This is a genomic window from Eoetvoesiella caeni, from assembly GCF_003315175.1.
GTDB lineage: Bacteria > Pseudomonadota > Gammaproteobacteria > Burkholderiales > Burkholderiaceae_B > Eoetvoesia > Eoetvoesia caeni.
In genome coordinates this window covers 164,624-220,863 of the sequence record NZ_QNRQ01000005.1, presented here as the reverse complement: position 1 = coordinate 220,863, position 56,240 = coordinate 164,624, and the positions used below count along the sequence as shown (strand labels likewise).

Below are 56,240 nucleotides of genomic sequence, written 5' to 3'. Positions count from 1 at the left end.
CGGTCCGCCGACCGCGTCAAAGGCACAGTTCAGCTTACCCTCGGTGTGCTCCTGTAAGCGCTGGCCTAACGGTTCTTCTTCCGTAGCGATGACGGCATATGCTCCTGCGGCTATCAATGCATCGCGCTTGGCGCTGGTTAGGGTCGTGGCAATGGGGCGCGCACCGGCCTGCCGGGCAATTTGGATCGCAGCCAGTCCGACACTACTGGAGGCAGCGGAAATAACGACCCAGTCACCCGCCATTAGACGACCGGCCTCGATTAAACCGCCATAAGCTGTTAAGTACGCCATCCACAGTCCAGCCGCCTGGACATGGGTCAAGCCTTGCGGCTGCGGCAACACGTAGGCGTGCGGGACAACAGCGTGATCGCCATACGTGCCGTATTTACTGATGTCAAAGCCCGGCAAGACGCCTACCGCGTCACCTTCGCGAACGCCGTGGGCACCGGCACCCACGGCAAGTGCGGTTCCGGACGCTTCAAATCCCATCTGGGAAGGAAATGTGGCCTTCTCCAGATAGCGTCCGGTACGAAACATCACATCGGCGCGGTTCATGCCAATAGCTTCGACTTTAATAAGCACTTCTCCAGCGCCCGGGGTTGGTATGACACGCTCTTCCAGGCGGAGCACATCAGGCCCGCCCAGTGCGTGAAAACGAACAACGCGTGACATCAGTATTCTCCGGTTATCAGACTGCGACTTTGATCACGATTTTACCGAACGCCCCTTTCGACAAGTGTTCATAGGCTTGAACGGCATCCTCGAAAGCATACACGTGGTCGATAACGGGCTTGATCTGATGCTTATCCAGAAACGGCCTGGCGCGGCTTTCCAATTAAACGGAAAGCCAGAAGAGCTAATCCTTGGAACAAAGACCTCGACTTTGGAATATAAGCCAGGGCGAAAAAAAAGCACCTGCGTGGTGCAGGTGCTTGATTTCACTGAATTCCTTGGCGGAGCGGACGGGACTCGAACCCGCGACCCCCGGCGTGACAGGCCGGTATTCTAACCAACTGAACTACCGCTCCGCAGCGGTGTAACTTATGCAGGCGGCAAAGCGACCTGGCGTCCCCTAGGGGATTCGAACCCCTGTACCCACCGTGAAAGGGTGGTGTCCTAGGCCTCTAGACGAAGGGGACTGGACTTAAACAAGTTGCGCAGTATACCATGAAACCAACGCAGCTTTTTCTTTGAAAGAAGTGGTGGAGGTAAGCGGGATCGAACCGCTGACCTCTTGCATGCCATGCAAGCGCTCTCCCAGCTGAGCTATACCCCCAACATGTCATGCATCGGTTTCAACCGGGGTTTAAACAAATGCATGTCTAGCAAAGAAGCGAAATTATGCACTAAATTTTTGATGTGTGCAAGTCCAGGGAAAATTTTAGCTGCCGCCGCTATGGCTGTTTGTCGTAGTACAGAGAGTGTGTACAAAAGCAATACCGGTTGTTGGCATGATATCCAGACGCCTTATATCTAGGGCACACGCCGCAATTTTTTCCTTTGCATCTCGCCAACAGTCCTTTAGTGCGATATGCTGAATACCGAGTAAACGCTCATCAACATCATTATTGTGGTCAGGGTTTCAACGAATGAGTTCTGCCGCCGGTCAGTTGTATTTCAATCCTATTGTCAATTCAGAGCAATTAGAAGCCATGTTTCGCGGCCTGGCCGAAAACGTTGTAGTAGGCATTTATGTATTCGAACCCCGGATCGATTCGTTTATTTATGTAAACAATACTCTGGCGAAGATGTTCGGTTATAAGCGCCAGGAAATGCTCAGCGGATTAAGTCTGTTCGACCTGGTCGCCATCAACGATGTGGATCAGGTTCGCGACAAAATAACGCGGGTGCTTAGCGGCGATTTGCCGCAGCTTCACTATGAGCGCAAGGCACGATGCAAGAATGGCGAATACATCGATATCGAGGTATTTGGCGCGCGCATGGTCCTGGAACGTTGCACCGCAGTGGTGGGCGTGGTGCTTGACATCACCCGGCGGCGCAAGGCCGAAGACGCGGTCCAGCTTACCTCGCTGGTGTACCAGCACAGCAGCGAAGCCATGGTGGTTACCGACGCCAACGGCGTCATTATCACGGTCAACCCTGCGTTTACCGATACCACCGGCTACGTGCTGGACGACGTGATCGGCCGGCGGCTGGATTCGCTCAGTTCGGAACGCTACGACCAAGAGTTCTACCGGCAGGTTTGGGCGTCGATGGCAAAATCGGGGCAGTGGCAAGGCGAAGTCAAAAGCCGGCGCAAGAATGGCGAAGAGCATACCGAGCGGCTTACGCTCAATACCTCGTATAACGACGACGGATCGGTGCGTTGCTGCGTGGTCTTGTTTTGCGAGATCTCCCAACAGAAGAAGTCCGAAGCGCAACTCTGGCGCCAGATCCATTTCGACCTCTTGACGGACCTGCCCAATCGCAAGCTGTTCCAGGAAACCCTCGAGGCCAAGATGCTGCGAGCCCTGGAAAGCGATTCAGGCCTGGCGGTGCTGTACATGGACCTGGACGATTTCAAGGCGGTCAACGACGCGCTGGGCCATGCCTACGGGGACGAAGCGCTTAAGCTGGTGGCTGCCCGCCTTAAAGGCTGCGTGCGCCAGTCCGATATTGTGGGACGCCTGGGGGGGGACGAGTTCTGCGTGATTATCGATGGCGCCACCACCGAAGAGCAGACCGACCGCATCTGCAAGAAGATAACCCGGGCGCTGGCCGAGCCGTGTGTGCTTGGCGGCGGCGCCGTTTCGGTAACGTGCAGCATAGGCGTTGCGTTCTATCCCGTTGACGCCTTGCGTGCCGACGATTTGCTGAACAATGCCAGCATGGCCATGAATGCTGCCAAGCAGCTGGGATGCAACCAATACAGCTACTTTACGCCGGGCATACGCGAAGAAGCCCATTTGCGGCATATGCTGATGCGCGACCTGAGCAACGCCCGCGGGCAGCGGCAGTTCAGGCTGTACTATCAGCCTATCGTCGATATGCAAAGCGGCCGCATGCTCAAGGCCGAGGCGCTGCTGCGCTGGCTGCATCCCGAACATGGCTTGATCAGCCCCGACGATTTCCTGCCGTTCGCGGAGGACTCCGGGCTGATCATCAGCATCGGCGACTGGGTGTTCAACGAAGCGGCGCGCCAGGTGGCGCAATGGCGTACCTTGTATGTGTCCGACTTTCGTGTCAGCGTCAATGTGTCACCCGCGCAGTTCCAGGCTCCAAGCCTCAGGCCCACCGATTGGCTGGCCAGCTTGCAGCGCCTGGGTTTGCCGGGCGAAAGCGTGGTGATCGAAATTACCGAGAAACTTATCATGAACGCTGCCGCCAGCGTTGGCGAAAAACTGCTTCAGTTCCGCGACGCGGGGGTGCGGGTAGCGGTGGACGATTTCGGGACGGGCTATTCGTCGCTGACCTATCTTAAAAAGTTCGATATCGACTATATCAAGATCGATCGCTCGTTCGTCAATAATCTGGCAACAAACCTTGATGACCGGGCGGTGTGCGAGGCGATCATCATGATGGCCCACAAGCTGGGCATGAAGGTGGTTGCCGAAGGCGTGGAAACCGCCGAACAATGCAAGCTGCTGGTCGAGATGGGTTGCGATCTGGGGCAGGGCTATCTGTTTTCCCGGCCCTTGACGTCGGAGCGCTTTACCGAGCTACTGCGCGGGCCGCTGGCCACGCCGGAACAGGTACAAACCCACTAGCAGGAACAGGACAAGCAAGGCCAGTATGGGGGCGTTTCCCCAACGCACATAGGGAGTCAGGCCGCGGGTTCCCTGCACCTCGACGTCCAGCACGCCTATCGTGTGGGCGGGCAGCACGGCGCGTACAGTGCCGTCGGGGTCGATCGCGGCGGTCATGCCGGTGTTGGTGGCCCGCAGCATGGGCCGGGCGGTTTCCATGGCGCGCATGCGCGAAATCTGCAGGTGCTGGCGCAAGGCCCACGAATCGCCGAACCAGCCCAGGTTGCTGAGGTTGACCAGAATGGTCGCGCCCGGGCCATGGGCGGGGCTGTCGGGGACGGCCTGGATGATTTCCTCGCCGAAGACGTCTTCGTAGCAAATATTCGGTGCAATGAACTGTCCGTCCAGTGCGAATGCGCGTTGGCGCGGGGCGCCGCGGTTGAAGTCGCCCAGGGGAATTTCCATGGCGTCGACAAACCAGCGAAACCCCGGCGGAACAAATTCGCCGAACGGCACAAGGTGGTGCTTGTCGTAATGCATGGGCAGCGTGCCGGCCCTGAGCTGTTCGACCGGGGTCTGCGCATTGAATGCGATGGCGCTATTGGTGTAGCGGTCCGCGTTCCCCTGTTGCGTGTGCAGCGGGATGCCCATAATGATCGTGGCGTTGCGCTCTTGGGCTATGGCCAGCCATTGCCGCCACAACTGTTCTGAATAGCTGTCCTGGAACATGGGCATGACAGTTTCGGGCAGGATGATCAGCTTGGGGTCGGAGCCTGTTTGCTTGGGCGGCAATGCGGCCAATTGCGCATAGGTATCCAGGCCTTTTTGCATAAGCTGGGGATCGAACTTTTCCGACTGCGGGATATTGCCCTGAACCAGACGCGCCAGCAGCGGCGCACCGGCCGGCTGCGACCAGGTGATTTGTCCCAGGGCCATGCCGGCAACTGCCAGGACGATGCCCACGGCGACGGCCGTGGCGGCGGGGGCTTCGGCTTCGGTTCCGCGGGCGCGGGTCAGCAGGGCGATAGCCCCCGCTATATAGGCTGCAAGCCAGGCCAGGCCATAAACGCCGACGATTGGAGCCCAGCCGGACAAAGGACCGTCGGCATGAGCGTAGCCGGCGTTCAGCCAGGGAAATCCGGTAAACAGCGTGCCGCGCAACCACTCGGCGCCGGCCCAGCACGAGGCCCAGATGGCGGCCGTCAGCAATTGCTTTCCGTAGGCGGTGCCGCGGCTGTCGCCGCACATCCAGCGGGTCAGCGCGGCGGCGGCTGTGGCAAACAGCGCCTCGGCCGCCGCCAGCAGCAGTACTGCGCCCGCCGCCATGGGCGAGGGCAGGCCGCCGTATAAATGCAAACTGATGTAGATCCAGTACAAGCCGACGGTGAACTGGCCCAGCCCGAACAGAAAGCCGGCCAAAGCCGCCTGCTTGGCCGACCTGGCGTTGAAGACATAGGCTGCAAAGCAAGCCAGCGCCGCTACCTGCACATAGGGCAGCGTAACGCCCGGCAGCGGCTCGGGGGCAAAGCAAAGCGCATGGACGGCGCCAAGCAGCACAAGTTGCAGGCTGTAGCGCCAAAACGGCAGGACAGGTTTCACGGCTTAACGGATTTGTTCGAGCAGTTCGGAGGCCGAGGCGGCTTGCTCGCCCCGCTGAATGTGCAGCCACAGCACGCGCTTGGTATCGGCGCCCACGACGGTCATGTTCAGTCCTTCGTGGTTCAAGGTATCGCCGCGGCGCGGGATATGGTCGAACTGGGCGGTAAACCAGCCTCCCAGCGTGTCATAGTCGTCGTGCGGCAGGTTGGTATCGAAAGTGCGGTTGAAGGTTTCAATCTCGGTAACGCCCATGGCTCGCCAGCTGTTTGTGCCGGTCAGGAAAATGGTTTTCTCGGCGTCTTCATCGTATTCGTCTTCAATATCGCCGACGATTTGCTCCAGGACGTCTTCCATGGTGACCAGGCCGGAGGTGCCGCCGTGCTCGTCGATGACGATGGCAAGGTGGTTGCGGCTGCTGCGGAACTCGTGCAGCAGCACGTTCAGGCGTTTGGTTTCGGGGATGAAGACGGCGGGACGCACCAGGGGGCGCAAGTCGATGGCCGGGTTGGTGATGGTAAGCAGCAGGTCTTTGGAAAGCAGGATGCCGACGATATTGTCGCGGTCGTTCTCGTAGATGGGGAAGCGCGAGTGGCCGGTGTCGATGATTTCAGGCAGCAATTCTTTAAGGGGCTTGCTGATGTCCAGCATGTCCATGCGCGAACGCGGAACCATGATGTCGCCCGCGGTTTTGTTGGCGACGTCGAGCGCGCCGGAGATCATGGCGAATGCTTCGCCGTCGAGAACCTGCCTGTCGTGCGCCGCTTCGAGTACAGCTTTGATGTCTTCCCTGTCTTCAGGCTCGGGCCTGATGAGTGAGACGATTCGGGCAAAAAGTGATTTTGGGGTGGTTTTCGACGGTCGGGGTTCGGCGTCGGGGGGCGGGTTAGATTCTGACATTGTCCACAGGACGAGTTATTGAAGCTTTTAGCATAACCTAAATTGCCGTTGCGGTTAAAAATAAGGGTTGGCGATGCCCATGGCCGCGAGAATGCGCGTTTCAAGCGCTTCCATGGCCTGCGCTTCGTCCGGTTCAAGATGGTCGTAGCCCAGCGAGTGCAGGACGCCATGCACCGTCAGGTGCGCGGCATGGTCGAGCAGGGCTTTGCCTTGTTCTTTGGCCTCGGCCTCGAGCACGGGCACGCACAGCACGATGTCGCCGGCCAGGGTGCCGCCAGGGTCGACACCGTATTCGAAGGTAAGCACATTGGTGGCATAGTCGCGTTCGCGGAACTGCTGGTTCAGCAGGCGGCCTTCTTCAGCGTCAACAAAGCGCAGGGTCAGTGTCGCGGCTGAAATCCCGGTTTGCGACTCGTGGCCGGCGGCCGATGTCTCGTCGGCCAAGGCCGTGTCCAGAGTGCGCTGTACCCAGCGTCGCAAGCGCCAGCGGGGCAATTCCGGCATGGGAGTGGCGTATTGGATCGACAAGGACAGGTCAATCGGCATGGTCGCCCGCTTTTTCGTAGGCTTCGACGATGCGTGCCACCAGGGGATGGCGCACAACGTCGCGGCTGGTAAAGCGCGTGGTGGCGATGCCCTGGACCGATTCCAGCACTTCCAGCGCGTGCACCAGCCCGCTGGGCTGGCCGCGCGGCAGATCGACTTGGGAAGGGTCGCCGTTGATAACGGCCTTGCTGCCGAAGCCAATGCGCGTCAGGAACATTTTCATTTGTTCCGGCGTGGTGTTCTGGGCTTCGTCCAGGATGACAAAGGCGTGGTTCAGTGTGCGGCCGCGCATATAGGCCAGCGGGGCTATTTCAATGGCTTGCTTGTCGAACAGGCGCTGCACACGGTCAAAGCCCATCAGGTCGTAGAGGGCGTCGTACAAGGGGCGCAGGTACGGGTCGACTTTTTGCGCCAGGTCGCCGGGCAGGAAGCCCAGGCGTTCTCCGGCTTCGACGGCGGGCCGAGTCAGTACCAGGCGCTGCACGGTTTCGCGCTCGAGCGCGTCGATGGCGCAAGCCACGGCCAGCCATGTCTTGCCGGTGCCGGCCGGGCCGACGCCGAAAGTAATGTCATGCTTGAGGATCTGGTTCAGGTAGTCGCGCTGGCGCGGCGTGCGCGGGCGCAGGTCGGTGCGCCGGGTGCGCAGCACCAGGCCGGCGCTAAGGTCGTCCACCGGCGGCAGTTCGGGCAGCTCGGGGGTTTCGATAATCGGCTGGTCGGGCGCAGCACTCAGGCCGGAGCCAAGTTCCACCAGTCCCAGCTGTATGTCGTCGATGGTTAGCGGCTTGTGCACCGCGCGGCGATGAAACAGCTCCAGGGCCTTGCCGGCGGCCTGGGCCTGCGCTCCGTCGATGGTGACGCGGTTGCCGCGCCGGTTCAAGCCTACATTCCAGCCGTCGGCAATCTGGCGCAGGTTTTCGTCCAGCGGGCCGCACAGGTTGGCCAGATGGGTGTTGTCCCCTTCCAGCACAACGACGACAGGCAGTTTGCGGCGCGGTTTCTCGCTCATGCGCGATCCGCCGCGGCGTTGATGACGACTTCGCCTTTGAGGGTATTGGTGTTGGTCTGCAGTATGCGGACATCGACCATTTGGCCTATCAGGCGCGCGGGCGCGGCAAAGTTGACAATGCGGTTGTTCTCGGTGCGGCCCATCAGTTCGCTGTCGTCGCGGCGCGAAAAGCCTTCGGCCAGCACACGCTGTACGCTGCCGACCATCGAAGCGCTGATGGCGGCCGCCTGTTCATTGATAAGGGCTTGCAGGCGGTGCAGGCGCGCCAGCTTCTGTTCTTTGCTGGTGTTGTCTTCCAGGTCGGCGGCGGGCGTGCCGGGGCGGCGCGAGTAAACGAAAGAGAACGACTGGTCGAACCCGACGCTGCGGATCAGGTCCAGGGTTTTTTCGAAGTCCGCTTCGGTTTCGCCCGGAAAACCCACAATGAAGTCCGAAGACAGGGTCATGTCGGGACGCACGGCGCGCAGGCGGCGGATGATGGATTTGTATTCCAGCGAGGTATAGCCGCGTTTCATGGCTGCCAGCACGCGGTCGCTGCCCGCCTGCACGGGCAGGTGCAGGAAGGGGACCAGCTTGGGCAGCGCGCCATGGGCTTCGATGAGCCGCGTCGTCATTTCCTTGGGGTGCGAAGTGGTATAGCGGATACGCTCGATGCCCGGGATTTCGTGCACATATTCCAGCAGCATGGCGAAATCGGCGATTTCGTCGCTGTCGGCCATGGGGCCGCGGTAGGCATTGACGTTTTGCCCCAGCAGGGTTACTTCCTTGACGCCCTGGTCGGCCAGGTCCGCGACCTCGACCAGCACATCGTCGAAAGGGCGCGAGAGCTCTTCGCCCCGGGTGTACGGCACCACGCAGAAGCTGCAATATTTGCTGCATCCTTCCATGATGGACACGAAGGCGCTGGAACCTTCGACGCGGGCCGGCGGCAGGGCGTCGAATTTTTCAATGGCGGGAAAGCTGATGTCGACTTGCGAATGGCCGCTTTGCCTGCGCTGCGCGATCAGGGCAGGCAGGCGATGCAAGGTTTGCGGCCCGAACACGACATCGACATAAGGCGCGCGCTTGACGATGGCTTCGCCTTCCTGGCTGGCCACGCAGCCGCCGACGCCGATGATCAGGTTGGGGTTGTTTTGCTTCAGGTGCTGTACCCGGCCCAGGTCGGAAAAGACTTTCTCTTGCGCTTTTTCGCGCACTGAACAGGTATTGAACAGGATGACGTCGGCTTCTTCCGGGTTTTCGGTAAGTTCCAGGCCTTGGTCTTCGTGCAGCACGTCGGCCATTTTTTCCGAGTCGTATTCATTCATCTGGCACCCGAAGGTCTTGATGAATACCTTGCGTGCCGGGGTGTTCGAGGCGGCGCTTTGGGGCTGGACTGCGGGGGCGGCGGCGATTGCGGTAGCGGTTGTCGCCGCGGTTGCGTTCTGGCTGCGCTTAAGAGAAGTTTCTTGCATGGTATGTAGCCGTGACGGGTGTATATCCCGGGGGCAAAGAGTGAAACCTCGTATTGTACTGTGAGCCGGTGCCATCAGGTGCGACGGGGGGGCCGGATGGCAGAGCCCGGCCGCAACGGGATCGGACTTTTGGCTGATCGGTTGGTGCGCTTCGCTTATATGCCTATAATTCAGGGGTTGCTGTTATAAGCACATAACCAAATCGCATAAGAATGACCGCAAGGAGGTTTTATGAAAGAAAACATGAATATCAGCCGCCGTCGCCTGCTGGCATCCGCCGGTGGCGCCGTTGCCTGGGCAAGCCTGGGCGGCGTGGCCATGGCCGACGACACTACGACACCCGCCTCGAAGTCCAATCCAGGGCCCGTCTCGGCTGAAAAGCCCTTGCCTGACTATGCGAAATGGAAGAATGCCGACAGCATGATCGTCCATAGCGCGAATACAATTGAAACGCGCCGCACGGCTTTCGGCTCCAGTGGTATTACTCCCCTGGACAGGCTGTTCGTGCGCAATAACGTCAGCCCACCGGCCGCCTCCATCATGGACAATCCCGGTGCGTGGCAAGTGGAAGTCAGCGGTGTGGTCAAGCCCCGCTCTTTTACCGTCGACGAGCTCAAAACGCTGGGCCTGGCCTCGGTTGCCGTGGTGATGCAGTGTTCGGGCAATGGCCGCGGCTATTTCCCCCATAAGCCCTCGGGCACGCAATGGACAGTGGGCGCCGCGGGCTGCGTGGTGTTTACGGGCGTTCCGGTCAAAGCCGTGCTGGCAGCCGCAGGCGGCATGGCCAAGGGCATGGCTTACATGACCAGCACCGGTGGCGAGACCATCCCGGCGGGCATTGATGCCAAGACCGTCATGGTCGAACGCTCAGTGCCGTTGTCGGCGATGGAAGACGCAATCCTTGCCTGGGAAGTGAACGGCGAACCATTGCCGTTGGCCCATGGCGGCCCTTTGCGGATCATCGTGCCGGGCTACACCGGCGTGAACAGCATCAAATACATCAAGCACCTGGCTTTTACCAAAGAGCAGTCGCCGGCCAATATCCAGCAGAACAGCTACCGTTTTTCGCCTGTCGGCGTCAAGGGTACGCCGGCCCACGACTCCATCTGGGAAATGCCGCCCAAGTCGTGGATCAACCTGCCGTCCGACCCCAAGCAGCCGGTCAAGGCAGGCAAGGTTCAGATCAGCGGCGTGGCCATGGGCGGGATGCACGCGGCCAAAACGGTGGAAGTTTCCATCGACGGCGGCAAAAGCTGGCATGCGGCCAAGTTCGTCGGTCCCGACCTGGGCAAGTACGCCTGGCGCGAATTCGTTTTCCAGGCCGACCTCAAACCCGGTACCTACGAATTGGCCAGCCGCACAACCAATACCAAGGGGCAGAAGCAACCCAAAGAACGCCTTGAGAACAATCGCGGCTACATCAACAATAGCTGGCTTGATCACGCCGTCAAGATAACTGTGGCTTGAACTTTTCCAAGCCGAATTCATGGGTTACCGCTACACGGTTATAGATATAGGAAGTGCAATGAAGTACACAGCTTTACTGAAGAAGTCTTTGGTTGCGGCGCTTTTTGCCGGTTTGGCGCAAGCGGCCTCGGCCGCGGGCCCGGATGCCGCCCAGCTTGAACGGGGCAAGACCCTGTTCACCAGCGCGGCGGTTCCGGCCTGTGCCATTTGCCATACCATGGCCGATGCCGGTTCCAGCGGCAGTATCGGGCCCGACCTGGACGAGCTCAAGCCCAATATGGAGCAGGTCAAGAAGGCCTTGCGCGAAGGGGTCGGCGCGATGCCGTCGTTTGCCGCCACCATGAAGGAAGACGACATGAACGCCGTCGCGGCCTACGTGGTGCATGCCACTGGCGCCGCGAAGTAGTTCAATGGCGTAAGGCTTCAGACGGCGTTGCCGTAACTGAATGCCCACGCAAATACCGGCATCCGCTTCAGGCGGGTGCCGGCATTTTTTTGCGCGTCGATTGCCGATTGCAGCTAGTTGTTGTGCGTCCTTAACCGGCGGAGTGAGTCCAGCGCTGATAGAGCTTTTGCGCAATGGTGTCCAGCATATAACCCAGGGCGCCGATAAGGACGATGACGGCCATGAGTTCGGAATAAGCCAGCCGGTCGCGCGTGTCCAGAATGAAATAGCCCAGGCCCGAGCTGACGCCCAGCATTTCGCAGGGCACCAGCACTATCCAGATAATTCCGATGGCCAGGCGTACCCCGGTCAGGATGTGACCCAGTATGCCTGGCATTACGATTTTGAACAGGACTTCGCTGCGGGTGGCGCTAAGGCTTTTTGACAGCATCAGCCACTTGGGGTCGAGCTGGCGCACGCCGGCCGCGGTGTTCAGGATAATGGGCCATACAGCGGCGAAGGTAAGCAGAAAATAAATGGGCGCATCGCCGATGCCGAAAACCATGACGGCGATCGGCATCCAGGACAGCGGCGAGATCATGCGCAGGAACTGGAATGCGCTACTGGTACTGTTTTCCAGGGCCCGCGATGTGCCGATGGCCAGGCCGATGGGAATGCCCAGCACCAGCGCCAGGCCCAGTCCGATGACGACGCGCTTCATGCTCATCAGCGTGTGCATGGTCAACTGGTTTTCGGCCAGCAACTGGTACAGGCTATGAAAAGTGGGGCCTGGGCTAAGCAGGCGGGCCATTTCGATGCCGCCCTTGAGCCAGTACGCTCCCAGCGCCCATAGCACGATCAACGCGGCAAGGCCCGCGGTGCTTAAGGCAAGCCGGGTGCTTATGCGAGTGGGTTTCAGCGTTCTGTTCATAAGTGCTCTGCTACGGGGCGCGGGCCGCAAGCCCGCGGATCAACGGTTATAGGGTGATGGTCTCGGTGCGGGTAAACGTATTGTCGGGCAGGCCGAACTTCGACATGCCGCCTATGCTCTGGATGGCCTTCTTGACGTAGCGGTCGTCGACCAGGTCGTTCGCAACGAAGGCGGGGTCCAGCTTGCCCAGGAAGTCGTTCTTGCCCAGGACCAGCGTGGTCTTGAGCTTGCGGATGAGCTCTTCGGTATAGCTGGGGAAGGGGTAGGGCTGGAAGTCGATGCGTTTTTCCTTCCATTGGCTGTTGACGATGGCGCCGGAAGATTCGTACAGCCCGGTATCCATGAGTTCAGGCTGCAGCACCCTGGCCAGCGCTTCATACGAGTGCGGCGTATAGCGCTGCTCGTTGTCCTTGGACAGAATGTGCGCGGTTTCTTCGCGGTGCTCCAGTATCCAGGCTTGGGCCTGGACCAGGCCGTTGACGACTTTCTGCGTCCATTCGGGGCGCTGTTCGGTGTCTTGCTCGTGCATCAGCACGACGCAGCAGGCGTGGTCTTTCCAGACGTCGCCGGTAAAGCGCAGGATCTTGCCTATCTTCAGGACTTCGGCCGAGGCATTGAACGGTTCGGCCACGATATAGCCGGCTATTTGCTTGTTCGCCAGCGCCGGCACCATGTCGGACGGAGCCATGACGACCAGCTTGACCTGCTTGGCAGTGGGCGTGCCGTCGCTGATGGGTTCCAGGCCTTTGCTTTTAAGCAGGTGCTGCAGCACGACATTGTGCAGCGAATACCAGAAAGGAATGGCAACCGTGGTGCCGCCCAGGTCGGTCAGTTGGTTTATATGCGGCAAAACGGTCAGGCCCGAACCCGACATGTGGTTCCAGGCAACGACCTTGGCCTTGGACTGGCTGCCATAGCGCGCCCAGACTGTCATGGGCGAGAGCAGGTGCACGGCATTGACCTGGCCGGCCAGGAAGGCTTCTACCAATTGCGCCCAACTGCGGAACAGGCGCGGTTTTTCGACGTTCAGGCCCTGGTTCTGGAACAGCTTGTTATGGTGGGCAACCAGCAAAGGCGTGGCGTCGGTAATCGGCAGATAGCCGATGCGCAGCGGCGCGTCCGGTTCGGCGGCGCGTGCCGCATTATGCATTTGCAATAAAGGCAGGGCGCCCATGGCCGTGAACATTGTGGACAGTTTGAGAAACTGGCGGCGTGTTTCCAGTGTTGCGTTGGAACCGGCGGAAGTCTTCATGAAGCGTGCCTATAGAAATTGCGTGGATCGAAAGGATATTGATACTGGAAAAAACGGACGTTAGTGCTGTGTTGCGTTTCGCGCATCGCGCAAGGCCTGCATGATCTGGACCCGGATAGCCGTATGTTCGGCCGCGAGCGGATCGCGCGGGTGAGTCCCCGTCATGTGCCATTCGCCTATCTGGCGTCCCGGGGACTGCCCGATAAGCAGGATGCGGTCGGCCACCGTCAGCGCTTCATCGATGTCGTGCGTGACCAGGACGGCCGAGGTTTCGTATTTGGAAGTAATGCGCAACAGCAGGGTCTGCATGTCCGCGCGGGTGACTTCGTCCAGCGCGCTGAAGGGTTCGTCCAGCAGCAGGATCTCGGGCTGGCGGGCCAGGCTGCGGGCCAGCGCGGTGCGCTGCGCCATGCCGCCCGAAAGCTCGGACGGATAGCGTTCTTGGGCGCCCAGCAGGTCGACGTCGGCAATGGCGGCATCAATGCGCGCCTGCTTCTGGGCCGGTGTGATCTTGGGTTGATGCTTGAAGTCCAGGCCGAAGCCGACGTTTTCTTCGAGATTGAGCCAAGGCAGCAGGCTGGCGTCCTGGAACACGAAGCTTAAACGCGGGTGCGGCCCTTGCAGGGGTTCGCCGTTGACATGGACGCTGCCCTGGCTGGCGTTTTGCAGCCCCGCCAGCACGCGCAGCAGCGACGACTTGCCCACGCCGCTGGGCCCCAGTATGGCGACGATCTCGCCTTTGGCCAGTTGCAGCGAGAAGTCGCGCAACACGGTATTGGGCGCCTGGTTCGGGCGCGGATAGCGTAGTTCTATGCCGTGCGCGCCCAGGACGATGGTGTCGTCGCTGGAGACGGGGCTTGCGCTTGGACTGATGGTCATGGATCGGTACCTTGGCGTGTCAGTGGGCGGCCAATGCGTGGCTGGCTTGCTCGGGTTGGACCGTCGCCGCTTCAAGGGCCGAAGCCTGGTCGATGTCATGGATTTCTTTGCGCAAGTGTTTCAGCGCGGGCGTGACGATGGCGACGAAGATGGCTTCGCGCAGTCGCCGCTGCGCGGGGTGCAGCATTAAATAGCCTTTGGCGCCGGCATGCAGGGCGGCCGAATTGGCGGCCTTGAGCGTAAGTTCGGATACCGCCGCACGCAGCTTGAGTACCGGCAGTATGGGTGTTTCGCCGTCCTGGGCCTGCCGTGCCAGCGCAGCGGCCTGTGCTTTAAGCGCGGCAAGCTGGTCGGCAAGGTCGCTTTCCTGGTCGTCAAGAAAAATATTCACATGGGCCGTGCCGGCATTGCTTTCGCGCATGATGGCCAGGCAGCCTTCGATAATGCCGAATCCCATGCCGACCTGACCCACGACAAAGCCGGGCTTGATACGCTTGACATAGGCCGCGAATTGGTCGGGATGAGCCAGTACGTCATCGGCGGGAACATGGACATTGTTAAGCCGCAGGTTGAGCGTCTGCGTTCCTTCCAGGCCCGAGAATTCCAGGCAGCGGCGCGTTTCCAGGCCCCGAGCGGTGCTGGGTACCGCAAACATGATGTAGCCTTCGTCTTCGACCGAGGCCGCCACGATGGCCAGGTGGCCGTCGCCTACATTGGATACCCATGGCAGCGAGCCGTTCACGATATAGCCGTCGCCGTCGCGCTGCGCGCGCAGATGGATTTTTTCGATTCCAGCCAGGTGCTTGACGGCATTGGACATGCCGGTGCCCGCCAGAAGTTCGCCGCAGGCCACGGCACGCAGATAGCGTTTGCGCACAGCCTCGTTGGGCGAATGCGCCAGATACCAGCCGCAGCTAGACTGGCACCAGACCAGGAATGCGGTAGAGCCGCATTCGCGGCCGACCTGGGTCGTTACCTGGATTTGTTCGGCCAGGCTAAGGCCCAGCCCGCCGTATTGCGCGGGCAGTGCCGCGCCGAACCCGCCCAGTGCGCCCAGGCGGCGCATGAAGTCGCCGGGGTACAGGCCTTCCCGGTCGATGGCCTGCGTCATGGGCGCCAGTTCGCTTTTGACTTGCTGGGCTATCGCCTGGATGAAAGGGGCGGTGGAATCGGCTTGGCTCACGGCGGGGGTCCTTGTGGTGCTGTACTGCAGTGAAGAAATTATGCGAAGGGCTGGAGTTCGGGATTGATGGGCGTTTTGGCCAGGTTGTTGGCGTAGTTGCACAGGGTAGCCAGGCTGACGCCCAGGACAACTTCCAGGGCGTTCTGCTGGGTGTAGCCGGCGGCCAGAAAGTCGGCAAGTTCTTCGTCGGCCACTTGGCCTTTGTTTGCCATGACGGCCAGTGTGAACTGGGCCAGCGCGTTGAGCTTGGGGTCGCTAAGAGCCTGGGTGCCGCGCAGCGCTTCGATGATGTCTTCGGGCATGGCAAGCTTCTTGCGGGCGATGGCGGTGTGGCCGGCCACGCAAAAGCCGCAGCCGTTGTTCGCCGCGGCGGTAATCTGGATGACTTCGCGTTCGGCGGCGGACAAGGAGTTGCGGCCATTGATGGCACCGACCACCTGGTAGGTTTCAAGGGCGGTGGGGGCGTTGGCCAGCACGCCGATAAGGTTGGGGATGAAACCGTTGTTCTTCTTTACGTTGGCAAGGCGCTCTTTGGCGTCGTCGTGGGCGGTGTCTAGGGTCTGGATGGTAAGGCGGCTCATTACGGGTTCTCGTGTTTGCGGTTTATATGGCTATTTATTCTATTGATGTTTGTTTAAATACAGAACGAATATAAGGATATTTAGATATGCGGTTTCGGTATATGGACGAAAAAAAACCCGCCAAAGTGGCGGGTTTGGTGCTGCGGACCGTTGCCGGCGCTGGGTTTAGCCCAGCAGTTCGGCTGCGGGGTCGTCGTCTTTTTTGACGGGCTTGAGCATGTCTTCGCGTTTGACGCCCAGCCACATGGCCAGGGCGGCGGCGACGAATACGGAAGAGTAGATGCCGAACCAGATGCCGATGGTCAGGGCCAGCGCGAAATAATGCAGGGTGGGGCCGCCGAAGAAGAACATCGAGAGCACCATCATTTGCGTCGAGCCGTGGGTGATGACGGTTCGGGAAATGGTCTGGGTGATGGCGCTGTTGATGACTTCGCGCACGGAGCTTTTCCGTTGCTTGCGGAAGTTTTCACGGATTCGGTCCATGATGACCACGGATTCGTTGACCGAGTAGCCCAGCACCGCCAGCACGCCGGCCAGCACCGCCAGCGAGAATTCCCATTGGAAGAACGCGAAGAAGCCCAGGATGATGACAACGTCGTGCAAGTTGGCGATGACCCCGGCCACGGCGAACTTCCATTCGAAGCGCACGCCCAGGTAGATCATGATGCCGATGACCACGCACAGCAGGGCCATCAGGCCGTTGCTGACGAGTTCGCGGCCCACTTGCGGGCCGACGAATTCCACGCGGCGCAGTTCGACGTCGGGGGCCTTGGCTTTGAGCGAGCTGAGCACGGAGTCGCTTTGCGCGGCGGAGGTTTCGCCGCTGCGCACGGGCAGGCGGATCAGGACGTCTTGCGAGGTGCCGAAATTTTGTACCTGGAAGTCGGTATAGCCCAGCGATGTCACGGCGCTGCGGATTTCTTCAACCTGCGCGGGCTGACTGTAGTGCACCTCCATGAGAGTGCCGCCGGTGAACTCGATGGACAGGTGAAAGCCGCGCGTGGCGATGAAAAAGACAGCCAGAACAAAGGTGATCAGGCTGATCAGGTTGAGCACCAGCGCATGGCGCATGAAGGGGATGGTGCGGTGAATTCGAAAAAATTCCATGTTTCTTGCTTGCCTGAAGTGTAAGGGCCGGGGCGCGGGTAGGCGCCCCGGCGGGGCTTAGTCTTGTTTCGGTTTCCAGATCTGGCCGATGGAGATGCTTTGCAGCTTGCGACGGCTTCCGTACCAGAGGTTGACCAGGGCGCGCACGCCCACGACCGAAGAGAACATCGAAGTGAGAATACCGATGCAGTGGACGACGGCGAAGCCCCGGATGGGGCCGGTGCCGAAGGCCAGCAGCGACAGACCGACGATGAGCGTGGTCAGGTTGGAGTCCAGGATGGTGCCCCAGGCGCGGTCAAAGCCAAGGTGGATGGCTTGCTGCGGCGAGTGGCCGGCGCGTAATTCTTCGCGTATTCGCTCGTTGATGAGGACGTTGGCGTCGATGGCCATGCCCAGCGTGAGCGCGATGGCGGCGATGCCCGGCAACGTGAGCGTGGCTTGCAGCATGGACAGCACGGCAAGCAGCAGCAAGACGTTGAAGGCCAGGCCCAGGGTGGAAAACACGCCGAACAGGCGGTAGTACACGATGATGAAGACCGCGATGGCAAGGAAACCGTACAGGGTGGAATCAAAGCCCTTGTTGATGTTCTCGGCGCCCAGGCTGGGGCCGATGGTGCGTTCTTCGATGATGTTCATGGGTGCGGCCAGCGAACCGGCGCGCAGCAGCAGGGAAATGTCGGCGGCTTCCTGGGCTGTCATGCTGCCCGAGATCTGGACTTGGCCGCCGGGGATTTCGCCGCGGATGACAGGGGCTGTCACGACCTGGCCCTTGCCGTTTTCAAACAGCAAAATGGCCATGCGCTTGCCGATGTTGTCGCGGGTGACATCGCGGAAGATGCGGGCGCCTTTGGCGTCCAGGGTCAGGTTGACCGAAGGCTGCTGGCTTTGCTGGTCGCGTCCGGGCTGGGCGTCCTGCAGGTTTTCGCCGGTCAGGATGACCTGGCGGCGCAGCAGCAAGGGGCGTCCGTCCGCGTCGGTATAGCGCTCGAGTCCGAAAGGCACGGTACCGCTGCTTAAGGCCGCCATGGCTGTGGGCGAGTCGTCGACCATGCGGATTTCAAGCGTGGCGGTGCGGCCCAGGATTTCCTTGGCCTTGGCAACGTCTTGAACGCCAGGCAACTGGACGACAATGCGGTCGGCCCCTTGTTGCTGGATGATGGGTTCGGCGACGCCCAGTTCGTTGATCCGGTTGTGCAGCGTGGTGATATTCTGCTTCAGGGCATTGCCCTGCACCTGGGTAATGGCCGCGTCGGTCAGCTTGCCTTGCAGGCTGAAAGTGCCGCCGCTGTCGCTAGGCGTGAACACCATGTCGGGCATGCGCCGGCGCAGTTCGGAGGCGGCGTTGTTGCGCGTTTCCTGGTTGTCGAAGCGAACCACAATGGATTGGTCGCTGCGGTCCACGCTGCTGGCCGACAGTTTGTTTTCGCGCAGGGTGGTGCGCACGTCGTTGGCGAGCGAGTCGTAGCGGCCGGTCAGGGCGCCCTGCATGTCGACTTGCAGCAGAAAGTGCACGCCGCCGCGCAGGTCCAGGCCCAGGTACATGGGGTTGGCACCCAGCGCCGAGAGCCAGTTGGGCGAGGCGGGCAGCAGGTTCAGGGCAACGGTGTAGCCAGGGTCGGAAGGATCGGGGTTCAGGGCCTTTTCGATGAGGTCCTTGGCCTTGAGCTGTATGTCTGGCGTGGCAAAGCGCACGCGCACCGTACCGACCGGGCCATTCATCTCGAAATAAGCCCCGGTGGCGTCGATGTTGTTGCTTTTCAGGACGCTTTCGACTTTTTCCAGGGTTTGGTTGTCTACCTTGACTGCCGTCTTGGCCCCGGCGATTTGCACCGCGGGCGATTCGCCGAAGAAGTTGGGCAGCGTATACAGAAGCCCGATGACGAGGGCAGCCAATACGGTAATGTATTTCCAGAGAGGGTAACGGTTCATGGTCGGTTAACGGTTAAGGCAAAAAAAACGACCCCAGACGGGGCTGGGGTACGCCAGGAATTACAGCGCCTTGATCGTGCCCTTGGGCAAAACCGACGTGACTGCAGTACGCTGCAGAATGACTTCGACGGGTTTGTCGCCAAGCTGGCTGACTTCGGCCGTGATGTAGTTGTCGCTGACTTTCGTGACTTTGCCCAATATGCCGCCTGTAGTGATGATTTCGTCGCCTTTGGCCATGGCTGCCACCATATTCTTGTGTTCTTTCTGGCGTTTCATCTGGGGACGAATCATCAGGAAATACAAAATGACGAACATTAGAATGATGGGCAGCATGCCCATCAAGGCATTGCCGTCGGTGCCGCCAATTTGGGCTGTAACCAGCTCAAGGGTATTGATCAAGGACATTCACAACTCCTGGTATTTTTGAGTGAATCTTCTATTGTAGCGATATCTTGCTTATTCGATACCGCGGGCGCGGTCTTGGTGAAAACGCGCACGCCAGGCCTCGAACGTGCCCGAGGCGATGGCTTCGCGCATTTCGCCCATGAGGTTCAGGTAATAGTGCAGATTATGCAGGGTATTGAGCCGCGACCCGGTAATTTCGTTGGAACGCTGCAAATGGTGCAGGTAGGAGCGCGAAAAGTGCGCGCAGGTATGGCAGGAACATGTCGAGTCCAGCGGGCGGGTGTCGTCGCGGTAGCGCGCATTACGGATCTTGATGTCGCCGTGGCGGGTAAACAGCCAGCCGTTGCGGGCATTGCGCGTCGGCATGACGCAGTCGAACATGTCCACGCCGCGGCTGACGCCCTCGACCAGGTCTTCGGGGGTGCCTACTCCCATAAGATAGCGCGGCTTGTCAGCCGGCAGGCGCGGGGCCACATGAGCCAGCACGCGCATCATTTCGTCCTTGGGTTCGCCTACCGACAGGCCGCCGATGGCATAGCCGTGAAAGCCGATATCCACCAGGCCGGCCAGCGATTCGTCGCGTAAGTCTTCGTACATGCCGCCCTGGACGATGCCGAACAAGGCGTTGGGGTTGCCCAATTGGTCGAAAGCCTCGCGCGAGCGCTTGGCCCAGCGCAGCGACATGCGCATCGAGCGGGCCGCTTCTTCGGAAGTGGCGGGGCGGCCGTCTATTTCATAAGGCGTGCACTCATCGAACACCATGGCGATGTCGGAATTGAGGGCGCGCTGAATGCGCATGGACTCTTCCGGAGTCAGGAACAGCCGCGAACCGTCGATGGGCGAGGCGAACTTCACGCCCTCTTCGGTGATCTTGCGCATGCCGCTCAGGCTGAATACCTGGAAACCGCCCGAATCGGTCAGGATAGGCTTGTTCCACTGCATGAAGCCGTGCAGGCCGCCGTGCTTGTCCAATACTTCCGTGCCGGGCCGCAACCAAAGGTGAAAGGTATTGCCCAGGATGATTTGCGCGCCGACCTCGGTCAGTTCGTGCGGCATCATTGCCTTGACGCTGCCGTAGGTGCCCACAGGCATGAAGATGGGGGTCTCGACCACGCCGTGGTTCAGTGTGACGCGTCCGCGGCGGGCGGCGCCGTCGGTGGCCAGGAGTTCGAATTTCAGTCCGGTCATGTGCGGGAAGGTTCTATAAACATGGCATCGCCGTAGCTGAAAAAACGATACCTGGATTGAATGGCATGCGCATAGGCGCGCTGTATGGGTTCCATGCCCGCCAAGGCGGAGACCAGCATCAGCAGCGTGGATTTGGGCAGATGGAAATTGGTGATCAAGGCGTCCACATACCGGAACTTGTAGCCTGGAGTGATGAAAAGCCGCGTGTCGCCCTCAAGAGGTCCGGGCTGGCCGTCCTGCTGCGCGGCCGACTCCAGGGCCCGCACACTGGTCGTGCCGACGGCGATGACCCGCTTGCCGGCGGCGCGTGTGGCGCGGATCAACGCCAGCGTCTGTTCCGAGACGCTGTAGCGCTCGGAATGCATATGGTGTTCGCTCAAGTCTTCTACCCGCACCGGCTGAAACGTGCCGGCGCCGACATGCAGTGTAACGAAGGTTTCCTGGATGCCGGCGGCTGCCAGGGCGTCCAGCATGGGCTGGTCGAAATGCAGCCCCGCTGTGGGCGCGGCAACCGCGCCCGGCGCCTGGGCGTAGACGGTTTGGTAGCGTTCGTCGTCCTCTTGCCCCGCTTCATGTTCTATATAGGGGGGCAGGGGGGTGGATCCATGTTTTTCCAGCAGGTCCAGTACGCGGCCGGGAAACTGCAGCTCGAACAGCTCGCCGTCGCGGCCCAGCATATCGACCCAAAAGGCGTCGTCTATATGTATGCGGCTGCCGGTTTTGGGCGATTTGCTGGCCCGTATGTGGACCAGTGCGATGTTGGGCTGGGTAATCCGTTCGACCAGGATCTCGACCTTGCCGCCGGTGTCTTTCTGGCCATGCAGGCGCGCCTTGATGACCCGGGTGTTATTGAAGACCAGCAGGTCGCCCGGATTGAGCAGGCTGGGCAGGTCGGCGAACAACTTGTCGTGCAGCCCGCCCGCGCTGTCCAGATGCAGCAGGCGGCTGGCGCCGCGCCGTTCGGGCGGAGACTGGGCGATAAGCTCGGCAGGCAGGTGATAGTCGAATTGAGAAAGCAGGAGCGAAGAGTTCACGCGTAATAGGGACAGTGTGTTGTTTGGTTGATCCGGATACTCGGCCTTGGCGCCTGGGGCGGCCAAATCGCATGCGGCGGGCTGGGCAAAAGCGCGGTTGAATCGGAGTTTGAGCGGTATTTTAAGCCGTCATCGCGAATTTACGCTTGCGGCGCCCGCAAAGAGGCTGTCTTTCGGTATGCTGACGGTTTGCCAAACCCGGCTGGCTTACTTCTGTAATCGCCGCCACATGTTTAAGACCGGAGTCAGTTTTACGATGAGTTCATATGGGCAGGGGTATACGGCGCGCCGCATGGGACGCAGCGCGGGGCGATGGATATCGGGACTGTTGTGCGGCGCTGCCATGCACCTGGCTGCCGCCGCCCAGAGCTTGCCCCCCGAACTGCAAAAAGCGTTCCAGTCCACCCGCTTGCCTGAAAGCGCCATGTCGCTTGTCATTCAGGAAATCAACGGGCCGGTCCTGGTTTCCATCAATCCGTCCGAACCGCGCAATCCTGCTTCCGTCATGAAGATGGTCACGACCTGGACCGGGCTGTCCGGTCTTGGACCGGAGTATCGCTGGCGCACAAGCTTTTATGCGCGCGACGGCGCCAGCGTGGACGCCCAGGGTTCTTTGCGCGGGCCTTTGTACCTGAAAGCGGGCGGCGACCCCTTCTTGACCATGGCCGAGCTGTGGTCGCTGCTGCGCGAGTTGCGGCTGCGCGGCATCAAGAACCTGCCCGAGGTCATCGTGGACCGGTCGGTGTTCGGGGCGGTTGCCACGAACCCGGGCGAATTCGACGATGCGCCCGACCGGCCTTACAACGCCAGTCCCGATGCCATGATGGTCAGCCTGGGCGCAGTGCGCCTTTTGTTTGCGCCCGACACCGCGGCGCGTAAATGGATTCCGGTTATCGACCCGCCGCTGGCCGGTGTACGGATCAGCGGCGACATTGCCTGGAGTTCCGCGGTATGCCCGGGTTCGCCTTCGGTGGGAACCCAGGTCATCCACACCGGCAGCGATATCGTCATACAGGTCAGCGGCACGGCTGCGGGGTCTTGCGGCGAGTTCAGCGTGTATCGCCTGGCCTTGTCGCAGCCCGAGAACTTTTCGGCCTTGTTCCAACTGCTGTGGAAAGAACTGGGCGGCACGCTGGGCAAGGGCCTGAGTTCCGGCCGGGTACCCGCGAGCGCGCAAGTGGTGGCCTGGCACGACTCCGAGAGCCTGGCCGACACGATCCGGCACATCAACAAGCAAAGCAATAATGTCATGGCGCGCACTTTGCTGCTTACCCTGGGCGCCGAGAAAGCGGGCGGGGGCGCAACGTCCAAGGTCGGAGCTACCGCCGCCGAGGCGATCTTGCGCAGCCAGGGGGTGGATACGCGCGGCTGGAACATCGACAACGGCGCCGGACTGTCGCGCGAGGGGCGCTTGACGGCCAATGGGCTGGCAGCCATGCTGAATGTGGCGTGGCGTTCTCCCTTGATGCCCGAATTCATTTCCTCGCTGGCGATCTCGGGCGTCGACGGCACGGTAAAGCGCCGTCTGCGCGACGATCAGGTGCGCGGCATGGCCCATCTTAAAACCGGTACTTTGCGCAATGCCAGGGCTCTGGCGGGCTATGTGCTGGGAGCCAGCGGCAAGCGTTATATTGTGGTGAGCCTGGTCAATGACGAACGCTCATCGGCCATACGTCCTTTTGACGATGCATTGATTACCTGGCTGGCCGAACATTAGCCCGACGATGCCGGCCGGCAGTACGGGCCGGGTCGACAATACGAACTGAATAACAAATTGAAATGCAGGATTAGCCATGCCCATACATGAAATTCGCCACCCCTTGATCCGCCACAAACTGGGGTTGATGCGCCGGGGCGACCTCAGTACCAAGAATTTTCGCGAAATGTCCCAGGAAGTGGCGGCCTTGCTTACCTACGAAGCCACCAAAGACCTGCCGCTGGAGCCGCATCGCATACAGGGTTGGTGCGGCGAGATCGGGGTCGAGAAGCTGGCGGGCAAAAAAGTGACGGTCGTGCCGATCTTGCGCGCCGGCATCGGCATGCTGGACGGCGTACTGACGTTGATTCCCGGCGCCAAGGTCAGCGTCGTGGGCATTGCCCGAGACGAGGAAACCTTGCTGGCGCATACCTATCTTGAGCGCCTGGTCGGCGAACTGGACCAGCGCCTGGCTCTCATCATCGATCCGATGCTGGCTACCGGAGGCTCGATGGTAGCCGCCATCGACATGCTTAAAAAGGCGGGCTGCAAAAGCATCAGGGCCCTGGTGCTGGTGGCCGCGCCGCCGGGCATCCAGGCGGTGCAAGAGGCCCACCCCGACGTTCATATTTACACCGCGTCGATCGACAGCCACCTTGATGAAAACGGCTACATCGTGCCTGGCCTTGGCGATGCCGGCGACCGCATATTCGGCACGCGCCAGAAAGAAGTGTGAAGGATAAAGCGCAGCTTGGGCCTACGTGCCTGCCAGCGCAGTACATAAATATTTACCTTTCTTCATGTTTTGTGTGGTGCGACAGGCGTTGCACAGGGTAGGATGAACAACAGTTATCGTTTCCAGGTGGTTTGATGCACAAGGTTCCAACATCGGGCGGTTCGGCAAAGAAGGCATTCGTTTCGGCACTGATCGCGGGCGGGTGCCTGTTTGGCGCCGCGCCCGCCATGGCGGGTCTGTGCGACGCCGCATTCATGCACAACGGCGGGCAGGCCCAGTTGACCGGGTCGGGCGCCCTTACCATGGGAGCCAACCTGGCGTTTTCCGAAGTCAGCAAACAAGGGGGCGATACCTGCCAGGCCCGGGTGGTGGGCGATGCCTCGATAGGCTTGATGGGCATGCCTGCCAACAAGTCCAAGCTGGACTACTGGATGAGCGTGCGCTCTGGCAAGGCCACCTTCGAGCGGCGTGAGGCCGACGGCCGGCGCGAGCCCGTCAACGGCAAGTTCGACCTGCGCATGCTTGGCCTGTTCGCCTATGGCGAACCCATCTCCAAGCAAGGCCAGTCGTTTCCGGCCCAGAAATTCCAGATCAACGTCGACCACAAGGCGGTGCAGGCCGATCCCATTGTGGTGCGCACGGGCGAAAAAACCGTGGGGCAGCGCCAGACTATCCAGACCGCCTCGGGCAGCCAATCGTGCTGGCCCATACGCTATAGTCGTACCATAGAGGCTACCAAGGCATCGTTCAATGGCCTGGTACTGCCCGTGCCGGCCATGACTTCGGCGGTGACGGACTGGTTCTGTCCGGCGCTGAACATGGTAATGAAGCAAGAAAGCATGCAAAATGGAGTGGCATCCACCGTCGAGGTGACTCATATGCAATAGTCGTCCGGCTTCCGTATCAAGCGTACGCTGCGCGTTCTGCTTGTCTGCAAAGCCAGGCCTGCGCTTTATCATCGCGGCGGCGTCAGGTCAGGAAACGGAACCAGTTATTTACCAACATCCTTTCAAGGGGAATGCAACATGGCAAAAAACGAAACTCAGACGAAAGAAGAAGAGTTCATCGACAGTGTCAAAGACAGCCTGGATGATGCGGAAAAGCTGCTGCGCGAAGCGGCCGACGCCACCGGCGATAAGGCAGCCGAGCTTCGCGAGCGCGCCATGACATCTTTGCGCCGCACTCGCGAGGCCTTGTATGACACGCAGGACGCCCTTATGGCGCGGGGCCGCCGCGCCGCCCGCGCCACCGACGATTACGTGCACGACAATCCATGGCAGGCCATTGGCGTTGCCGGCCTGACCGGCTTGCTGGTGGGCATGCTGATCAGCCGCCGATAGTCGGGATTATCCGACTATGGCGCTTAGACAATCTGTCGGCGACTTGGCGGGCACGTTGCTGTCCGTCATTTGCACGCGGCTCGAACTGTTCTCCATCGAGGCGTCCGAGCAAAAGGCCCGCCTTGTCATAGTTTTGGGCATGGCGTTTGCCGCGCTTTTGTTTATCACCCTGGCCTTGCTGGTTTTTTCCATTGCGGTGGCGCTGTATTTTTGGCCCACCGACCAGCGTTATCTGGCGCTGGGCTTGCTGGCCCTGCTGTACGGGCTGGTGGGCGCGGGGTTTTTCTGGGCGGTACGGCGCGAACTGATATTCGAACCGATGCCGTTTTCAGCCACGCTCAATGAACTCAAGCGCGACATGCATTTGGTGGAACGATTGCGCGAACCTTCAGGCGATGCGCTCGATTCGGGCCGGGTGCGGGGGGACGATTCATGAAAAAGCCCCAGACCGCCGGCGAGCGCAATGCGCGCATCGAGTTGTTGCGCGCACGGGCGGCCATTGAGCGCCACGGCGTGGCGCGCAGCGTGCGTCAAGTCCGGGATAGTTTGTCGCCCAGGGGACTGCTTAAAGAGGCCTTGCCGGCGTTTGCAGGAGGCAAGAAGCCTGTTGATTTGTTTTTGCACGCCTTGAGCGTGGCGCGGCGCTACCCTTTTTTGATTTCGGGGGCTTCGGCCATTCTTACGGGCAAGCGTTCGCGCTTGCGCTGGCTCAAGCTGGGCGCCGGGGCCTTGCTGGGTTGGCAACTATGGCGCAAGACCGGCAGCCGCCATGGCTCCGGCGGCGCGTAGGCGCAAGATCAAGTCAACATCAAAGCCCAACAGCTAAAGGCAAGGCGGGGCAGGGGTCTTGCCCCAGCCTAAAGACCCAGCTCGCCCCACATTGCATCGACCCGCGCCTTGGTGTCGGCGTCCATGACAATGGGCGTGCCCCATTCGCGCTGGGTTTCGCCGGGCCATTTGTTGGTGGCGTCCATGCCCATTTTCCCGCCCAGGCCTGAAACGGGCGAGGCGAAATCCAGGTAGTCGATAGGGGTGTTTTCCACCAGCAAGGTGTCGCGCACCGGATCCATGCGGGTCGTCATGGCCCAGACGACTTCCTGCCAGTTGCGCGGGTCCACATCTTTGTCGACGACGACGATGAATTTTGTGTACATGAATTGGCGCAATACGCTCCACAGTCCGAACATGACGCGCTTGGCGTGGCCTGGATACTGCTTGCGGATGGAAACGACGGCCAGCCGGTAGCTGCAGCCTTCGGGCGGCAGGTAGAAGTCGACGATTTCGGGCAATTGCCGTTTAAGCAGGGGCACGAAGACTTCGTTCAGGGCCACTCCCAGCACGGCCGGTTCGTCGGGCGGCTTGCCGGTGTAGGTGCTGTGATAGACGGGATTGCGGCGCATGGTAATGCGCTCTACCGTAAACACCGGGAACCAGTCCTGTTCGTTGTAGTAGCCTGTATGGTCGCCGTAAGGGCCTTCCAGCGCCATTTCGTAGTTGCGGTCGCTGGGGCCGGACGAGCCTTCGGGCACGTTGGGCGCATGGGCGCGCGGGTCGCCGGCGGGCAGAATATGCCCTTCGAGCACGATTTCGGCGGTGGCGGGCACCGAGAGATTGCTGCCCAGAGCCTGGGCTACCTGGGTGCGCGAGCCGCGCAGCAGGCCGGCGAACTGGTATTCGGAAAGACTGTCGGGTACCGGGGTAACCGCGCCCAGTATGGTGGCCGGGTCGGCGCCCAGGGCAACCGCAATGGGAAACGGCTGACCCGGATGGGCCAATGCATGATCGCGAAAATCGAGCGCGCCGCCGCGATGCGAGAGCCAGCGCATGATCAGCTTGTTGCGTCCCAGAAGCTGCTGGCGGTAGATGCCCAGATTCTGCCGCTTGGCATTGGGACCGCGCGTGATCACCAGCCCCCAGGTAAGCAGCGGGGCGACATCGCCGGGCCAGCAGAACTGCAGCGGCAGCGAGTTCAGGTCGACATCGTCGCCTTCCAGGACGATTTCCTGGCATGCGGGGCTTTTGATGGATTTGGGGCTCATGTCCCAAAGGGCCGTCTTGAGCATGGCCACTTTGGCCAGCGCATCGCGCAGGCCGCGCGGGGCCTCGGGCTCGCGCAGCGAGGCCAGTAATTCGCCGATGTCGCGCAAAGAGCTTACGTCGTCGGCGCCCATGCCCATGGCCACGCGCTTGGGCGTGCCGAACAGATTGGCCAGGACCGGCATGGAAGCCGGCGCGCCATTGTGCGCGGCGCCTTCGAACAGCAGGGCGGGGCCGCCGGCGCGCAGGACGCGGTCGCTGATTTCCGTCATCTCCAGGCGGGTTGATACGGGGCGCGTTATGCGTTTGAGCTCGCCCAGGCCTTCGAGCTGGGTCAAAAAGTCTCGCAGATCACGGTATTTCAAGTACGTCTCGCTAATCGGGTTTGGTATTTCGGGTTTCGTGTAAACGGCCGTCTAAGGTTAACATTGCCTTCATTTCCAAAATTATTAAGGTTGCATTAATGACCGACCGAAGTTCGGAAAGTCTGTTCAGTCATTTGGCGCGGGTGGTCTTTCATCCGCTGGGCGAAGTGGTGCACGTCGCGGCAGTGTATCTTGGCATTGCTGCGCTGGTCACCATTGTGCTGGGCGTTACCGTGCCGTCTTTGCGCGACCAGTCCCGGCAAATGCACGAGGCTATTCTGGTCAGCTTGCGGCCGGCGGCGCTGCGCGAAGACAACTTGTCGCCCGATTACGGCCTTGGCGGGCTGGCCGAGATATCGCCTTTGCCCGAACCCAAGCCGCTGGCCGAGCCTGTTCCGTTGGCCCCTCCGGCGGGCGTGGTCCTGGCGGGGGCGGGCGGCACGACGGCCGCCGAGGTGGCCGCCGCGCCCAGCCGCCGCACCTTTTCCCAGGCGTTGCGGCGCGAGGACGCTTTGTCGATTCCGGGAACCACCCGGGCCCAGGTCCAGGCCTTGCGCAGCTATATTGCCCGCAAATACAAGATAGCCGGCAGTGTGTCCGGCGTGCTGGTGCAGACGGCGTTTACCGTAGGCAAGGAATTGAAGCTGGATCCCCAATTGCTGCTGGCTGTAATTGCCATCGAGTCGCGCTACAACCCGTTTGCCGAAAGCCACGTTGGCGCCCAGGGGTTGATGCAGGTAATGACCAAGGTGCACCAGGATAAATTCGCGCGTTTTGGCGACGTGGCCGACGCGGCTATCAACCCCATTGCCAATATCCGGGTCGGCGCGCAGATTTTGTCGGACTGCATCAAGCGGCGGGGCTCCATCGAGGGCGGGCTGGCCTGCTATGTGGGTTCCACGGGGCCGGACGATGGCGGCTACGGCGCCAAGGTCCTGGCCGAGCGCCGGCGCATTGCGCTGGCTTCGGGCATACCCCTTAGTTGAAAACCGCCGGGCGGCCGCGCCGTGCCGCTTCAGAGTTTGTTCAAGAACAGCTCTATCCGGCCTATCGCTTCTTTCAGCCGGTCCAGGCCGGTGGCGTAGGACAGGCGCAGCGTATGGCCGGCATGGGCCACTCCAAAGTCATGCCCCGGTACGGCCGCGACGCTGGCTTCATGCAGCAGCCGATGCGAAAACTCGCTGCTGTTGGTGTTGTAGCGGCTGATGTCCGTGTAGATATAGAACGCGCCGTCGGGTACGACAGGCACATGCAGCCCGATGCGCTCGAGTTCGGGCAGCAGATAGTCGCGCCGCTGCTTGAAGGATAGCCGGCGGTTTTCGTAGATGCGCATGACGTCGGGTTCGAAGCATGTCAAGGCGGCATGCTGGGCCAGCGTTGGTGCGCAGATGGCCAGGCTGGCGGCCATTTTTTCAATGGCCGGAACCATGTCGGCCGGTGCTATCAGCCAGCCCAGCCGCCATCCGGTCATGTGGAAATACTTCGAAAAACTATTGATGATGACAATGTCGTCGTCCACCGTCAGGGCGCTGCGCGGCGTGTTGCCGTAGTACAGGCCCAGGTAGATTTCATCCATGATGATGAAACCGTCGCGCTGGCGCACTTCGGCAACCAGTTCGCGCAATTCTTCAAGGGTAATGGTGGTGCCCGTGGGATTGCTGGGCGAGGCAATAAGCACGCCCCGGGTTGCCGGCCCCCAGTTCTGGCGCACGTGCTCGGCGCTAAGCTGGAAGCGCTCTTGCGCCGAGCTGGGGACCAGGCGGGGGACGCCGCCCGCGGCAAGGATGAAGTTTTGGTTGGCCGGGTAGGACGGGTCGGGCATCAGGACTTCGTCGCCGGGATTGATCAGAGCCATGGCGGCCAGCAGCAGGGCGCCCGAGGCGCCGCTGGTGATGACGATCCGGTTCGGGTCAACGGACGCGGAAAAATGCTCTTTGTAGTACAGCGCCAGGGCTTCGCGCAGCACCGCCAGCCCGGCCGGCGATGTGTAGCCGCTTAGCCCCGCCTTGGCGGCCCGGCTAAGCGTTTCCACAACTTGCGGTGGCGCCGTAAAATCGGGTTCGCCTATGCCCAGGCTGATGACATCCCGCCCCTGGGCGTTGAGCGCGTTGGCTTGTTTGAACAACTCTACAGCGTAGAATTGCATGACATGTTCTGTGCGTGAGGCAAGGCGGGACATAAAGAGGCAGCCGGTTCCTGGGAAACGTGTATTGTAGAGCGTTGAGCCGAAGCATACCGGCCGTCCGATCAGCTTAAAAGGAATTGTGTTCATGCGGTTTTCTTCTCGTCGCGCTTTTTTGATGGGACGGCGTTCTTCGAAGACTCCCTGGGAAGCGTTTTGCAAGCGCATGCAGCGCAGCGTTTCGGGCGATTTCCTGGACTATGGCTTTTACGATGGCGCGGGCAGCGCGCGGCTTACGCCCGGCGACGCGGCCGATATGCATCGGGCCCGCGCATTGTGCGCCGAGCATGGCATTGTGCTGGTGCTGGACGGCATCAACCAGGCGGCTAGCCAGTCGCATCAGTCGGTACTGTGGATAGAACTGGGGCGCCAATTGACCCAGTGCCAGCGCCTGCCCGGCGACGATACAAAATGGTTCGTGCAGCCAGGCTGCACGCTGGGCGAACTGGAAGACGCGGGGCTCAAGCAGTTTGGCGGGCTTCCGGGCTACCTTAGCGTGGCGGCCTGGCTGGCCGACCGTTCCTTGCACGCCTGGGCTCCAGGCGCCACGCACAGTTCCGGGGTAGCCCATGCTTGCGTGCTGCTGGCTGATGGCACCCAGGCTACGCTGGGCCCGTTCGGCGAGCATAATCGCCAGCCATTGGCCAGCCTGGCATTACAAAAATTGGTTCCGGCGCTGTTCCAGGCCGCCGCGTCAACAGAAGGGCAAACCTGCCGCCAGGCCGCTGCCTGGCCTGCACGTTATCGCCTGGACGCTTTGCTGCCGCAGCCTGGGCAAACCGTCAACCTCTCGCATCTGCTGCTGGGCCATGGCGGCGACCTGGGCTGGCTGGAATGGCTGGTGCTGGACGAACTGGCCCTATCCCTGGCCGGCGAGGCCGATTTCAACGGCTTTTCCCTAAGCCGCCAATCGCCCGACGACATCGTGTGGGCCCAGGCCATCGAGCTTGACGCACGGGTAAAAGAACTGTTCGATCCGCAAGGTCTTTTCCCCCATCCGGGGCAAGATCTGTAATCTTTTCTTGTCCGGCGGCGATTTATCCGGGCGGCCCGTGCCCGGAAGGCTGCTAAGGGCTAGAATGAGTACCTATTTCAATTTCATATCGTAAAAATATTATGGACGAGAATCTTCGTAAAGCGGCGCTTGAGTATCACGAGTCCGGACGCCCCGGCAAAATAGCGGTGGTGCCGACCAAGCAGCTTTCCAATCAGCGAGACCTGGCTTTGGCTTATTCGCCGGGGGTGGCGGCGGCTTGCGAAGAAATCGTCAACGATCCGCAAAACGCCTATCGCTATACCGGGCGGGGCAATCTGGTCGGCGTCATTACCAACGGCACGGCCGTGCTGGGTTTGGGCAATATCGGCCCGCTGGCCTCCAAGCCGGTCATGGAAGGCAAGGCCGTGCTGTTCAAGAAATTCTCGGGCATCGACGTTTTCGACATTGAAATCAACGAGACCGACCCCGACAAGCTGGTCGACATCATTGCCGGCCTGGAGCCCACTTTCGGTGGCATCAACCTTGAAGACATCAAGGCGCCCGAATGCTTCATCGTCGAGCGCAAGCTGCGCGAACGCATGAAGATTCCCGTTTTTCACGACGATCAGCACGGCACCGCCATTTGCGTGGCTTCGGCTTTTCTCAGCGGCCTGAAAGTCGCCGAAAAAGACATCAAGACCATCAAGCTGGCGGTGTCGGGCGCAGGCGCGGCCGCGTTGGCTTGCCTGGATTTGCTGGTCGACCTGGGCTTGCCCATCGAGCATATCTGGGTGTCGGATATCGAGGGCGTGGTCTACAAAGGCCGCACGACTCTCATGGACCCGGACAAATCGCGCTTTGCGCAAGAGACTTCGGCGCGCAAGCTGGATGACATCATCGAAGGCGCCGACGTATTCCTGGGCTTGTCGGCCGGCGGGGTGCTCAAGCCCGCCATGGTGGCCAAGATGGCGGCTCGGCCGGTCATTCTTGCCCTGGCCAACCCCGCGCCCGAAATCCTGCCTGAAGACGCGCACGCGGTGCGTGACGACATCATCATGGCAACCGGGCGTTCCGACTATCCCAACCAGGTCAACAATGTCTTGTGCTTCCCGTATATTTTCCGCGGCGCGCTCGATGTCGGCGCAACCACGATCACGCGCGGGATGGAAAAAGCGGCGGTAAACGCCATATCGCAGCTGGCCCAGGAAGAGCAGAACGATGTGGTGGCGGCGGCCTACGGCACCTACGGCGTGTCGTTCGGTCCCGAATACCTCATTCCCAAGCCTTTCGACCCGCGTCTTATTGTGCGGATAGCGCCGGCGGTGGCCCGCGCGGCCATGGAAGACGGCGTGGCGACCCGTCCCATCAAGGATTTCGACGCCTACGCCGAAGAACTGCAGCAGTTCACGTATCGTTCCGGCTCCTTCATGAAGCCGCTGTTTTCCATCGCCAAGGGCTTGGTCCGCGACGGCGGCAAGTCGCGCATTGTCTTCAGCGAGGCCGAAGACGAACGTGTGCTGCGCGCCGTGCAGGTCGTGGTCGACGAAAAGCTGGCCAAGCCCATACTTATCGGCCGTCCGGCGGTGCTGGAAGACCGCATTAAAAAATACGGCCTGCGCATCCGCCTGGGCGTGGACGTCGAGGTCACCAATCCCGAATACGACGAGCGTTTTCATCGCTACTGGACCACTTACTGGGAAATGATGTGCCGCCGAGGCGTCACCAAAGAAATGGCGCGCGTCGAGATGCGCCGCCGCCTTACCCTGATCGGCGCCATGATGGTTCATCTGGGCGATGCTGACGGCATGGTTTGCGGCACGGTGGGCGCCTACGCCGACCACCTGCGCTTCATCAACGAAGTCATCGGCATGGCGCCGGGCGCAAAAACCTATGCGGCCATGAACATCCTGCTGTTGGCCGAGCGCACGATTGCGCTGGCCGACACTCATGTCAATGATGATCCCACCGCCGAGCAGATCGCCGAGATCACGATCGCGGCGGCCGCTGAAATGCGCCGGCTCAATATCGAGCCCAAGGCGGCCTTGCTGTCGCGCTCCAACTTCGGCACCGGCAGCTCGGCCTCGGGCACTAAAATGCGCGAAGCCCTGGACATCATCCGCCAACAGGCGCCCGACCTTGAAGTCGACGGCGAAATGCACGGCGACTGCGCCCTGGACGAAGCCTTGCGCAAGCGCATCCTGCCCAGCACCACGCTCAAGGGCGAGGCCAATTTGCTTATTTGCCCCAGCGTCGATGCCGGCAATATCGCTTATAACTTGCTCAAGACCGCCGCGGGCGGCAATGTGGCGGTGGGCCCGTTCCTGCTGGGGCTGAACGCGCCAGTGCATATTCTTACCTCCAGTTCCACGGTGCGCCGCATCGTGAACATGGCTGCATTGACCGTGGTCGATGCCAATACCCCGCGCAACTATTCATAGTGGCAGGCCTATGGACGTCCCTAGATCGTCGATAGGCTTAATTCTTACCGGGGGCGGCGCGCGGGCCGCCTATCAGGTCGGTGTGCTGTCGGGCGTGCTCGATATTCTCGATCCCCAGCGTTCGCACTCGTTCGTCAATCCATTTCCCATTATTTGCGGCACTTCGGCCGGCGCCATCAATGCGACGGCGCTGGCCAGCCGCGCCAACGATCCGCATGCCGCCATCGCGCGGCTGCAGCATCTGTGGGGAAACATCCACACCGACATGGTGTATCGCGCCGATGGCGCGGCTTTGCTGCAAACGGGGCTGCGCTGGCTGACGATGCTGACGCTGGGCTGGATCATGCCCGACCGCCGCGGCCAGCACCCGCGCTCTTTGCTCGACAATGCGCCTCTGGGCGAATTGTTGACGGGCGCCCTGGACTTCGGCCGCCTGAATCGCAATCTGGAACGCGGCTGCCTGGAGGCGCTGGCAGTCACGGCGGCGGCTTATTCCAGCGGCGAACATATTATTTTCTACCAATCGAAAACGTCTTTTCTGCCCTGGACCCGGTCCCTGCGGCGCGCGGTTCCCAGCACCATCGGCGTCGATCACTTGCTGGCGTCCAGTTCCATACCTTTTGTGTTTCCGGCCCAGGCCCTGCTGGTGCAAGGCGCCACCGAGTGGTGCGGGGACGGGTCGATGCGGCAATTGGCGCCCTTGAGCCCCGCCATACACCTGGGAGCAACGAAACTCTTTGTCATAGGCACCGGCCATCGAGACGATAAATCCGACGAGCCTGCCGGCATCGACCCCCCTTATCCCACGCTGGCGCAAATCAGCGGCAACGCCTTATCGAACATTTTCCTGGATGGCTTGTCTATGGATGTGGAACGGCTCGAGCGTATCAACGAGTTGTTGCAGTTATTGCCCGAAGACGCGCGGCAGTCGCAGTCGCTGCGCCCGATTACGATGTTCGCCATTACCCCCAGCCGTTCGCTGGACGAAATAGCGCTTGAGTACCTGGATGAAATACCTAAGGCAGTTCGTACACTTTTCCGCGTTCTCGGTGTATCGTCTGATTCCGGCTTGCATACAGGTGGGACGCTCGTGTCATATTTGCTGTTCGAGGCCCGTTATACACAAGCGCTGATACAACTAGGTCGTACCGATAGCATGAACCGTATGGAAGAAGTCAAAGCGTTTTTTAAGGAGACGCCACAATGACCCAAGCTCAGGCATTACAGAACAAGCTGAAGAAAGGCGGTCTGCTCGATGCCTCTCAAATCGGCCGTGAAGACGCGCTTGAACACGCGCATGCGGCGGGCCTTACCGTGTACGTCATCGACTGCGACCGTGCTCGCAGCCGCTCGGCGGTCTTGCGCGCTGTCGTCAAGGCCATCGACTTTCCCGAGTTCTTCGGCGGCAATCTCGATGCCCTTTACGATTGCCTTTGCGATACCGTGCTCGACCAAAAAAACGGCCTGTTTCTGTGGTTCCATAACTTGCATTCGGGCGACCCTTCTTTGGCCGACGACTCCAAGGCCATTATCAGCGTTTGCGCCGACGTAGCCGAATTTGCCAAAAACAACGGCCGACGCTTTGCTTTTGCGGTCCAGCATGCCGGCAAGCATCCCGATCCTGAACCGGGCGTGGCCCCTACGCCGTATTCCGGTGCCGACGAAGCCTAGGCCGGCTGGCTGCCTGGTGCCGCGTTTTTGCGGGTCTGGCAAGCCCAGGGCCTTATAGCCAGCCCTTCAGGGCCGCGATGGCGGCCATCAAGGCCAGGCCGGCGGTTTCCGTACGCAGCACACGGCTGCCGAATCTCACGGCCTGAATTGGAGGGCGTATTGCCGCGGCCTGTTCCTCTTCCGACCAGCCGCCTTCGGGGCCGACCAGCAGGGCGATGCGGCTGGCCGTGTGTTGGGCCAGGGCGGCTTCAAGGCTTTGCCCGGCGCCCGGATGGCATAGCAAGGTCAGTTGCGCGGCAAGCTCGGTGCCGGCCAGATAAGCGGACAGCGTGCGCGGCTCGTCGATATGCATGATGCGGTTGCGTCCGCACTGTTCGCTGGCGGACTGCGCAATGCGTTCCCAGTGGCGCATGCGCTTGACCAGCCTTTCGCCGCTTAATTGAAGCACGCTGCGTTGCGCCGCAATGGGAACAATCCGGGTGGCGCCCAATTCCACCGCCTTTTCGATGACCCAGTCCATTTTGTCGCCCGACGGCAGGCCTTGCGCCAGGATGATTTCGCCCGGCAATTCGGCTTCCGTCGTCTGGTGGTCCCCAGTCTGGGCATAGCCCTTTTTGCCTTCGGCCGTAAGCCGGGCGCAATACTGGCCGCCCCGTCCGTCGAACAGCACAATATCCGTGTCGGGCTTAAGGCGCAAAACGCGCAAAGCATGGTGCGCCAGCTCTTGCGGCAATTCGATGGTCTGGTTGGGTTCCAGCGGAACTGAACTGAAAAAACGCGGTGTCGCCATGATGGAAGAAATGTGTAAGATGACGGTAGTGTACGGGTTTTGCCTGATTTGCAGCAGGGCGGGAATGTGTAACAGGGCTTGGGCGGCGCGAGTGGTAAAATCGAAAGCTTTGTAATCCTTATTGCCGGGGCCGGCATAACCAGTTTGTTGGCACCCCTTTTGTGAGTTTTCAATGAGCCAATCGCCCGTCCAAGATTCATCCCTGGCCAACGCCATACGCGTACTAGCCATGGATGCGGTTCAACAAGCCAATTCCGGACACCCCGGAGCCCCCATGGGCATGGCGGACATCGCCGAAGCGCTGTGGACCCGCCATCTGCGCCACAATCCCTCCGATCCGGCCTGGGCCAACCGCGACCGCTTCGTTTTGTCCAACGGCCACGGGTCGATGCTCATTTATGCCTTGTTGCATCTTAGCGGCTACGACCTGCCTATCGAAGAGCTCAAGAACTTCAGGCAACTGCACTCGCGCACGCCGGGCCACCCCGAAGTAGGCATTACGGCCGGCGTCGAAACCACCACGGGCCCGCTGGGCCAGGGCTTGGGCAATGCTGTGGGCATGGCCCTGGCCGAAGCCTTGCTCGCCAAAGAGTTCAACCGCGAAGGCCACGATGTGGTCGACCATTACACCTATGCCTTCGTGGGCGACGGCTGCCTCATGGAAGGCGTGTCGCACGAAGCCTGCTCGCTGGCCGGTACGCTCAAGCTGTCCAAGCTTATTGTCTTCTACGACGACAACGGCATCTCCATCGACGGCAAGGTCGAGAACTGGTTCGCCGACGATACCCCGGCCCGTTTCGAAAGCTACGGCTGGAACGTCCTGCGCGATGTCGACGGCCATAGCGTGGCCGCGGTCGACCTGGCCATCCAGAAAGCCAAGGCATCGGCGGCGCAAAACAACGGCCCTACGCTGATTTGCTGCCGCACCATCATCGGCAAGGGCGCGCCCAGCGCCGCCGGTAGCGAGAAAGTACACGGTTCTCCTTTGGGCGCCGACGAGATCGCGGCAACTCGTGCCGCGTTGGGCTGGTCCGACGCGCCTTTCGTTATCCCCGCGCATATTTACCAGCGCTGGGACGGCAAGGTCAAGGGCCAGTTGTGGCAGTCCGAGTGGCAGTCCGGCTTCAGCAGCTATGCCAAGGCCTATCCCGAACTGGCGGCCGAGTTCACGCGCCGCATGCAGGGCGACTTGCCCGCGGCGTTTGCAGAACAGGCGGCGGCGTTCATTGCAGCCACAGCCGAAAAGGCCGAAACCGTCGCCAGCCGCAAGGCATCGCAGTTTGCCATTACAGCGTTCGCCGAGCTCCTGCCCGAATTCCTGGGCGGGTCGGCCGACCTGACCGGCTCCAACTTCACCGACTGGAAGGGCGTTGCCCCGGTACGCGCCGGCGCGCAGGGCCTGCAATTCGGCCGCCATATCAATTACGGCGTGCGCGAATTCGGCATGGCCGCCGTCATGAACGGCATTGCGCTGCATGGCGGCTACCTGCCTTTTGGCGGCACCTTCCTTACCTTCTCCGATTATTCGCGCAATGCCATCCGCATGGCTTCGCTCATGAAGCAGCGCGTGGTGCATGTGTTTACGCACGACTCCATCGGCCTGGGCGAAGACGGCCCGACGCACCAGTCCATCGAACACGCGGCCAGCTTGCGCCTGATTCCCAATTTGCATGTATGGCGTCCTTGCGACACCACTGAAACCGCGGTGGCATGGCAGCAGGCCGTCCAGCGCCCCGCCAGCATCGGCATGCAGGTGCGCGAGGGCGGGCCAAGCGCCTTGCTGCTGTCGCGCCAGAACCTGCCTTTCGTGGCGCGCGACAAAGCCGCCATCCAGGCCATTGAGCGCGGCGGCTACGTGCTGCGCGACGCCGACAACGCCAAGGCCATCATCATCGCCACCGGTTCGGAAGTCGGCCTGGCTTTGGCCGCTCAAGAGCAACTGGCGCAAAAGGGTATAGCAGTGCGCGTGGTTTCCATGCCTTGCACCAATGTTTTCGACGCCCAGGACTCCCAATGGCGCGATACCGTGCTGCCCAAGGGGCTGCCGCGCGTCGCGGTCGAGGCGGGCACGACTGGCGGCTGGTACAAGTACGTTGGCCTGGACGGCGCCGTGGTCGGCATCGACACCTATGGCGAATCCGCGCCTGCCGGCGTCCTATTCAAGCATTTTGGGTTGACTGCCGAGAAAGTCGCAGCAGCCGTCGAACAGATTTTGTAAAACAGGAGAGTAACAATGGCAATTCGCGTAGCAATCAACGGTTATGGCCGTATCGGGCGCAATATCTTGCGCGCTCATTACGAAGACGGCAAGAAGCACGATATTGAAATCGTGGCCATCAACGACCTTGGCGACCCCAAGACCAATGCGCACCTGACTCGTTACGACACCGCCCATGGCCGGTTCCCCGGCACGGTTGAAGTCGACGGCGACTACATGGTGGTCAATGGCGACCGCATCCGGGTCCTGGCCAGCCGCAACCCCGCCGACCTGCCCTGGGGCGAGCTGGGCGTGGACGTGGTGCTGGAATGCACGGGCTTGTTCACCACCAAGGAAAAGGCCGGCGCGCACCTCAAGGGCGGCGCCAAGAAAGTCATTATTTCCGCGCCGGGCGGCAAAGATGTCGACGCCACCATTGTTTACGGCGTCAACCACAATGTGCTCAAGGCCAGCGACACGGTCATTTCCAATGCTTCGTGCACCACTAACTGCCTGGCCCCGCTGGTGCAGCCGCTGCACGAAAAACTGGGTCTGCTCAATGGCTTGATGACCACCATCCACGCCTACACGAACGACCAGGTTCTAAGCGACGTCTATCACTCCGACCTGCGCCGCGCGCGCTCGGCCACGCAAAACATGATCCCCACCAAGACCGGTGCGGCTTCGGCTGTTGGCCTGGTGCTGCCTGAACTGAATGGCAAGCTCGACGGCTACGCCATGCGTGTTCCGACCATCAATGTTTCCATCGTCGACCTTACGTTCGTTGCCGGACGCGAGACTTCGGTGGAAGAGGTCAATGCCATCCTGAAGCAGGCCGCCGCCCAGGGCCCGCTCAAGGGTATTCTGGACTACAGCGAAGAGCCGCTGGTGTCGTCCGACTACAACCATACGGCCGTGTCCAGCACAGTGGATGCCGGCATGACCAAGGTCTCGGGCAATCTGGTCAAGGTCTGCTCGTGGTACGACAACGAGTGGGGCTTCTCCAACCGCATGCTCGATACCACTGTGGCGCTGGTATCGGCCAAGTAAGTTCAGTTGTGTGCAGATCAAGGGCGGGGTATCCCGCCCTTGTTTTGCCGCCGGGCCGCCCCAAGGCAAAAAGCGCCCCCTCGGGGGGCAGCAAGCCGCGTAGCGGTGCGGCGTGGGGGTATGTTTTGCCGCCGGGCCGCCCCAAGGCAAAAAGCGCCCCCTCGGGGGGCAGCAAGCCGCGTAGCGGTATATTTTTCCGCCGCCATTGTTTTTCATCATTCCAATTTGATCTTTATGTCTACTGTCAAAACCCTTAGCGCCCTGGCCAAGTCGGATCTTCTGGCCGGCAAACGCGTATTCATCCGTTCCGACCTGAACGTGCCGTTCAACGAGGCGGGGCAAATTTCCGAAGACACGCGCGTGCGTGCCTCGGTGCCGGCCATACGCCTGGCGCTGGACGCGGGAGCGGCCGTCATGGTCACGTCCCACCTGGGCCGTCCGACCGAAGGCGTTGTGGCTCCTGCCGACACACTGGCCCCCGTTGCCGCGCGCCTGAGCCAACTGCTGGGCATGCCGGTAAACCTGGTCAAGGATTGGGTCGACGGCGGATTTTCGGTTGAACCCGGCCAGGTCGTGCTGCTGGAAAACTGCCGTTGCAATGTTGGCGAAAAGAAAAACGACGAAGCCTTGTCGCGCAAGATGGCTGCGCTGTGCGACGTGTACGTCAATGATGCCTTCGGGACGGCGCATCGCGCCGAAGCCACTACTTACGGCATCGCCCGCTTTGCGCCGGTTGCTTGCGCCGGTCCTTTGCTCGAGGCCGAGCTGGACGCGTTGGGCCGAGCCTTGAAAGAACCCAAGCGGCCCATGGTGGCCATTGTGGGCGGATCCAAAGTCTCGTCCAAGCTTTCCATATTGCAGGCGCTGGCCGGCAAGGTCGACCAATTGGTGGTGGGCGGCGGCATTGCCAACACTTTCATGCTGGCCAAGGGGCTGGGCATCGGCAAGTCGCTGGCCGAGCCGGAGCAGGCCACCCAAGCCACCACGGTAATCGAAATCATGGAAAAGCGCGGCGCCGGCGTGCCGATTCCCGTCGATGTGGTTTGCGCCAAGTCGTTCGGGGCCGATGCCGCCGCAACGACCAAGCCCGCCACCGAGGTCGCCCAGGACGACATGATTCTGGACATCGGCCCGCAAACGGCCCAGGTACTGGCCGATATCCTGAAGCAAGCTGGTACGATAGTATGGAATGGCCCGGTCGGCGTGTTCGAGTTCGACGCTTTCGAGCACGGCACTGAAACTATCGCCAAGGCCATTGCGCAGTCCGAAGCGTTTTCCATTGCCGGCGGCGGCGACACCCTGGCAGCCATCGCCAAGTACGGCATTGCCGACCAAGTAGGCTATATCTCGACCGGCGGCGGCGCCTTCCTGGAATTCCTCGAAGGCAAGACCTTGCCCGCTGTCGATATCTTGCAGCAGCGCGCCCAGGGGTAAGCCGGCAGGCGCAAATCCGGCCTTTGGGCCGGAGCATCCCAAACGCAAAGCGTATGTTTTGTCTTAGCTTTAGGAATTAGCAATCATGATGGAATCGTCCCGTTTGATCCGCCGTCATCCAGACGATTTGCTCGTTGGCCTGGTGTCGATTTCCGACCGGGCCTCCAGCGGTATTTATGAAGACCAGGGCATCCCAGGCTTGCAGCAGTGGCTGAATGGCGCGCTGCTTCAGCCGCCGCAATTTGCGACGCGCCTGGTCCCAGACGAAACCGAGGCCATTTCGGCCGCCTTGGTCGAACTGATCGACGCCGTGGGCTGCGACCTGGTTCTGACCACCGGCGGCACCGGCCCGGCGCGGCGCGACGTCACCCCGGAGGCGACTTTAGCGGTCGCCACCAAAGAAATGCCGGGTTTTGGCGAGCAGATGCGCCAGATCAGCCTGAAGTTCGTGCCCACGGCCATTCTGTCGCGGCAAATGGCGGTACTGCGCGAGATCGACGGGCATGCCGCGCTGATCATCAACTTGCCGGGCCAGCCCAAGGCCATCCGGGAAACCCTTGAAGGCCTGAAAGACAGCGAAGGCAAATCGCTGGTCCCGGGCATTTTTGCCGCCGTGCCGTATTGCATCGACTTGATCGGCGGCCCATATATTGAAACCCGCGAGGAAGTCGTCAAGGCTTTCCGGCCCAAGTCGGCGGTACGCGCGCCCAAGGTCTGATCGCGCGGCACAAGCCCCGTTGCGCATTCGGGTAAAATGGCGCTAATCCCTTATTAATTGATTCCAGGAGTCTTTTCATGGCCCTAGTTTCCATGCGTCAGTTGCTCGATCATGCAGCCGAAAATGGTTATGGTATTCCCGCTTTTAACGTCAACAACCTGGAACAGGTTCAGGCCATCATGGAAGCGGCTGCCGAAACCGATAGTCCGGTCATCATGCAGGCTTCGGCCGGCGCCCGCAAATACGCCGGTGAAGGCTTTCTGAAGCTGCTTATCCAGGCTGCTGTCGACACCTATCCAAACCTGCCCGTGGTCATGCACCAAGACCACGGCCAGTCGCCCGCCATTTGCCAGGGCGCCATCGACCTGGGTTTTTCCAGCGTCATGATGGACGGCTCGCTCAAGGAAGACGGCAAGTCCATTGCCGAGTACGAATACAACCTGGATGTCACCCGCCGCGTGGTGCAAATGGCGCACAAAGTGGGCGTTACGGTAGAGGGCGAACTGGGCTGCCTGGGCTCGCTTGAAACCATGCAGGGCGACAAAGAAGACGGCCATGGCGCCGACGGCAAGCTCACTATGGAGCAATTGCTTACCGACCCAGAACAGGCCGCCGACTTCGTGCGCCAGACTCAGCTTGATGCCCTGGCCATCGCCATCGGCACCAGCCACGGCGCATACAAGTTCTCGCGCAAGCCCACCGGCGACATCCTGTCGATTTCCCGCATCAAGGAAATCCACCAGCGCTTGCCCAATACCCACCTGGTCATGCACGGCAGCTCCAGCGTGCCGCAAGACTTGCTGGCTGAAATCCGCCAGTTCGGCGGCGACATGAAAGAAACCTACGGCGTACCTGTCGAAGAAATCCAGGAAGCCATCAAGTTCGGTGTGCGCAAGGTCAATATCGATACCGATATCCGCCTGGCAATGACCGGCGCCATCCGCCGCTTCATGGCCGAAAACCCCTCCAAGTTCGACCCGCGCGAATACCTCAAGCCGGCTCGCCTGGCAGCCAAGGAAATCTGCAAGCAGCGCTACGAGCAGTTCGGCACGGCCGGCAACGCCAGCAAGATCAAGGCTATTCCCCTGGACGAAATGGCGCAGCGTTATGCCGCAGGCAAGCTGGCCCAGGTGGTGCAGTAAATGCAGGCCTTGCATCAATCAAGCATTACGTCTCTGCCGCTGCTGGGTCGAGGCAAGGTTCGCGATATGTATGCCGTGGGCGACGACAAACTGCTTATCGTGGCCTCCGACCGTATTTCGGCTTTCGACGTCATTTTGGACGATCCCATTCCCGGCAAGGGCCAGGTGCTTACGGAACTTACCGAGTTCTGGCTGAAAAGGCTGGCCCATGTGCTGCCCAACCACTCCACGGGCATCGACCCGTGCGATGTCGTCGCTGCCAACGAGCGCGAACAGGTGGTGGGCAGGGCAGTGGTAGTCAAGCGTCTCAAGCCCATCATGGTCGAGGCCGTGGCGCGCGGCTATCTTATTGGTTCTGGCTGGAAAGACTACCAGGCCACAGGTTCGGTGTGCGGCATAGCGCTGCCAGCCGGCCTGAAACAGGCCAGCCGCCTGCCCGAACCCATCTTCACGCCGGCCGCCAAGGCCGAACTCGGCTCCCATGATGAAAACGTGGACTTTGCCCATGTAGTGGCCGAAGTGGGCCAGGACATGGCCGAAGAAATACGCCGCATTACGCTACAGCTATATTCCGAAGCCGCCGCGTTTGCGGCGACCAAGGGCATTATCATTGCCGACACCAAGTTCGAATTCGGGCTTGACGACCAGGGACGCTTGCATCTTATGGACGAGGTCCTGACGCCGGACTCCTCGCGCTTCTGGCCCGCCTCCGGCTACGCCGAAGGCATCAGCCCCCCATCGTTCGACAAGCAATTCGTGCGCGACTGGCTCGAAACCCAGGACTGGGCCAAGACACCTCCCGCGCCCCGCCTGCCGGCCGACGTGCTGGAGAAAACCGCGGCAAAGTACCGCGAAGCCCTGACACGCTTGACCGCGTAGGAGGCAGCATGGCAGCCACAGACACACAAGCCGCAGCGTCTCCCATGGTAGGAATCATCATGGGTTCGTCCAGCGACTGGGACATCATGAAGAATGCAGCCGCCATGCTCGAAGACTTCGGCGTGGCGCACGAGCTGCGCGTTATTTCCGCGCATCGCATGCCGCAGGACATGGCCGATTACGGCGCGGCGGCTGCCGGGCGCGGCCTGCGGGCCATTATTGCGGGCGCAGGCGGCGCGGCGCATCTGCCGGGCATGATGGCGGCGCTTACGCCGGTTCCGGTCTTCGGCGTGCCCGTGCCCTCCAAGTATCTGCGCGGCGAAGACTCCCTGCTTTCCATTGTGCAGATGCCCAAGGGCGTGCCGGTTGCCACCTTCGCCATCGGCGAGGCCGGCGCGGCCAACGCCGCCTTGCACGTCATTGCGTGCCTGGCCACAACCGACGCGGCTTTGCGCGGCAAGCTCGAAGCCTTTCGCGCCCGGCAAACCGAGGCAGCGCGCGCCATGGAAGTGCCTCCTCGCGTCCCGCTTTGACGTTGGTCGGTGGGGCGTGCTGCCCGCTTGTTCTCTTTACTGAATGTTTTCCGGATTAGTTATGAATAGACTTGCCAGCTCTTTTTCGATTGTGCCGGGCAATTGGCTGGGCATCGTCGGCGGCGGGCAGTTGGGGCGTATGTTTTGCCATGCGGCGCAAAGTCTGGGGTACAAAGTGGCCGTGCTCGATCCCGCGGCACCGTGCCCGGCCGGAGTGGCCGCCGACTTGCATATTCAGGCCGGCTACGATGACGTAGGTGCGCTTGACCGCCTGTCCGCCTTGTGCCAGGCTGTTACGACAGAGTTCGAGAATGTGCCGGCGGCCAGCCTTGAAAGGCTGGCGCTGAACAGCCGTGTTTGTCCGGCGGCGGAGGCCGTTGCCATTGTGCAGGATCGCCTTAGCGAAAAAGCCTTCATCCAGGGCTTGGGCGTGCCGGTGGCGCCGCATGCGCCTGTGTGCAGCGCAGCCGACTTGGCCGCCGTACCCAATACCTTGTTCCCAGGCATTCTTAAAGTCGCTCGCATGGGTTACGACGGCAAGGGGCAAGCCAGGGTGGCCACGCGCGAGGAAGCGGCACAGGCCTTTGCCGAGTTCAAGAATACGGACTGTGTGCTCGAAGCCCTGATGCCGCTGGATTTCGAAATTTCCGTTGTCATGGCGCGCGGGCTTGACGGTTCGTGCGTGGCGTATGCACCTGCCCTCAACGAGCACAGGGACGGTATTCTGGCCGTTTCCACGGTGCCGCAGCAAACTGTCGAAACGCAACAGGCGCTGTATGAGCAGGCTTTCGAGGCCGCGATGAAAATCGCCCAAGGCCTGGGCTACTGCGGCGTCTTGTGCGTTGAGTTCTTCGTGTTGCAAGACGGCAGCCTGGTCGTCAACGAGATCGCGCCGCGCCCTCACAATAGCGGCCATTACACCCTGAACGCCTGCGTCAGCAGCCAGTTCGAACAACAGGCGCGGGCCATGGCGGGGCTGCCGTTGGGCAGTACGGCCAATCTGTGTTCCTGCGTCATGCTGAACATTCTTGGCGATGTCTGGTTCGATGAGGCTGGCATGCAACGCGAGCCCGACTGGGCGGCCTTGCTGGCGGTCCCCAATGCCAAGCTGCATTTATACGGCAAGGCCGAAGCGCGGCGGGGCCGCAAAATGGGCCATGTCAATGTACTGGGCGGCACGCTCGACCAAGCCCGCGAAGCCGCGGCTCGCGTTGCGCATATTCTGGGCATCCGGTTTTAAGGCATGGGAAACTCCCTACAAGACGATGCAGCCAGCGCGGCGGAAATAGAGCGGGCTGCGGGCCGCCTTATTGCCGGCGGCCTGGTCGCGTTTCCCACTGAAACCGTCTATGGCCTGGGCGGCGATGCCGAGAACCCGCAAGCGATCGAGCGTATTTATGCGGCCAAGGGCCGTCCATCGAATCATCCGGTCATTGTGCATTTGGCGCCGCAAGCCGATATCGGCTACTGGGTGCGCTCGGTCCCGCCGCAGGCCCGCCTGCTTATCGATGCTTTTTGGCCGGGCCCGCTTACTTTGATATTGCCGCGTGCCGCGCATATTCCAAGCGCGGTCAGTGGCGGCCAGGACAGCATAGGCCTGCGTTGCCCTTCGCATCCGGTGGCGCAAGCGCTGCTGCGCGAGTTTGCCCGCCGCAAGCCCAACGGGCAGGGTGGGGTCGCGGCCCCTTCGGCCAATAAGTTCGGCCAGGTGTCGCCGACTCGGGCCGAACATGTGCGCGCCGAGTTTCCCGAGCTGCTCGGCGACGAGTTGCAGGTACTGGAGGGTGGGCAGTCCGAGGTGGGCATCGAATCGACGATTCTGGATCTATCGCGCCTGGAACAGGGCGTCGGGCCCGTGCTGTTGCGGCCCGGACATGTATCAGCGGTTCAGCTTGCCCAGGTGCTGGGCATGGAAATTGCGGGTGCCGATGCCGCCGCGCCGCGAGTATCGGGCTCGTTGAAAGCGCATTATGCGCCGCGTACTCCATTACTGTTGTTGGCGCGCGAGCAACTGCTTGGACAGGCCGAACAGGCCGCCAGGGCTGGGCAACGCGTTGCCGCCGTGCTTTTCAATGTGGCCGGTTTGCCTGTGGTGGAGGGCGTGGATTGGGTAGCGGCAGCCAGCGACCCCAAGGTCTATGCCAGTGAACTTTACGCCTTGTTGCGCCGGCTGGATCGGGGCGGCTACAACTGCATTTTGCTTGAGCAACCGCCGCAGGGCGCAGCTTGGCTGGCGGTGAACGACCGCATTGGCCGCGCCGCCGCCGCTTTTCTTTGAGCGTGAAAAAACACCCCCTCGGGGGGGCACCAAACCGCGCAGCGGTGAAGTGTGGGGGCCATCTTTCGCCGCCGGGCCGCCCCAAGGCGAAAGGCGCCCCCTCGGGGGATGAGACCGGACATAGGGCAGTCCCTGCGGACTGCCCTATGCCTGTCGAATCGGAGCGGCTTGCAAGCCGCGAGGTGGACAGCAAGACGCCTAGCGTCGCAGCGTGGGGGCCTTTCCTCTCTACACGCCCAGATAGCGAGTAAGCAAATCCGTTTGCTGCGAGAGCGTGGCGCTGTCCTTTTCTTCGACCACCCGGCCTTTTTCCAGGACGACACAGCGGTCCGTGTTGGCCAGGACCTTGCGGTAGTTGCGGTCGACGATCAGGGTAGATACGCCCGTGCTGCGGATGGCGCCAATGATGCGCCAGATTTCGGCAATGATAAGCGGGGCCAGCCCTTCGGTGGCTTCGTCCAGGATCAGGACGTCGGGGTTGGTCATGAGCGCGCGGCCGATGGCCAGCATTTGCTGCTCGCCGCCCGAGAGCTGTTGCCCGCCGTGCGAGAGCCGCTCGGTCAGGCGCGGAAAGGTCTGGAGCACGCGTTCATAGGTCCAGTCCTGGCGCCCGCCGAAGCCGGGCCTGGCCGCCACCAGCAGGTTTTCACGCACATCAAGGTTCGGAAATATGCCGCGCCCTTCAGGCACGTACGCCACGCCCAGCTTGGCCACTTGATGCGGCTGGGCGCGCGAGCAGTTCTTGCCGCGCACCGTGATGCTGCCGCGGGTGGCCGTCACATGGCCCAGTACCGTGCGGATCAGTGTGCTTTTGCCCATGCCGTTGCGGCCCAGCAGGCCAATGGACTCGCCCGCATTGATGTGCAGGTCGACCCCGTGCAGGATGTGGCTTTCGCCGTAGTACGTATGCAGCCCTTGAGCCTGTATCAAAGCGCTCATTCGTCTTCTCCGAGATAGGCTATTTGGACTTGGGGATCGTTGCGGATGATGTCGGGGCTGCCGTGTGCGATGACGGCGCCGTTAACCATCACGGTAATGATGTCTGAAATCTTGAAAACGGCATCCATGTCGTGCTCGACCAGCAAGATGGCCAGGTCGGACTTGAGCGAAGCCAGCAGGGCCAGCATGCGTTCGGTCTCTTCGGGCCCCATGCCGGCCAGCGGCTCGTCCAGCAGCAGCACGGTGGGGTGGGTGGCCAGGCCCATGGCAATTTCCAGCTGGCGCTTGCCGCCGTGCGAAAGCAGGCCGGCAATGCGGCCGCTATGCGCTTCCAGCCCGGCCAGCGACAAGGCGCGGTCGGCCGCTTCGTTGCTGAACTTGCAGTGTGTCGAGGCAGTCCAGCTCCAGAACTTCTGGTGATTGGCCTGGGCCGCCAGGCGGCAGTTTTCGTGCACGGTCAGGCTGGGGAAAATGGTGGTGCGCTGATAGCTGCGCCCAAGGCCTGCGCGGGCGCGCCGGGGCTGGGGCCAGGCCGTGATATTGGCCTGTTTCATGAAGATGGTGCCTTCGTTGGGCGCAAGCTCGCCCGACAAAATGCTGACCAGCGTGGACTTGCCGGCGCCATTGGTGCCGATGACCGCATGCACCGCGCCCAGGGGCAGGTCGATGGAGACATCGTCGATGGCGGTCAGGCCGCCGAAGCGGCGGGTGATGTTTTTCGCGGATAAAAGTATTTGACTCATGGTTGCCGCCTAGTGCCCGGCCGTGGCCGTTGAAGACGCCGTCGGTTTGCTGCGGCGTGCGCGCCATTGATCGGGAATGCCGGTCAGCCCCTTGGGCAATATGGCGACCAGCGCAATAATGGCCAGGCCGAAGGTTAAATGCCAGTGCGTGGCGATGTCGCCCAGCAAAGCCTGGGACTGAAAGGCTTCTTGCAGCAGCGTCAGCGCAATGGCGCCGATGATGGCGCCCCACAGCGGGCCGGTGCCGCCCAGGATGACCATCAGCAGCACCAGGCCCGATTGTTCCCAGGCCAGCAGTTCGGGATTGACGTAGCCGTCCTTGACCGCATACAGCACGCCCGCGATGCCGCCCAGCCCGCCTGCGATGATGTAGGCCGCCAGCTTGTAGCGGAAGGTGGAATAGCCCGCGGCGCGCATGCGCTGTTCGTTGACGCGTATGCCGGTGAGCGCGGCGCCGAACCGCGAACGCATGAGCAGGGCCAGGAAGCCCCAGGTCAACAGCAGAAGGGCCAGCGTGAACAAATAAAAGGCGTAGGGCGTGTCGATATTGAGCAGGACGGTATCGCCCACGCGCCATTCGGGGCGGAAGTACATATAGATGCCGTCGGTGCCGCCGCCCAGCTTGGTGTCGTGAAAGACGTAGTACGCCATCTGGGCAAAGGCCAGCGTGACCATGATGAAGTAGATGCCCTTGGTGCGCAGGCACAGCGCGCCGGTGACGGCGGCGTAGATCATGGCCGCGACGATGGCGGCGGGCAGCAGGAAGAAGAAATTGCCTGCGCCCGACTCGGGCGAGATCAGCGTGACCGTGTAGGCGGCAATGCCGAAGAACGCCGCATGCCCCAGGCTGACCAGGCCGGTGCCGCCCACCAGCAATTGCAGGCTAAGGGCGAAGAGCGAATAGATCATCATCTTGATGACCAGGCTGATGTAGTAGTCGCTGGCGGCCATGGGTATCAGCGCGACCAGGCACACCAGCGCCAGCAGAAGTGCAGCGCGTAGAGAGAATCGCATACGTTAGCCTTGCTTGAAGAGCCCTTCGGGCTTGAATAGTAGTATGACGGCCATGAGCACGTAGACCATCACCCCCGCCGCGGCGGGAAAGAATATTTGCCCGAACGTGTCGACGAAGCCGACCAGCATCGAGGCCAGGAATGCGCCCTTGATGGAGCCGATGCCGCCGATCACCACGACGACAAAACAGATAATGAGCACGGCATTGCCCATGCCGGGATAGACCGATGAAACCGGGGCGGCAATGGCGCCGGCCAAGGCGGCCAGGGCGACGCCGATGGCGAACACGATGCGGAACAGGCGGTTGATGTCGATGCCCAGCGAACTGATCATTTCGCGGTTGCTGGCACCGGCGCGTATCATCATGCCCAGGCGGGTGCGGCTTAGCACCCAATACAACAGCCCGGCCACCAACAGGCACACAGCCGAGATGAACAGGCGATAGACCGGATAGGTCATGACGTCGCTAAGCGGAATGGAACCGGCCAGCCAGGCGGGCGCGGCGACGCCGTGCACGTCGTTGCCGATGATGATGCTGCGCAGTTCTTCGAACACCAGGATAAGCCCGTAGGTCATGAGCACCTGCTGCAGGTGTTCGCGGGTATAGAGAAAACTGTAGAAAACCCATTCAAGGAAATAGCCCAGCACCGTCGCCAGGACGATGCAGGCCAGGACCGTTACGACAAACCCCCCGCCCAGATACTGGGCGACCAGAGGTTGCAGAGCGAAGGCCATATAGGCCCCGATCATGTAAAAACTGCCATGTGCCAGATTGATAATGCCCATGATGCCGAAAATGAGCGTCAACCCGCTGGCAACCAGGAATAACAGCAACCCGTATTGCACGGCGTTAAGGCACTGGATCAGGAAAATGATCGGGTCCACAATGCGTCCTTCAGTAGCGGTTTACAGCTTGCAGCCGCGGGCGGGGTCGGCCAGGTCTTTGACGGCGATGCCGATGGAAACGTTCTGGTTGCCCTTGACTTCACGCAGGTAGAAATCCTGAATGGGATTGCCGGCCTTGGACAGCTTGAACGTGCCGCGCGGGCTGTCGATGGTGGCGCCGCCCATGGCAGCGCGCATGGCGTCCTTCTTGCTGACGTCGCCCTTGACGGCATTGAGGCCTGCAGCCAGGATTTGCGCCGCGTCGTAGCCTTGAACGGCGTAGACGTCTGGCGGCATCTTGGGATAGCTTTCGGCATAGTGGGCGCGGAAATCATTGTCGCGCTTGGTGTTCAGGCCGTCGGCGTAATGCAGCGTGGTGAGCAGGCCTTGGGCCGATTCGCCCTGCGCTTCCAGCGTACCGTCGGTCAGGAAGCCGCTGCCCAGCAAGGGCACGGTCTTGCGCAGGCCCGATGCGTAGTAGTCTTGCACGAACTTGACCGCGCCGCCGCCGGCAAAGAAGGTATAGACGGTGTCGGGCTTGAGGGCTGCGATTTCGGTCAGCAGCGGCTGGAATTCAACGTTCGGGAAGGGCAGGGTCAGGTGCTTGATGACCTTGCCGCCGTTCTTTTCAAAAGACTCTTTGAAGCCGTCGGTGGACTCTTTGCCTGCGGCGTAGTTCCAGGAAATGGTAACCGCTGTCTTGTAGCCTTTCTTGGCGGCGACTCCGCCCATGGCGAAGCCCGGCTGCCAGTTCGAGAACGAGCTGCGGAAAATATTCTTGCTGCACAGCGGGCCGGTAATGGCATCGGCGCCGGCGTTCGGGATGATGAGCGTGGTGTCGGAATCTTTGGCTGCCTTGGCCAGGGCCATGGCAACGCCCGAGTGCACGGTGCCGACCAGAATGTCGACTTGGTCGCGCTTGATCAGGCGGTTGGCGTTGTCCGGACCTTTGGAAGGATTGGATTCGTCGTCGACCTTGAAGTATTCGAGATCCTGGCCGGCCAGCTTGCCGCCTTGTTCCTTGACATACAGCTTGAAGCCATTTTCGATGGCTTCGCCCAGTGCCGCATAAGTGCCGCTATAGGGCAGCATGAAGCCGACTTTCACCGTGGCCGCGGCTGTGCCGGCCGCCAGAACAAGCGCAGTAGCGAGCGCGGTGCGAGTAAATACATGTTTCATCTGTCTCTCCTTGGTTTTCTGGAATGAACTGCTGGTGCTGAAAGTAACGCGTGAACGCGAAGTTGCTTAGATTTTATAAGCTTTTGATAAAATCGGTTACCGCGTTGGTTGTAGCTTGCGGTTGATCTTTGTGCGGCGAATGGCGGCAGTCGTCAATGATACAGAGCTTGGTTTGCGTGGCAATCCGTTTAATCCCTTGGATTTGATCCAGTGTGCCGTATTCGTCGTCGCGGCCTTGAATCGCCAGTATGGGGCAGCGAATCTTGGCAACGAACGACTCGATATTCCAGGCCCGGAATTGCGGGTTCAGCCAGATATCGTTCCAGGCCCAGAAAGTGGCATCGGGGTCCTGGTGATAGCGCTTGAATTTTTGCGGCAAATCTGTCGTCAGATAGGCCTGGCGCGCGCCTTCGATGCTGGCAATGGTCAGGTCTTCAATAAAGATGTGCGGTGCGGCAACGGCAATGGCCTTGACGTTGTCGGGATACATGGCCGCATACAGCAAGGCAATCGAGCCGCCGTCGCTGTGCCCGAACAATATGGGCTTTTCGTGTTCCATGCCCAAAGCCTTGAGCAGCGCGGGCAAGGCCTCCTGTGCCTGCGTATGCATATAGCTTACCGGCCATTTTTCGTCGTAGGGCCTGGGCGTGCTGGCTCCGTAGCCGTAGCGCGAAAACACCAGGCCGCGGCAACCGGCGGCGGCACAAACCTGCGCCGGCCAGTCTTTCCATAAGCTGACGGAACCCAGTCCTTCGTGCAGAAAGATCAGCAGGTCAGCGTCTGTTTTTTCAGGCGAAATGAACTGGCATTCGATGTCCAGCGCCCGCTCTTGTACCCGGACAGGAACCAGGCGAGTGGTGATGGTTTGCGGTTGCGCCATGGTCTTAGCTTTGCTGTTTCAGCTGCCGCAGGCGAAAACGCTGGATCTTGCCGGTGGCGGTTTTAGGCAGTTCGTCGATAAAGTGTATGGTGCGCGGATACTTGAACGGCGCCAACTGCGATTTGACGTAGGCTTGCAGTTCGGTCTGGATGCCGATGTCGGGCATATTGCCAGTGCGCAATACGACATAGGCGGTGGTCTTGATGAGACCGTCGGCGTCGGCTACGCCGATCACGGCGGCCTCCAGTACGGCTTCGTGCTGGATCAGGATGTTCTCGACCTCTACCGGCGAAACATATTGGCCGCTTACCTTGATCATGTCGTCGCTGCGTCCGGCGTAGGTGTAGTAGCCTTCGGCGTCGCATTCGTATTTGTCGCCGCTTTTCAGCCAAGAACCCAGGAAGGTATCGCGAGTCTTGGTACGGTTGTTCCAGTACATCAGCGCGGCGCTGGGGCCTTTTATGTACAGGTCGCCGATGGTGCCGGTGGGTACTGCCACGCCATGTTCGTCGCGCAGCTCCACTTCATAGCCGGGTACAGGCTTGCCGGTGGTGCCATAGTGCACGCTGCCCGCCTGGTTAGAGATGAAGATGTGCAGCATTTCGGTCGAACCGATGCCATCCAGGATTTCGCAGCCGAAATGATTCGTGAAGCGATCGCCCAGGTCTTTGGGCAGGGCTTCGCCCGCCGAGGCGCAGACCCGCATCGCCACTTGGTCTTTGGCGGGCAGGTCGGGCGAAGCCAGCATGCTGGCGTACAAGGTGGGAACGCCGCAATATACCGTGGGCTTGTGTTCGACCAGGCGCTTGAATACCGCGGCCGGCGTCGGGCGCTCGCCCATCAGCACCGTGGTGGCGCCCACCGACAGCGGAAAGGTCAGGCCATTGCCCAGGCCGTAGGCGAAAAACAGCTTGGCGGCTGAAAAGACGATGTCCTCTTCGCGTACGCCCAGGACGGGCTTGCCGTAGAGCTCGGCCGTATACCAGAGGTTGCCGTGGCTGTGAACCACGCCCTTGGGCTGTCCGGTCGAGCCGGAAGAGTACAGCCAGAAGGCGATTTCGTCGGCCAGTGTGGCGACGGCCGGCACCGGCGCGGCTTGCGTCAGTTCAGTTTCGAAGTCCAGCATGCCCTGCGGCAGGGACTCGCCCGGTTCCGAAATGACAATGTGCCTGATTTCGTTGTCCGGAGCGATGGCCATGGCGCTTTGCAGATTGGTCAGCAGCGGGGCGGAGATGAAGGCCGCCTGGCAGCGGCTGTGCTCCATGATGTAGGCGTAATCGTCAGGCGTAAGCAGTGTGTTGATGGCGACGGGAACGACACCGGCATGCAGGGCGCCCAGAAACACGACAGGCCAGTCTATGGTGTCGTGCATCAGCAGCAGCACGCGCTCTTCGCGGCGCACCCCCAGCTTGTGCAGCAGTCCGGCGAACTGGGCTACACGCTGGGCCAACTGCGCATAGGTCAGCGCGCGATGGTCGTCGATGTAAGCCAGCTTTGATCCGCGTGCGGCATTGGCCTGGGTCAGGTAAGCCGCATAGTTGAGTTTTGCGGGGCAAGTTTGCATGGGGTGTCTCCAAGGATGAGCGGTTCGCAGCGTTCGCGTTTTTATTCTGCGTTCTGGATAAGGCGGTTCAGGATGTCGGGTGAGGCCTGAATGGCCGCGGTGCGATGGTAGAACTTGAGGGCACGCAGGCCGCCCAGTTCTTCGCCGCCGCCGGCGCGCCCCGGGCCGCCGTGGTTGGACTGGGGCATGGCGTTGCCGTGTCCGGTCTGTACCTTGGCGACTTCCGTATTGACCAGGTGAACGCGGCCGTGGCTTTCCGCCAGGCGGATGGCGGCCTGCGCCATGAACTGCGGGTCTTCGCTATAAACCGATGCGACCAGCGAGCCCATGCCGCGGCGGACAAGCTCGAAGGCGTGCTCGGTGTCGCGATAAGGCATAAGCGTTGCGACTGGGCCGAATACCTCGACCTGATGAACCAGCGGATTGGTGTCGGGATCTTTGGCGCCGAACAGCATGGGCGCGACGCAGGCGCTGCCCGCTTCGGCCTGTATGGTGATCTCGGTGCTGCCGTTGAACAGAATTTCGCAGTGGTGCGACAGCTGGGCGATGCCGGCGAGGATGGCTTCGTGCTGCTGGCGGCTGACCAGGCTGCCCATGCGAACCTCGGGTTTGCGCGGGTCGCCCACGGTAATGGTCTTGAGCTTGGCCGCAATGGCGCCGGCAATGGCTTCGTAGCGCGATTCAGGCACAAAGATGCGGCGTATGGCCGTGCATTTCTGGCCCGACTTTATCGTTAGTTCGCGTACCACTTCGCGCACCAGGAGGTCGGCGGCGGCGTCGCTGTCATCGGGCCCCAGGAGAGCGCTGTTGACGCTGTCGGTCTCCGCATTGAAGCGCACGCCGTCATGCTGAATGCGGCGGTGGCCGCGCAGCGAGGCGGCGGTATCGGCCGACCCCGTGAACGACACCATGTCCAGCGCGTTCAGTGCATCGAGCAAGCCTTCGGGGCGCCCGCAAACAATGCTCAGGGCGCCTGCAGGAAGTATGTTGGCTTCGATGACGTCCTTGACCATTTCGTGCGTCAGCCAAGCGGTGGCGCTGGCTGGCTTGACGACGATGGGCACGCCCGATAACAGGGCCGGCGCGGCCTTTTCCCAGAGGCCCCACGAAGGGAAGTTGAAAGCGTTGATCAGCAGGGCCACGCCGCGGGCCGGCACCTCGATGTGCTGGCTTGCGAACGCGTTGTCGCGCGCCAGGCCTTGCGATTCGCCTTCCAGGTGCACATGCGCGGGCAGTTTGCCGCCCAGCTTGGCGTAGTAGGAAAGAGTGTAGATGGCGCCGTCGACATCCACCGCGGTATCGTTTTGTACGGTGCCCGAGTTTTGCAGCGAGATGTCGTAATACTTGTCGCGGTTGTCTTGCAGCACCTGGCCGATCTGCTTGAGCAGCGCGGCGCGTTCGGCGTAGCTGAGAGCACGCAGCGCGGTACCGCCTTGTGTACGCGCCCAGTCGTAGCAGGCCGCCATGTCCAGGCCCCCGGCATCGACGCTGGCCAGGGCGGTGCCCAGGACTGGATCGTAAAGGGTGGTGCCCGGGCCGGTGCCTTCTTGCCATTGGCCTTGGGTGTAGTTTGCAAGTTTGATCATGATCTCTGCTTTAGGTAGTGCGCCAGCGTCCCGAGCCGCGTGGCGGAAATGGCCGGCGGCGTTGCCGCATAAGGTGCTGTCGTTGTGCCGCGGGGTTGGGCGTTAAGGCTGGGACTTCGCCGCTTGCCGCGTGAATTCGATTTGTCCTTGGGGAAGCAGGTAAAGAACCAGCGCCTCGCCTCCGGTTACCGTGGGGCTGTGGGCCGTGTCGGGTCCGTAGACCAGCCAGCCGCCCGGATGGCCGTCAAAACAGGCATCTTTGTCCAGCGGCATGATGAGGTCGATTTCGCCGTTGGGATGGCGGTGGTGGGGGCCTGCCAGGTTGTTCATCTGTACGACGTCGACAGAAAACCCGCCCAGTTCGCCGGACGGCTTGACGACCCGCCCGTAGCGGACGCCGCCGCCTTCGTATTGGCACATCCAGCCTTCGCGCACGCCTTGCCTGCAGGCGTCGAAGATTTGTTGGTAGACGGGGCCTTCGAACGGAAATTGTTGATTCAGGGACGCCTGCAAGTCTTTGTCGAGCTTGCGATCCCCTATGTACTGGGTGACAGTCTGGATAAGATGTTGAAATGTCTCGATAGTCATGTGTGGCCCTGTATTCTGTTTTCCATCCGGTCCGCGCTGCCAGACTACAGCTATGATGTGCCTGGGCGGTGCCATGGGGAATGGATGTTCAGCGGCTTTTCAACCATGGCCGGGCCTGTGGGCGCCGGAAATAATTGTTAACGATTGCCTGCTGAATGAACCTGAAAATTAGTTCTTTTCTTTCGTACTGTCAAGCATTATAATGCATGCTCATTGAATTTTGGGGTTTTCTTTAGTGGAAAACAAGACACTCGATTCAACTGCCGCCGTCGCGGCGGGCGCCGGTGCAGACCGCGATCCCTACCTGATTTCGCTGGGCGAAAACGTGCGGCGCCTGCGCGCCCGGCGCGGCATGACGCGCAAGGAGCTTGCCCGCGCCGCCAGTGTCTCCGAGCGTCATCTGGCCAATCTCGAACGCGGCATCGGCAATGTGTCCATCCTGGTGCTGCTGCAAATCGCCCAGGCGTTCAATTGCGTGCTTGCCGAATTGGTGGGCGACATCACGACCTCCAGCCCCGAATGGCTGCTCATCCGCGAACTGCTGCAAAATCGAACCGAAAAAGAACTGCAGGCGGCGCGTGAAACCTTGTCCAACCTGTTTGTCGGCAACGCCGCGGCCAATGGCGGCCGCAATAAGCTGCGGCAGATTGCCCTTATCGGCTTGCGCGGCGCCGGTAAATCTTCGCTGGGCCGGCTATTGGCGGCCGAGATCGGTTATCCTTTTGTGGAACTGAGCAGCGAGATCGAACGCGTGGCCGGTTGCGGCATTCTTGAAATCCACAGCCTGTACGGCCCGACAGCCTATCGCCGCTACGAGCGGCGGGCCCTAGAAGAGGCCCTGCAGCTTTATCCCGAAATGGTGCTGGCT

53 protein-coding genes and 3 tRNA genes (2 of these 56 running past the window's edge) are annotated in these 56,240 nt (G+C 61.2%); 24 read left to right on the top strand and 32 right to left on the bottom strand.

What is annotated here, in order from left to right:
* From DFR37_RS11675 to DFR37_RS11655, 5 genes are all read right to left on the bottom strand, one after another.
* On the bottom strand, positions 1-672 hold the 5' portion of the coding sequence (locus DFR37_RS11675) for a zinc-dependent alcohol dehydrogenase family protein (RefSeq protein WP_113933403.1). The gene continues 315 nt to the left of window position 1, outside the view; 672 of the gene's 987 nt are visible here — the first part of the coding sequence; the start codon lies at positions 670-672; its stop codon lies off the left edge, out of view.
* Positions 673-688: 16 nt separating this feature from the next.
* Positions 689-835: a zinc-binding dehydrogenase gene (locus DFR37_RS23435; protein ID WP_113933402.1), complete on the bottom strand. Its 147-nt coding sequence runs from the start codon at positions 833-835 to the stop codon at positions 689-691.
* Between the two features lie 116 nt (positions 836-951).
* A tRNA-Asp gene (locus DFR37_RS11665) sits at positions 952-1,028 on the bottom strand.
* A gap of 35 nt (positions 1,029-1,063) precedes the next feature.
* Positions 1,064-1,139, bottom strand: a tRNA-Glu gene (locus tag DFR37_RS11660).
* Between the two features lie 61 nt (positions 1,140-1,200).
* Positions 1,201-1,276 (bottom strand) — tRNA-Ala (locus DFR37_RS11655).
* A gap of 313 nt (positions 1,277-1,589) precedes the next feature.
* Between DFR37_RS11655 and DFR37_RS11650 the strand changes: the two genes are divergently transcribed.
* Positions 1,590-3,707: a sensor domain-containing protein gene (locus DFR37_RS11650; RefSeq protein ID WP_113933401.1), complete on the top strand. Its 2,118-nt coding sequence runs from the start codon at positions 1,590-1,592 to the stop codon at positions 3,705-3,707.
* Here DFR37_RS11650 and lnt read toward each other — a convergent pair.
* The 5 genes from lnt to miaB are packed head-to-tail and all read right to left on the bottom strand — an operon-like array spanning position 3,660 to position 9,191.
* Positions 3,660-5,285, bottom strand: a complete 1,626-nt coding sequence (gene lnt, locus DFR37_RS11645; RefSeq protein ID WP_113933400.1) for an apolipoprotein N-acyltransferase — start codon at positions 5,283-5,285, stop codon at positions 3,660-3,662. The genes DFR37_RS11650 and lnt overlap by 48 nt on opposite strands.
* 3 nt (positions 5,286-5,288) lie before the next feature.
* Positions 5,289-6,182 (bottom strand): CorC family transporter, encoded by an 894-nt coding sequence (locus tag DFR37_RS11640; RefSeq protein WP_113933399.1) that lies wholly within the window; start codon positions 6,180-6,182, stop codon positions 5,289-5,291.
* A gap of 54 nt (positions 6,183-6,236) precedes the next feature.
* A complete protein-coding gene (gene ybeY / locus DFR37_RS11635) occupies positions 6,237-6,728 on the bottom strand; it encodes an rRNA maturation RNase YbeY (RefSeq protein WP_113933398.1) in 492 nt (163 codons plus the stop codon).
* Positions 6,718-7,737 (bottom strand): PhoH family protein, encoded by a 1,020-nt coding sequence (locus tag DFR37_RS11630; protein ID WP_113933397.1) that lies wholly within the window; start codon positions 7,735-7,737, stop codon positions 6,718-6,720. Before DFR37_RS11630 ends, ybeY begins: the two co-directional genes overlap by 11 nt.
* Positions 7,734-9,191, bottom strand: a complete 1,458-nt coding sequence (gene miaB, locus DFR37_RS11625; protein ID WP_113933396.1) for a tRNA (N6-isopentenyl adenosine(37)-C2)-methylthiotransferase MiaB — start codon at positions 9,189-9,191, stop codon at positions 7,734-7,736. The genes DFR37_RS11630 and miaB overlap by 4 nt, the downstream gene beginning before the upstream one ends.
* Before the next feature lie 231 nt (positions 9,192-9,422).
* Between miaB and sorT the strand changes: the two genes are divergently transcribed.
* A complete protein-coding gene (gene sorT / locus DFR37_RS11620) occupies positions 9,423-10,658 on the top strand; it encodes a SorT family sulfite dehydrogenase catalytic subunit (RefSeq protein WP_113933395.1) in 1,236 nt (411 codons plus the stop codon).
* Between the two features lie 58 nt (positions 10,659-10,716).
* Complete coding sequence (sorU, locus tag DFR37_RS11615; protein WP_113933394.1) at positions 10,717-11,064, top strand: SorU family sulfite dehydrogenase c-type cytochrome subunit; 348 nt, start codon at positions 10,717-10,719, stop codon at positions 11,062-11,064.
* A 130-nt stretch (positions 11,065-11,194) separates the two neighbouring features.
* Here the strand turns inward: sorU and DFR37_RS11610 are convergent, their stop codons facing one another.
* The 10 genes from DFR37_RS11610 to queA all read right to left on the bottom strand — a co-directional run bounded on the left by DFR37_RS11610 (position 11,195) and on the right by queA (position 21,532).
* The gene (locus DFR37_RS11610; protein WP_113933393.1) at positions 11,195-11,974 is read right to left on the bottom strand and encodes an ABC transporter permease; all 780 of its coding nucleotides are present in this window, start codon (positions 11,972-11,974) and stop codon (positions 11,195-11,197) included.
* A gap of 46 nt (positions 11,975-12,020) precedes the next feature.
* The gene (locus DFR37_RS11605; protein ID WP_113933392.1) at positions 12,021-13,226 is read right to left on the bottom strand and encodes an ABC transporter substrate-binding protein; all 1,206 of its coding nucleotides are present in this window, start codon (positions 13,224-13,226) and stop codon (positions 12,021-12,023) included.
* Positions 13,227-13,286: 60 nt separating this feature from the next.
* Positions 13,287-14,105 (bottom strand): ABC transporter ATP-binding protein, encoded by an 819-nt coding sequence (locus DFR37_RS11600; RefSeq protein ID WP_113933391.1) that lies wholly within the window; start codon positions 14,103-14,105, stop codon positions 13,287-13,289.
* A 19-nt stretch (positions 14,106-14,124) separates the two neighbouring features.
* Complete coding sequence (locus tag DFR37_RS11595; protein ID WP_242341816.1) at positions 14,125-15,288, bottom strand: acyl-CoA dehydrogenase family protein; 1,164 nt, start codon at positions 15,286-15,288, stop codon at positions 14,125-14,127.
* Between the two features lie 38 nt (positions 15,289-15,326).
* Entirely contained in the window at positions 15,327-15,869 is a 543-nt protein-coding gene (locus DFR37_RS11590) for a carboxymuconolactone decarboxylase family protein (protein WP_113933390.1), read from the bottom strand.
* Between the two features lie 165 nt (positions 15,870-16,034).
* Positions 16,035-16,976 (bottom strand): protein translocase subunit SecF, encoded by a 942-nt coding sequence (gene secF / locus DFR37_RS11585; RefSeq protein ID WP_113933389.1) that lies wholly within the window; start codon positions 16,974-16,976, stop codon positions 16,035-16,037.
* Between the two features lie 57 nt (positions 16,977-17,033).
* The gene (gene secD / locus DFR37_RS11580) at positions 17,034-18,905 is read right to left on the bottom strand and encodes a protein translocase subunit SecD (protein ID WP_113933388.1); all 1,872 of its coding nucleotides are present in this window, start codon (positions 18,903-18,905) and stop codon (positions 17,034-17,036) included.
* A 60-nt stretch (positions 18,906-18,965) separates the two neighbouring features.
* Positions 18,966-19,310 carry a preprotein translocase subunit YajC gene (yajC, locus tag DFR37_RS11575; RefSeq protein ID WP_113933387.1) on the bottom strand — a complete coding sequence of 115 codons (345 nt, stop codon included), beginning with the start codon at positions 19,308-19,310 and terminating at the stop codon, positions 18,966-18,968.
* 51 nt (positions 19,311-19,361) lie between these two features.
* The gene (tgt, locus tag DFR37_RS11570) at positions 19,362-20,498 is read right to left on the bottom strand and encodes a tRNA guanosine(34) transglycosylase Tgt (protein WP_113933386.1); all 1,137 of its coding nucleotides are present in this window, start codon (positions 20,496-20,498) and stop codon (positions 19,362-19,364) included.
* Entirely contained in the window at positions 20,495-21,532 is a 1,038-nt protein-coding gene (queA, locus tag DFR37_RS11565) for a tRNA preQ1(34) S-adenosylmethionine ribosyltransferase-isomerase QueA (RefSeq protein ID WP_113933385.1), read from the bottom strand. The genes tgt and queA overlap by 4 nt, the downstream gene beginning before the upstream one ends.
* A 256-nt stretch (positions 21,533-21,788) precedes the next feature.
* Between queA and dacB the strand changes: the two genes are divergently transcribed.
* The 6 genes from dacB (at position 21,789) to DFR37_RS11535 (ending at position 26,093) form a co-directional block, all read left to right on the top strand.
* Positions 21,789-23,249 (top strand): D-alanyl-D-alanine carboxypeptidase/D-alanyl-D-alanine endopeptidase, encoded by a 1,461-nt coding sequence (gene dacB / locus DFR37_RS11560; RefSeq protein ID WP_379881476.1) that lies wholly within the window; start codon positions 21,789-21,791, stop codon positions 23,247-23,249.
* 76 nt (positions 23,250-23,325) lie between these two features.
* The gene (gene upp / locus DFR37_RS11555) at positions 23,326-23,964 is read left to right on the top strand and encodes a uracil phosphoribosyltransferase (protein ID WP_113933383.1); all 639 of its coding nucleotides are present in this window, start codon (positions 23,326-23,328) and stop codon (positions 23,962-23,964) included.
* 134 nt (positions 23,965-24,098) lie between these two features.
* A complete protein-coding gene (locus DFR37_RS11550) occupies positions 24,099-24,851 on the top strand; it encodes a hypothetical protein (RefSeq protein WP_242341817.1) in 753 nt (250 codons plus the stop codon).
* Between the two features lie 138 nt (positions 24,852-24,989).
* Positions 24,990-25,304, top strand: coding sequence for an ElaB/YgaM/YqjD family protein (locus DFR37_RS11545; RefSeq protein WP_113933382.1), 315 nt, complete (start codon positions 24,990-24,992; stop codon positions 25,302-25,304).
* A gap of 16 nt (positions 25,305-25,320) precedes the next feature.
* Positions 25,321-25,740, top strand: a complete 420-nt coding sequence (locus DFR37_RS11540; RefSeq protein WP_113933381.1) for a phage holin family protein — start codon at positions 25,321-25,323, stop codon at positions 25,738-25,740.
* Complete coding sequence (locus DFR37_RS11535) at positions 25,737-26,093, top strand: hypothetical protein (protein ID WP_113933380.1); 357 nt, start codon at positions 25,737-25,739, stop codon at positions 26,091-26,093. Before DFR37_RS11540 ends, DFR37_RS11535 begins: the two co-directional genes overlap by 4 nt.
* Positions 26,094-26,161: 68 nt before the next feature.
* Here DFR37_RS11535 and ubiD read toward each other — a convergent pair whose 3' ends face one another.
* Entirely contained in the window at positions 26,162-27,706 is a 1,545-nt protein-coding gene (gene ubiD, locus DFR37_RS11530) for a 4-hydroxy-3-polyprenylbenzoate decarboxylase (RefSeq protein ID WP_113933379.1), read from the bottom strand.
* A 98-nt stretch (positions 27,707-27,804) separates the two neighbouring features.
* Here ubiD and DFR37_RS11525 point away from each other — a divergent pair, with 98 nt between their 5' ends.
* Complete coding sequence (locus DFR37_RS11525) at positions 27,805-28,692, top strand: lytic transglycosylase domain-containing protein (protein WP_113933378.1); 888 nt, start codon at positions 27,805-27,807, stop codon at positions 28,690-28,692.
* 29 nt (positions 28,693-28,721) lie between these two features.
* Here DFR37_RS11525 and DFR37_RS11520 read toward each other — a convergent pair whose 3' ends face one another.
* Complete coding sequence (locus DFR37_RS11520) at positions 28,722-29,885, bottom strand: pyridoxal phosphate-dependent aminotransferase (RefSeq protein WP_113933484.1); 1,164 nt, start codon at positions 29,883-29,885, stop codon at positions 28,722-28,724.
* A 91-nt stretch (positions 29,886-29,976) separates the two neighbouring features.
* On the opposite strand from DFR37_RS11520, the gene DFR37_RS11515 reads away from it, so the two are divergent.
* The 4 genes from DFR37_RS11515 (at position 29,977) to DFR37_RS11500 (ending at position 34,973) form a co-directional block, all read left to right on the top strand.
* The gene (locus DFR37_RS11515; protein WP_147251619.1) at positions 29,977-30,903 is read left to right on the top strand and encodes a hypothetical protein; all 927 of its coding nucleotides are present in this window, start codon (positions 29,977-29,979) and stop codon (positions 30,901-30,903) included.
* A 101-nt stretch (positions 30,904-31,004) separates the two neighbouring features.
* Complete coding sequence (locus DFR37_RS11510) at positions 31,005-33,302, top strand: NADP-dependent malic enzyme (RefSeq protein ID WP_113933376.1); 2,298 nt, start codon at positions 31,005-31,007, stop codon at positions 33,300-33,302.
* A 10-nt stretch (positions 33,303-33,312) separates the two neighbouring features.
* Positions 33,313-34,509: a patatin-like phospholipase family protein gene (locus tag DFR37_RS11505; RefSeq protein WP_242341818.1), complete on the top strand. Its 1,197-nt coding sequence runs from the start codon at positions 33,313-33,315 to the stop codon at positions 34,507-34,509.
* On the top strand, positions 34,506-34,973 hold the full coding sequence (locus tag DFR37_RS11500) for a barstar family protein (protein ID WP_113933374.1): 468 nt from the start codon (positions 34,506-34,508) through the stop codon (positions 34,971-34,973). Before DFR37_RS11505 ends, DFR37_RS11500 begins: the two co-directional genes overlap by 4 nt.
* 52 nt (positions 34,974-35,025) lie before the next feature.
* Here the strand turns inward: DFR37_RS11500 and DFR37_RS11495 are convergent, their stop codons facing one another.
* Positions 35,026-35,763, bottom strand: a complete 738-nt coding sequence (locus tag DFR37_RS11495) for a 16S rRNA (uracil(1498)-N(3))-methyltransferase (RefSeq protein ID WP_113933483.1) — start codon at positions 35,761-35,763, stop codon at positions 35,026-35,028.
* Between the two features lie 172 nt (positions 35,764-35,935).
* Here DFR37_RS11495 and tkt point away from each other — a divergent pair, with 172 nt between their 5' ends.
* The 9 genes from tkt to DFR37_RS11445 all read left to right on the top strand — a co-directional run bounded on the left by tkt (position 35,936) and on the right by DFR37_RS11445 (position 45,994).
* Positions 35,936-37,981 (top strand): transketolase, encoded by a 2,046-nt coding sequence (tkt, locus tag DFR37_RS11490; RefSeq protein WP_113933373.1) that lies wholly within the window; start codon positions 35,936-35,938, stop codon positions 37,979-37,981.
* Between the two features lie 15 nt (positions 37,982-37,996).
* Positions 37,997-39,010 (top strand): type I glyceraldehyde-3-phosphate dehydrogenase, encoded by a 1,014-nt coding sequence (gene gap, locus DFR37_RS11485; protein WP_113933372.1) that lies wholly within the window; start codon positions 37,997-37,999, stop codon positions 39,008-39,010.
* Positions 39,011-39,244: 234 nt separating this feature from the next.
* Entirely contained in the window at positions 39,245-40,444 is a 1,200-nt protein-coding gene (locus DFR37_RS11475; protein WP_113933370.1) for a phosphoglycerate kinase, read from the top strand.
* An 85-nt stretch (positions 40,445-40,529) separates the two neighbouring features.
* Positions 40,530-41,162, top strand: coding sequence for a molybdopterin adenylyltransferase (gene mog / locus DFR37_RS11470; protein ID WP_113933369.1), 633 nt, complete (start codon positions 40,530-40,532; stop codon positions 41,160-41,162).
* A gap of 77 nt (positions 41,163-41,239) precedes the next feature.
* Positions 41,240-42,304, top strand: coding sequence for a class II fructose-bisphosphate aldolase (fba, locus tag DFR37_RS11465; RefSeq protein ID WP_113933368.1), 1,065 nt, complete (start codon positions 41,240-41,242; stop codon positions 42,302-42,304).
* Positions 42,305-43,183 (top strand): phosphoribosylaminoimidazolesuccinocarboxamide synthase, encoded by an 879-nt coding sequence (locus DFR37_RS11460; protein ID WP_113933367.1) that lies wholly within the window; start codon positions 42,305-42,307, stop codon positions 43,181-43,183.
* An 8-nt stretch (positions 43,184-43,191) separates the two neighbouring features.
* The gene (purE, locus tag DFR37_RS11455; protein WP_170139890.1) at positions 43,192-43,716 is read left to right on the top strand and encodes a 5-(carboxyamino)imidazole ribonucleotide mutase; all 525 of its coding nucleotides are present in this window, start codon (positions 43,192-43,194) and stop codon (positions 43,714-43,716) included.
* Positions 43,717-43,777: 61 nt separating this feature from the next.
* On the top strand, positions 43,778-44,956 hold the full coding sequence (locus DFR37_RS11450; protein ID WP_113933366.1) for a 5-(carboxyamino)imidazole ribonucleotide synthase: 1,179 nt from the start codon (positions 43,778-43,780) through the stop codon (positions 44,954-44,956).
* 3 nt (positions 44,957-44,959) lie between these two features.
* The gene (locus tag DFR37_RS11445; RefSeq protein ID WP_113933365.1) at positions 44,960-45,994 is read left to right on the top strand and encodes an L-threonylcarbamoyladenylate synthase; all 1,035 of its coding nucleotides are present in this window, start codon (positions 44,960-44,962) and stop codon (positions 45,992-45,994) included.
* A gap of 228 nt (positions 45,995-46,222) precedes the next feature.
* Here the strand turns inward: DFR37_RS11445 and DFR37_RS11440 are convergent, their stop codons facing one another.
* The 9 genes from DFR37_RS11440 to DFR37_RS11400 all read right to left on the bottom strand — a co-directional run bounded on the left by DFR37_RS11440 (position 46,223) and on the right by DFR37_RS11400 (position 55,372).
* The gene (locus tag DFR37_RS11440; protein WP_113933364.1) at positions 46,223-46,933 is read right to left on the bottom strand and encodes an ABC transporter ATP-binding protein; all 711 of its coding nucleotides are present in this window, start codon (positions 46,931-46,933) and stop codon (positions 46,223-46,225) included.
* A complete protein-coding gene (locus tag DFR37_RS11435) occupies positions 46,930-47,676 on the bottom strand; it encodes an ABC transporter ATP-binding protein (RefSeq protein WP_113933363.1) in 747 nt (248 codons plus the stop codon). Before DFR37_RS11435 ends, DFR37_RS11440 begins: the two co-directional genes overlap by 4 nt.
* 9 nt (positions 47,677-47,685) lie before the next feature.
* Entirely contained in the window at positions 47,686-48,690 is a 1,005-nt protein-coding gene (locus tag DFR37_RS11430; protein WP_113933362.1) for a branched-chain amino acid ABC transporter permease, read from the bottom strand.
* Positions 48,691-48,693: 3 nt separating this feature from the next.
* Positions 48,694-49,575: a branched-chain amino acid ABC transporter permease gene (locus DFR37_RS11425; RefSeq protein WP_113933361.1), complete on the bottom strand. Its 882-nt coding sequence runs from the start codon at positions 49,573-49,575 to the stop codon at positions 48,694-48,696.
* 21 nt (positions 49,576-49,596) lie between these two features.
* Complete coding sequence (locus DFR37_RS11420; RefSeq protein WP_113933360.1) at positions 49,597-50,754, bottom strand: ABC transporter substrate-binding protein; 1,158 nt, start codon at positions 50,752-50,754, stop codon at positions 49,597-49,599.
* Positions 50,755-50,827: 73 nt separating this feature from the next.
* On the bottom strand, positions 50,828-51,634 hold the full coding sequence (locus DFR37_RS11415; protein WP_113933359.1) for an alpha/beta fold hydrolase: 807 nt from the start codon (positions 51,632-51,634) through the stop codon (positions 50,828-50,830).
* 4 nt (positions 51,635-51,638) lie between these two features.
* Positions 51,639-53,198 (bottom strand): benzoate-CoA ligase family protein, encoded by a 1,560-nt coding sequence (locus tag DFR37_RS11410; protein ID WP_113933358.1) that lies wholly within the window; start codon positions 53,196-53,198, stop codon positions 51,639-51,641.
* Positions 53,199-53,239: 41 nt separating this feature from the next.
* On the bottom strand, positions 53,240-54,784 hold the full coding sequence (locus DFR37_RS11405) for a 3,4-dehydroadipyl-CoA semialdehyde dehydrogenase (protein WP_113933357.1): 1,545 nt from the start codon (positions 54,782-54,784) through the stop codon (positions 53,240-53,242).
* Between the two features lie 102 nt (positions 54,785-54,886).
* Positions 54,887-55,372, bottom strand: coding sequence for a DUF4863 family protein (locus DFR37_RS11400; protein WP_113933356.1), 486 nt, complete (start codon positions 55,370-55,372; stop codon positions 54,887-54,889).
* A 304-nt stretch (positions 55,373-55,676) separates the two neighbouring features.
* On the opposite strand from DFR37_RS11400, the gene DFR37_RS11395 reads away from it, so the two are divergent.
* A protein-coding gene (locus DFR37_RS11395) for a helix-turn-helix transcriptional regulator (protein ID WP_244960366.1) crosses the window boundary here: on the top strand, positions 55,677-56,240 show its 5' portion. The gene runs 300 nt beyond the window's last position; only the first 564 of its 864 coding nucleotides appear in the window; it begins with the start codon at positions 55,677-55,679; its stop codon lies beyond the right edge, outside the window.

What these genes read in the sequence shown, in the direction of transcription:
- DFR37_RS11650 (WP_113933401.1), top strand. Translation starts at nt 1,590, where the DNA reads ATGAGTTCTGCCGCCGGTCAGTTGTATTTCAATCCTATTGTCAATTCA.
- DFR37_RS11640 (WP_113933399.1), bottom strand. Translation starts at nt 6,182, where the DNA reads ATGTCAGAATCTAACCCGCCCCCCGACGCCGAACCCCGACCGTCGAAA.
- ybeY (WP_113933398.1), bottom strand. Translation starts at nt 6,728, where the DNA reads ATGCCGATTGACCTGTCCTTGTCGATCCAATACGCCACTCCCATGCCG.
- DFR37_RS11630 (WP_113933397.1), bottom strand. Translation starts at nt 7,737, where the DNA reads ATGAGCGAGAAACCGCGCCGCAAACTGCCTGTCGTCGTTGTGCTGGAA.
- miaB (WP_113933396.1), bottom strand. Translation starts at nt 9,191, where the DNA reads ATGCAAGAAACTTCTCTTAAGCGCAGCCAGAACGCAACCGCGGCGACA.
- sorT (WP_113933395.1), top strand. Translation starts at nt 9,423, where the DNA reads ATGAAAGAAAACATGAATATCAGCCGCCGTCGCCTGCTGGCATCCGCC.
- sorU (WP_113933394.1), top strand. Translation starts at nt 10,717, where the DNA reads ATGAAGTACACAGCTTTACTGAAGAAGTCTTTGGTTGCGGCGCTTTTT.
- DFR37_RS11610 (WP_113933393.1), bottom strand. Translation starts at nt 11,974, where the DNA reads ATGAACAGAACGCTGAAACCCACTCGCATAAGCACCCGGCTTGCCTTA.
- DFR37_RS11605 (WP_113933392.1), bottom strand. Translation starts at nt 13,226, where the DNA reads ATGAAGACTTCCGCCGGTTCCAACGCAACACTGGAAACACGCCGCCAG.
- DFR37_RS11600 (WP_113933391.1), bottom strand. Translation starts at nt 14,105, where the DNA reads ATGACCATCAGTCCAAGCGCAAGCCCCGTCTCCAGCGACGACACCATC.
- DFR37_RS11590 (WP_113933390.1), bottom strand. Translation starts at nt 15,869, where the DNA reads ATGAGCCGCCTTACCATCCAGACCCTAGACACCGCCCACGACGACGCC.
- secF (WP_113933389.1), bottom strand. Translation starts at nt 16,976, where the DNA reads ATGGAATTTTTTCGAATTCACCGCACCATCCCCTTCATGCGCCATGCG.
- secD (WP_113933388.1), bottom strand. Translation starts at nt 18,905, where the DNA reads ATGAACCGTTACCCTCTCTGGAAATACATTACCGTATTGGCTGCCCTC.
- yajC (WP_113933387.1), bottom strand. Translation starts at nt 19,310, where the DNA reads ATGTCCTTGATCAATACCCTTGAGCTGGTTACAGCCCAAATTGGCGGC.
- tgt (WP_113933386.1), bottom strand. Translation starts at nt 20,498, where the DNA reads ATGACCGGACTGAAATTCGAACTCCTGGCCACCGACGGCGCCGCCCGC.
- dacB (WP_379881476.1), top strand. Translation starts at nt 21,789, where the DNA reads ATGAGTTCATATGGGCAGGGGTATACGGCGCGCCGCATGGGACGCAGC.
- upp (WP_113933383.1), top strand. Translation starts at nt 23,326, where the DNA reads ATGCCCATACATGAAATTCGCCACCCCTTGATCCGCCACAAACTGGGG.
- DFR37_RS11550 (WP_242341817.1), top strand. Translation starts at nt 24,099, where the DNA reads ATGCACAAGGTTCCAACATCGGGCGGTTCGGCAAAGAAGGCATTCGTT.
- DFR37_RS11545 (WP_113933382.1), top strand. Translation starts at nt 24,990, where the DNA reads ATGGCAAAAAACGAAACTCAGACGAAAGAAGAAGAGTTCATCGACAGT.
- DFR37_RS11540 (WP_113933381.1), top strand. Translation starts at nt 25,321, where the DNA reads ATGGCGCTTAGACAATCTGTCGGCGACTTGGCGGGCACGTTGCTGTCC.
- DFR37_RS11535 (WP_113933380.1), top strand. Translation starts at nt 25,737, where the DNA reads ATGAAAAAGCCCCAGACCGCCGGCGAGCGCAATGCGCGCATCGAGTTG.
- DFR37_RS11525 (WP_113933378.1), top strand. Translation starts at nt 27,805, where the DNA reads ATGACCGACCGAAGTTCGGAAAGTCTGTTCAGTCATTTGGCGCGGGTG.
- DFR37_RS11520 (WP_113933484.1), bottom strand. Translation starts at nt 29,885, where the DNA reads ATGTCCCGCCTTGCCTCACGCACAGAACATGTCATGCAATTCTACGCT.
- DFR37_RS11515 (WP_147251619.1), top strand. Translation starts at nt 29,977, where the DNA reads ATGCGGTTTTCTTCTCGTCGCGCTTTTTTGATGGGACGGCGTTCTTCG.
- DFR37_RS11510 (WP_113933376.1), top strand. Translation starts at nt 31,005, where the DNA reads ATGGACGAGAATCTTCGTAAAGCGGCGCTTGAGTATCACGAGTCCGGA.
- DFR37_RS11505 (WP_242341818.1), top strand. Translation starts at nt 33,313, where the DNA reads ATGGACGTCCCTAGATCGTCGATAGGCTTAATTCTTACCGGGGGCGGC.
- DFR37_RS11500 (WP_113933374.1), top strand. Translation starts at nt 34,506, where the DNA reads ATGACCCAAGCTCAGGCATTACAGAACAAGCTGAAGAAAGGCGGTCTG.
- DFR37_RS11495 (WP_113933483.1), bottom strand. Translation starts at nt 35,763, where the DNA reads ATGGCGACACCGCGTTTTTTCAGTTCAGTTCCGCTGGAACCCAACCAG.
- tkt (WP_113933373.1), top strand. Translation starts at nt 35,936, where the DNA reads ATGAGCCAATCGCCCGTCCAAGATTCATCCCTGGCCAACGCCATACGC.
- gap (WP_113933372.1), top strand. Translation starts at nt 37,997, where the DNA reads ATGGCAATTCGCGTAGCAATCAACGGTTATGGCCGTATCGGGCGCAAT.
- DFR37_RS11475 (WP_113933370.1), top strand. Translation starts at nt 39,245, where the DNA reads ATGTCTACTGTCAAAACCCTTAGCGCCCTGGCCAAGTCGGATCTTCTG.
- mog (WP_113933369.1), top strand. Translation starts at nt 40,530, where the DNA reads ATGATGGAATCGTCCCGTTTGATCCGCCGTCATCCAGACGATTTGCTC.
- fba (WP_113933368.1), top strand. Translation starts at nt 41,240, where the DNA reads ATGGCCCTAGTTTCCATGCGTCAGTTGCTCGATCATGCAGCCGAAAAT.
- DFR37_RS11460 (WP_113933367.1), top strand. Translation starts at nt 42,305, where the DNA reads ATGCAGGCCTTGCATCAATCAAGCATTACGTCTCTGCCGCTGCTGGGT.
- purE (WP_170139890.1), top strand. Translation starts at nt 43,192, where the DNA reads ATGGCAGCCACAGACACACAAGCCGCAGCGTCTCCCATGGTAGGAATC.
- DFR37_RS11450 (WP_113933366.1), top strand. Translation starts at nt 43,778, where the DNA reads ATGAATAGACTTGCCAGCTCTTTTTCGATTGTGCCGGGCAATTGGCTG.
- DFR37_RS11445 (WP_113933365.1), top strand. Translation starts at nt 44,960, where the DNA reads ATGGGAAACTCCCTACAAGACGATGCAGCCAGCGCGGCGGAAATAGAG.
- DFR37_RS11440 (WP_113933364.1), bottom strand. Translation starts at nt 46,933, where the DNA reads ATGAGCGCTTTGATACAGGCTCAAGGGCTGCATACGTACTACGGCGAA.
- DFR37_RS11435 (WP_113933363.1), bottom strand. Translation starts at nt 47,676, where the DNA reads ATGAGTCAAATACTTTTATCCGCGAAAAACATCACCCGCCGCTTCGGC.
- DFR37_RS11430 (WP_113933362.1), bottom strand. Translation starts at nt 48,690, where the DNA reads ATGCGATTCTCTCTACGCGCTGCACTTCTGCTGGCGCTGGTGTGCCTG.
- DFR37_RS11420 (WP_113933360.1), bottom strand. Translation starts at nt 50,754, where the DNA reads ATGAAACATGTATTTACTCGCACCGCGCTCGCTACTGCGCTTGTTCTG.
- DFR37_RS11415 (WP_113933359.1), bottom strand. Translation starts at nt 51,634, where the DNA reads ATGGCGCAACCGCAAACCATCACCACTCGCCTGGTTCCTGTCCGGGTA.
- DFR37_RS11410 (WP_113933358.1), bottom strand. Translation starts at nt 53,198, where the DNA reads ATGCAAACTTGCCCCGCAAAACTCAACTATGCGGCTTACCTGACCCAG.
- DFR37_RS11405 (WP_113933357.1), bottom strand. Translation starts at nt 54,784, where the DNA reads ATGATCAAACTTGCAAACTACACCCAAGGCCAATGGCAAGAAGGCACC.
- DFR37_RS11400 (WP_113933356.1), bottom strand. Translation starts at nt 55,372, where the DNA reads ATGACTATCGAGACATTTCAACATCTTATCCAGACTGTCACCCAGTAC.